This is a genomic window from Ochrobactrum sp. SSR, from assembly GCF_030067775.1.
Taxonomy (GTDB): domain Bacteria; phylum Pseudomonadota; class Alphaproteobacteria; order Rhizobiales; family Rhizobiaceae; genus Brucella; species Brucella teleogrylli.
Window position 1 is genome coordinate 115344 of record NZ_CP125969.1, and the last position, 55806, is coordinate 171149.

Here is a 55806-nt window from a genome sequence, read left to right on the forward strand (position 1 = left end):
GCTTCAAGATGGTGCCTTCTGGCACCATGGTCATGCCAGCGGCGGTCGATCCGCGCCGGATGCTCGCCTGCGAACTCACCCCCGGCGCCGCAAGCGGCGTCAGCGGTATTGTGCGCCACGCCAACCGGGCCTGATTTCAGTTCAGCGAAAACGTTTGCTTTTCCCCTCATCCTGAGAAGCCGTCGAAGACGGCGCATCATCCTGAGATTTTCGAAGGATCGAAGGATCGAGGGAGAGGGGAAATCAGCGCGTGCCCTCACCCTTCGACACGGTGCTTCGCACCTGCTCAGGATGAGGGGGCAACGGGGCGTCAGACCAAGAAGGGTGCGCGAGGACGGATTACCGCCCTTCGCGATACCACATGCTACCGAACACAAGCAGCAGGGCAGCGAGCGCCAGGAAGCCGGAGAATAGTGGCAGACGGTTCACGCTTTTCAGCTGCGTATCGGCGGTTTCGCGCAGGCCGATCCAGTCATTGCCACTGGCGGTACGATTGGCGGCGACAGCCGTAATCGCTGGCACCCGCACTGCGCTGTCGGCGCTTGCATGAACCCGATAGACCGACCCGCCGGTCGCCTCGGCGAGCGGCTTCAGACGATCGACCGTCGAAATGCTGTCGGCAAATTCCGGCGCATCTACGGGCCCGACATGGGCCAATGTTTCCAGATCGCCATTCCTGATCCGGAAGACACCGATTTCGTCGGTCTGCAACGACCCTTCGAACAGCCCCGGCTTGCTCTGGGCGAGATTGACCGGCAATTCCTTGCCCGAAGGCGTGCTGACGGTCGCGGTGCCGGGATTGTCGCCCATGGTCTGGCGGCGGATGGAAAGCACACGGCCATTGCCTGCTGCGGTGAGCGCTTCTTCTTCCAGCTCCGGCTCCTGCATCAGCCAGTGGGCGATGCGGCGATAGAGCGCCGCATAGGGACCACCGCCCTCAAAACCGCGCGCCCATAGCCAGCCCTGATCGGACAGGAACATGCCGACGCGGCCTTTCCCGACGCGGTTGAGAACGAGAAGCGGCTTGTTGTCGGCACCGCTCATCACCGTTTCACCCTGCGGCGCGGTGATGTCGATGGTGCTGAACCAGCGGCTCCAGCGTGGTGGCTCCTGCTCGCTGCCGTCCAGACCGCGCGTGACGGGATGGCGTTTGCCGAGATCGGTCAGGCGCGGATAGAACGCCTTTTCGGTTACAGTGCCGGTCGGCATGGCGGGCAGGGCGTTATAAAGCGGTGTGCGGGCAATCGACATTTCGCCCGCATATTCCGGCCCGGCAGCGACCAGCAGCGCGCCGCCATTTTCCACATATTGCGCGATGTAATCGTAATAGAGCAGCGGCAGCACGTCGCGATGCTGGTAGCGGTCCAGAATGATGAGATCGAACTCGTTGACTTTGTCCACAAACAGCTCACGCGTCGGGAAGGCGATCAGCGACAGTTCGTTGATCGGCGTGCCGTCCTGCTTTTCCGGCGGGCGCAAAATGGTGAAGTGGACGAGATCGACCGCAGCGTCGGATTTCAGCAGATTGCGCCAGGTGCGCTCGCCATTATGCGGCTCGCCGGAGACGAGCAGCACGCGCAGATTTTCGCGAATGCCGTCAATGGTTGCGACCGCGCGATTATTGGTGTCGGTTACTTCACCGGGAATTCCAGGCGTAGCGATTTCAACGATATTCACACCAGCGCGGGGCAGGGTGATGGTGACAGGGGTTTCCTGTCCCACCTGCGCGTCTTCCTGCGAAACTGCTTCGCCATTGACGCGGATTTCCACGCGAGCCGGGCTGCCGAGGTCTTTGCCCTCGTCAATGACCGTGAACGACATTTCCAGCGGTTTGCCGCTGATGCCATAGCGCGGGGCTTTGTTGAAGCGAATACGGCGGTCGAATTCGTTCGGCTTGCCGGTCACCAGCGCATGCAAGGGCGCGTCGAAGCCCAGCGCATTCTTGTTGGCGGGGGTATCGTGCACCTGCCCATCGGTGATCATGATCGCGCCTGCAACACGCGTGGGCGGTACGTCGAGCAGGGCGCGGGCCAGCGGCCCGAAAAGCCGCGTCGCATAACCGTCCTCGTTTTCGCCCGGCTTTCCGGTTTCCACCACGCGCGTTTCGAATTGCGGCATGGTGGCAAGCTGATCCTGCACGGCTTTCAGCGCGGCATCGGTATCGGCGCGGCGCTGTCCCAGTTCCTGGCTCTGGCTGCGGTCCACCACGACGGCGACAACGCTTTTCAGCGGCTCGCGTTCTTCATTGATCACGACAGGGTTGAAGAGCGCCAGCGCCAGCGCCGCGGCGGCCAGAAGACGGATCAATCCCCCGCGCATGCGCAGGGCGACAGTTGCCAGCACCAGCAGCGCCAGTGGAAGGAGAATGCCAATGAGCCACGGCGTGGAAAGGAACGGTTCGAATTCGATGTTCATGCCCGCCTCCTATCGCCGTAGGTTCCTATCTTTACGGACTGCAACGCTCCCCCCTCATCCTGAGGTGCGGAGCGCAGCGAAGCCTCGAAGGATCGAGGGCCGGCGCGCCGTGCGTTTCCCCTCGCCCTTCGATCCTTCGACAAGCTCAGGATGATGCGCCGTCTTTGACGGCCCCTCAGGATGAGGGGAAAAGGGAACCTGGATCTGCTGACGGCTTCGCTAAAAAACATCATGCTCTAATTCCCCAGCCGTTCGAGCAGGGCCGGGACATGGACCTGATCGGACTTGTAATTGCCGGTGAGCATATACATCACGATGTTGACGCCGCCGCGAATGGCATAGATGCGCTGCATCGGGTCGTTCGGCACGGTGGGGAGCAGGGGATTGCCCTGATCGTCTACGGCCCATGCGCCCGCCAGATCATTGGCGGTGATCATGATCGGCGTCACGCCGTCGCCGGTTCTGACCGGGCGGTCACGCGGCGAGGCATTGGGTGCGGTCGCTTCCACCCAGAGCGGACTTCCCTCATAGCGGCCCGGAAAATCCGGCATGATGAAAAAGGATTTGGTCAGGACGTGATCGTCCGGCACCGGTTCGAGCGGTGGCACATTCATGTCGTCCAGAATGGCGCGCAGGCGCTGGTTGGCGGGCGACACCGACGGATCGAGGCTCGCGCCTGACTGCAACTGGTCGCGCGTGTCGAACAGGACCGTCCCGCCCTGCTGCATATAGGCATCCACCCTGGCGATGGCTTCCGGGCTCGGCATCGGTGCATTCGGATCAATCGGCCAATAGATCAGCGGATAGAAGGCCAGTTCATCCTTGGATGGATCGACGCCGATCGGGTCGCCCGGTTCCAGCGCGGTCTTGTCGGTCAGTGCAAAGGTCAAACCTTTCAGTCCGGCCTTGCTGATATTGTCGGTCTCGGCGCTGCCGGTGATGATATAGGCAAGATGGGTCTGCGAAACCGAGCCGATGATCGCCTCATCGCCGGGCTTGCTGTCGTCATGAATTTGTGGCGGCTGCGGCGAGGGTGCTTGCGCAAAGGCGCGGTCATGACCGGCAGAGAGGACAGCAAGACTGCCTGCGAGGAGCAAAGCAATCCCCGCCGTTTTGGCCCGCACCTTCATACGGCGGCGAAACGCACCGCGCAGCCACAGCATCAGCAGAGAATCGAGCGCCAGAAGCATGGCGGCGGCGGCAAAGAACGGGCCTGCCAGCGATATCGACTGATCTGCCGTATAGGAGACAGGCGTGACGCTGACCGACAGCGTCGGCTGCTTGATCGGCTCCAGCTTGGTGTTGCTGTCGGCAAAAATGTTGAGTGCTTTCAAACCGTCCTCATTGCCGTAGAAACCGGGCGGCGTGTTGATGCTGACACTCGCTTGCTTATTGCGCTCGACGATCAGCGGCTTGGCTTCCGAGGTCGGCGGCGTCAGCGTACCGGCAGCCGAAAGCAGCTGGAACGGCGGCAGCGAAACGGCATCCTGATTGCCCTGCGCGCCGGTGCGCTGCGACAGAGACACGATGCGGCGGAGCATTTCCACGAAGGAGCCGGAAATCGGCAGGCTCGACCAGGTGGCGTCCGGCGCGATATGGAACAGCACGATATTGCCACGCCCGCGCTGCTGGCCTGTCACCAGCGGGGTGCCGTCCTGAAGGATGGCATAGGCCTTGTCGTTGAGGTCGAAGGACGGTTCGGCCAGCACCTGTCGGTTGACGTTGACATCTTCGGGGATTGGCAGCCCGGCAAACGGACCCTTTTCCGGAAAGGCGCGCAGCTGTTGCGGTTCAGACCAGGACAAGGTGCCGCCAAGCGCGCGCTCGCCCTTGCGCAGCCGCACCGGCAGCAACGTATCGTTATCGCTCGCGCCCGCCAGACGCGGACCGGCAAAGCGCACCAGCGTACCGCCTTCTTCCACCCATGCAGAAATCTGCTCGGCGACCGGCTGCGGCAAGGTGCCGATATCGGCCATGATGAGAATGGACGGCTTGGCATCCAGCAATTCCGGCACCGACTGAAGCAGATCGGCTGAACGTGGCTCGATCAGATTGGCGTAGGGCGACAATGCGCGCTTGATATAATGCAGCGGTGACAGAAGCGGCTGCGCGACATCGCCGTCGCCGCTAGCAATCAGGCCGATGGTGCGGCGCTCGGACCCGGCGTCGATCAGATGGGTGGCGCCCGCCTGTTCGATACCATCGATGCGGATGAGGCGGAAATCATTGCGCAATTCGACCGGCAGGTTGAACCGCGCCGTGCCTTCGGGGCTGCCCAGCGCAAAGGACAGCGGCGCTTCGGCGATGCGGCGGCCCTTGTCGTCATAGGCGGCAGCCGTCAGGCTGCGCGGCATGGTCACGCCTTCCGGGCGGATGGCGATGGCTTCGAGGCTGTCGGCCTTGTTGTCCACCCCGGTCAGCGCAAGGGTGCGACCGAGATCGGCACCATACCACAGGACACTCGCCAGATGGCCGGTCTTGTCCAGCGCGGCAAAGGTTTCGCTGTCGGCAGCGGTCGCCAGCCCGTCATTCATGAAGGCAAGGCGCACTTTCTCGCCATCGGACAGGGCGGATGCCAGCCGTTCCATCGTCGCCTTGCGGTCAACGGGGATCGGGCGTGGCTGCATGGCCTGCAAACGTTCCGTGGCGCGGGTGCCGTCATAGGGGCCGATTTCCGCATTGGCCGGCTCGGCGGTGCCAAGGATGTAAATCTGTGCGTTTGCGCCTTCCGCGTCGTCGATCAGCTTTTCAGCGGCGTTGACGCGCTGCTGCCAGTCTTCAGCGGCAGCCCAGCCATTGTCTATCACGATGGCCAGCGGTTCATTGCCGGTCAGCGCGACTGGACGCGGGTTCCAGATCGGCGCTGCCAGCGCCATGATCACGAGTGCGGCGATCAAAAGGCGCAGAAGTGTCATCCACCACGGGCTTTTGGATGGCACTTCCTCGCGCTTGAAAACCTGCGCCAGAATGCGCAGCGGCGGGAAGGTTTCCTCCTGCGGGCGCGGCGGTGTCATGCGCAGCAGCCACCAGATCACCGGCAGGGCAACCAGACCGGCGAGGATCAGCGGTGAGCCGAAGGCGAGCGGCAGAAAATTCATGCGCCAGCCCCCGTTGAGCCCAATGCCCCCGTTGCGCTTAATGCATGATGCAGACGCGCGAGGGCTTCCGCCGCCGGACGGTCGGTGCGATGCACAGAATAGCTCCAGCCGAGCCTCTTGCAGAAGTCCGACAGGGTTTCGCGCCGGGCCGTGTAAAGACGACGATAATCCTCGGCATAGGTTTCGGCGCGACCGGCAACCAGCGTTGCACCCGTCTCGGGATCGCGAAATTCGGTGCGCCCGGAATAGGGAAAGGTTTCTTCGGCAGGGTCGGCGACTTCGACCAGATGCGCACGCACGCCGCGTTTCGCAAGGCGGTCGAGAAGTTCTGTCAGTTCATCGAACGGGTGCAGGAAATCGGAGACAAGAACGACTTCCGAAAAACGGCGGATCTGCGCGATATCCGGCAATACGCTTACAGGCGCTTCATGCATGAGCGCGCCGGCAAGACGTTCTGCGCCGTTGCGGGCGGCAAAAGGCGGGATCAGCGCTGGAAAAGCAATGCGTTCGCCGGAACGCGACAGGATTTCCGCCAGCGCCAGCGTCAGCACCAGCGCACGGGCTTCTTTGGAAACAGGCGACATCTGCGAGCGATAGAGCATGGAGGGCGAGAAATCGCACCACAGCCAAACCGTATGCGCTGATTCCCATTCGCGGTCGCGCACATAGGTATGATCGTCACGGGCGGAACGCCGCCAGTCGATACGCGAAAGCTGCTCGCCCTGCACATAGGGGCGAAATTGCCAGAAGTTCTCACCGGGACCGCGTTTGCGCCGTCCATGCCAGCCATTCATGACGGTATTGACGACACGCTGCGCTTCGACCAGCAGATCGGGGATCGCCGCTGCCCGCGCACGTGCGCGGGCCAGCGTATCCTTGCGATCTGCGGTGGAAACTTGCGTGCCGATCACCATCAGACGGCGGCCTTTACCAGATTGGCGATGACATCGCGGATATGCATGCCATCGGCGCGGGCGGCGAAATTGAGCGCCATACGGTGTTGCAGCACCGGCTCGGCGAGAGCCTTCACATCGTCCACCGAAGGGGCGAGGCGGCCATCATAAAGTGCACGGGCGCGGGCGCAGAGCATCAGCGCCTGACTGGCGCGGGGACCGGGGCCCCAGGCGATATGCTTTTTGGCGTGATCGTTGTCGGCATCGGGACGCGCCGAGCGGACAAGTTTAAGGATCGCCTCGACCACGCTTTCCGAAACCGGCATGCGGCGCACCAATGTCTGCATCTGCCTCAATCGTTCCGCATCGAGAATCTCATAAGGTTTCGCCTCGGCGACGCCGGTGGTTTCAAGAAGAATGCGGCGCTCGGCTTCCAGTTCCGGGTAAAGAATGTCGATCTGCATTAGGAAGCGGTCGAGCTGCGCTTCCGGCAGGGGATAGGTGCCTTCCTGTTCCAGCGGGTTCTGCGTTGCCAGAACGTGGAACGGCGCGGGCAGGTCATAGCGCTGGCCCGCGACCGTGACGTGATATTCCTGCATGGCCTGCAATAGCGCGGACTGGGTGCGCGGGGAGGCGCGGTTGATTTCGTCGGCCATCAGCAGTTGGGCGAAAATCGGCCCCTTGAGATAGCGGAACGAACGGCGCCCGTCGGCGTCCTGTTCCATGACTTCAGACCCGATAATGTCGGATGGCATCAGATCGGGCGTGAACTGGATGCGCTGGCCGGAGAGACCGAGCACGACGCCCAGCGTTTCCACCAGCTTGGTCTTGGCAAGGCCGGGCACGCCGACCAGAAGCGCATGACCGCCAGCCAGAATGGCGACGAGCGTGCGCTCGATCACACTTTCTTGTCCGAAGATGACGGTGCCGACGCCTTCCTTGATGCGCGCAATATCTGCGAGCGCCCGTTCGGCTTCCGCAACAATCTGCTCGGAATTGGCGGTTTCAGGCGTGATGACGACGCTCATGGTGACCTCGCAATGTGTAACCGCTTTGGCGGACGTGCCTTGGTGTCTTATCTAAAAGTCGCCATTCACGGCCTGACGCTTTTTGATTCAGACACCTATAAATCGCATATAGTGCTGACAAGCCGTCAAACGGTGACTATTTCATGACTTCCATCATATTAAGCACATTCGAACAGGAATAACCGAGTCGGATGACAAAGAGCACCCCTATAGGCAAAGTTGCGCCGCAAAACGCGCTGCAAGACGCCGGGTCGACCGGCGGTCTGGAAGCCCTGATTGCACGCGCGCATGCCGATGCGCAAAGCGGACCGTCAACGAAAGAGCGCGGCATTCCGCCCGTCGAGCGCTGGAATCCCGATTTCTGCGGCGATCTCGACATGGAAATCAAGGCCGATGGCACTTGGTTTTACATGGGCACGCCGATCGGTCGCAAACAGCTGGTGCGGCTGTTCTCCACCGTGCTGCGCAAGGACGCGGACGGCAAGACCTATCTCGTCACGCCGGTGGAAAAGGTCGGCATTCGAGTTGAAGATGCGCCATTCATTGCCGTTGAAATGCAGGTTTCCGGTGAAGACGCGGCACAGACACTGACATTCCGCACCAATGTGGGCGACGTGGTGGAAGTCGATGCCGAGCATCCGTTGCGATTTGTCATTGAAGAAGCAAGCGGCGGGCTGAAACCCTATGTACTGATCCGCGGGCGTCTGGAAGCGCTGGTGACGCGCTCCGTGATGTATGATCTGGTCGCGCTTGGCGAGGAAATCGAGATGGACGGTGTGGCCTTGTTTGCCGTGCGATCCGGCGGGGCGATATTCCCGATCATGCCTGCCGATGCGCTGGAGGCTGCCCTAAAATGATGGAGCGCGGCTTGCATTCCCTTTCGGCGTTTTCCGCCGGTGATTTTGCCGAGCGCGTTCGCAGCTGGCAGCCGGATCACAGTGACATTACCGGCGATCACGCGTTGAACCCGGAATTCGAGCAGGCCATGGTCACCGCAAAGATGCGCGATGCGGCGGTGCTGGTGCCGGTGGTGGATCGCGGTCCCGGTGCGACGGTGCTTCTCACCCAGCGCACCGATCGTTTGCGACAACATTCGGGCCAGATCGCCTTTCCGGGCGGCGCCATCGACCCGGAAGACGGCACGGCGGAACATGCAGCGCTGCGCGAAGCCAACGAGGAAATCGGGCTCGCAGCCGAGCGTGCCGAAATCATCGGCAATCTGCCGCGTTATCTAACCGGCAGCGGTTTTTCGATCACGCCGGTTCTGGCTGTGGTCAAAACCCCGTTCGACCTACATCCGAACCCGGATGAGGTGGCCGATATTTTCGAAGTGCCGTTGTCTTTCCTGATGAATCCGGCCAATCACCGGCGCGAAAGCAGGATACTCAACGGCAAGGAACGCTTTTATTACGCCATGCCCTATAACGAGCGATTCATCTGGGGAATTACCGCCGGGATCATTCGCGGACTTTATGAAAGGCTCTACGTTTGAGCGACAGTGTGAACATTGCCGACACGGCGCCTTGGTTGAAGTCGAAGTCTTTGCAGGCGCTGTTCAAGGCCTTGAACCGTGATGGCGGGGAAGCGCGTGTGGTTGGCGGTGCGGTGCGCAACACGCTGCTTGGAACCGCCGTCAGCGACGTCGATCTTGCCACCACGCATGTGCCGCAGGAAACAATCCGGCTGGCCGAGGAAGCGGGGTTCAAACCAGTCCCGACCGGCATCGAGCATGGCACCATCACCGTTGTCGCGCATGGACATGCCTATGAAGTGACGACATTGCGCAAGGATGTCGAGACCGATGGTCGCCATGCCAAGGTTGCCTTCGGGACCGACTGGAAAGCCGATGCCGAGCGGCGCGATTTCACCATCAATGCGCTCTACGCCACCGCTGACGGCACGATCATCGATCATGTCGGCGGACTTGCCGATATCGAAACCCGGACGCTGCGTTTCATCGGCGATGCTGAACAGCGCATCCGCGAGGACTATCTGCGCATCCTGCGTTTTTTCCGCTTCTTTGCCTGGTACGGTTCCGGGCGACCGGAGGCTGACGGTCTGCGCGCCAGTGCGAGGCTGAAGGACGGTATCAGCCAGCTTTCCGCTGAGCGAGTATGGTCGGAACTGAAGAAACTCCTGTCGGCTCCCGATCCGTCGCGCGCCCTTTTATGGATGCGGCAAGGCGGGGTCTTGAACCTGGTCCTGCCTGAAAGCGAAAAATGGGGCATCGACGCCATACACGGCCTCGTGCGTTCCGAAGGCGATCTAGGCTGGTCCGCCGATCCGCTGCTGCGGCTTGAAAGCATCGTGCCGCCGGACGCTGTGCGCATGGAAGAAATGGGCAAGCGCCTCAAAATGTCCAATGCAGAGCGGGCGCGGCTCGAAGCATGGGCGCGGGCCGATGCCGTCAAGCCAGAGCTTTCCGAGCAGGCCTTGAAGAAGGTCGTCTATCGCGGCAGTAAGCAGGCGGTGGTGGACCGGATCAAGCTTGGTTATGCGGCGGCGCGGGCCGATGCGGCAGGCAGCGACGATGCGATGATCCGCGCCGGTGGCTTTTCGCGTTTGCTGGAAACGGCGGAGAAATATGAAGCCCCGGTCTTTCCCGTGACGGGGAGTGATCTTTTGGCGCTCGGCGTGAAAAAAGGCCCCGGTCTCGGACAGGCACTGCGGTCGCTCGAAACTTTCTGGATCGACTCCGGTTTTACCCTTGACCGTGCAGCGCTTCTGGAGAAACTTGATCGCGATAAAATGAACAGCTGACCGCTTGTTTGCAAAATTCAGCCGTAGTTTCATCAGTTTATGGCTGGGAATCTTTTCAGCGCCGATTTTGAAAGAGCATGAAATGTCCAATCCCGATACATCGATCCAAGATAAGGCAGCCTCTGATCCGAAACAGAAATTCGGCACTGAAGGTCTGGCCGCAATGGACCGCCCGAGCAAGATCACCCGGTTTTTCATGGGGATCGTTTCGTGGGCCGAAGGTCTCAATCTGAAATATGCCAAGCTGGGCAATCCGCCGGTTTATGACAATGCAACCTTCCCCTGGGCGGCGGAGATCGAAAAGGAATGGCCCGCCATCCGCAAGGAACTGGACACGATCCTGCTGCGCCAGAGCGAGCTTCCGTCCTTTCAGGATATTTCAACCGACGTGAAGACGATTTCGACCGATAATCGCTGGAAGACCTTCTTCCTGCTCGGTTTCGGCGTGAAATCGGAACAGAACATCAAGACCTGCCCGGAAACCTGGCGCATCGTGAACAAGATACCGGGCCTGACCACGGCTATGTTCTCGATCTTCGAACCGGGCAAGCATCTGCCGCCGCATCGTGGGCCGTATAATGGTGTGCTGCGCCTGCATCTCGGCCTCATCGTTCCGGAGCCGAACGACAAGCTGGCCATCCGCGTGGACAAGCAAGTCTGCCATTGGCATGAGGGCAAGGTTCTCATTTTCGACGATGCCTATGAGCATGAAGCATGGAACCACACTGACAAGACCCGCGTGGTGCTGTTTGTCGACTTCGTGAAGCCGCTGAAATTCCCGGCCCGTTTCGTCAACTGGTGCCTGATGAACCTCGCCATCTTCACGCCCTTCATCAAGGAAGGACTGGACAACCACAATGAGTGGGAAAAGAAGTTCTATGCGGAAGCCGAAAAGCTCCGCAACCAGCCAAAAGCCTGATCGGGTTTGACTTTCGCCCCGTGCGATCTTACATGCGGGTCAGAGGGCCGACCGGCCCTTTGACCTATCCACCTCTGAAAGAGGAATTGTTGATGCTGGAGATTGTTGGAAGCCTTTAATCGTTCCGGACAAGGACTGCATGACAGGCGCTGATTGCGTCTGATCGGCAGATGTTCAGGGACGGGAACGGCATTGGCCGTGGATAGCCATACGCTGTCTGCGCGCGCTGGTGCTTGTCATGGTTTCCATCCAGGCATGAACAACAATGAATATCTCACGTATTGAACAGCGCGTGTTACACGTGCTGGCGCAAGGTGGCCATATCCGCCACTTGCGCGAAGACGGACGCGTCTGCAACATAGAATGCTATACCCGTGAGGGTTACCTGCTCGCCGATTGTACAATGGCTGTGTTCCAGCAATTGCGGCGCAAAAGGCTGATCGAATCCCGATCAGGCAGTCCCTATCGCATTTCGCTGAAAGGGCGCGAAAACGTTCGCGCCCAGCTCAATAACCGTTGAGGGAGCGCGTCATGTATCTTCGCAAGGAAAAGCCCGATGATAGTGCTGCAATCCGTCAGCTGACGGATGAGGCGTTCAGCAAGGTTCCTTATAGCAACCAGCGGGAGGGGGAGATCGTCGATGCGCTTCGCGCGGCCTCGGCGCTCACCTTGTCGCTGGTTGCCGTGGACGGGGATGCTGTCCTCGGCCATGTGGCCTTTTCGCCGGTTCTGATCGGAGGCGAGGACAAAAGCTGGTATGCGCTTGGCCCCATCTCGGTTCAGCCCGAAAGGCAAGGCGAGGGGATTGGCGGGGCGCTCGTCCGTGAAGGTCTCGCCTTGTTGCGGGCCGATGGCGCAAAGGGCTGTGTTCTGGTGGGCGATCCTGGCTATTACGGGCGGTTCGGTTTCAAAGCCGATGCGCGGCTGAAAATGCCGGATGTGCCCGCGGAATATGTCCAGTGTCTGGCCTTCGGGCCGGACATGCCGCAAGGCGATATCACCCATCACCCCGCTTTTGGCATATAAGAAAGGGCCGGTTATCCGGCCCTTTCCTTTGGTTCATTTGCTGGAAATGCTTTAAGGCCATTTCACCACGGGCGGCATAGACGACAGAATGGAGTTCACATTGCCGCCGGTCTTGAGTCCGAAGATCGTACCGCGATCATAGAGCAGGTTGAACTCCACATAGCGGCCACGACGCACCAGCTGCTCGTCACGGTCAGCCTGCGTCCAGTCCTGATTGAAGTTCTGACGCACCAGATGCGGATAGACGACGGAAAAACCGCGTCCCACATCCCGCGTATAGGCGAAATCGGCGTCCCAACCGCCTTTCTCATCCGACGAATGCAGCCAGTCATAGAAGATGCCGCCGGTGCCGCGCGGTTCATTGCGATGCGGCAGGAAGAAATACTCGTCGCACCAGTCCTTCACGCGCTGGTAATCGACGACATTCTTGTGCTTTTCGCAGATGAAGCGGAACGCCTTATGGAAAGCGAGCGTGTCGGCATCTTCCTGCGTGCGCCGGCGGTCGAGAACCGGGGTCAGGTCGGCACCGCCGCCAAACCACTGGCGGCTCGTCACGACCATGCGCGTGTTCATGTGAACGGCTGGCACATGCGGGTTTTGCGGATGCGCGATCAGCGAGATGCCGCTTGCCCAATAACGCGGGTCTTCTTCCGCGCCGGGGATTTGCTTGCGGAATTCCGGCGAGAATTCGCCATAGACGGTGGACACGTGAACGCCGACTTTTTCAAAAACGCGCCCGTGCATGATCGACATGACACCGCCGCCGCCCTTGCCTTCTTCCTTCAGCCAGGGCGTGCGCACGAAGCGGCCGGGCTCACGGTCGGACAGGGGGCCTTGCAGCTCGTCTTCAAGCTGTTCAAAACTTGCGCAGATGCGGTCGCGCAGTTCTTCGAACCAGCGTTGCGCCGCCTGCTTCTTTTCCTCGATATCGTGGGGGATGATCGCAGGAATTTCATCGCGTTGCATTTGTTATTTCCTCTCGGCGCAATCTGCCGGATCGCTGCGTGCAGCCAAGGTTAAATGGCAAGGTGAAATAGACTTTGCTATATCCGTTGGCTTAGCAAGTTCCGTCAGCCGCGCATAGGGCGAAGAGGGACTTCGCTGCCGTCGCAAAATCGCTCTCCCCAAGAAAAGACTCGTCTTTGTAAAATCGCTACCCTATCTTTTGTGGTCAAGGGGCTGGAGACGTGTGTTTCCAGCCAGCCGGGAGGCAATCGCATGACAGCAGCACCGCCCCGTCCTCCGCTCGAAGGCTTGCGCAAGCAGCTTGAGAAGAGCCGCGCCAAAAAGAACCGGATGCCGCGCGACGGCTTCATCCGTGAAACCTTCACCCTGCCGCGTCAGGCAGCACGCGACAAAGCGCGGGAATGGTTCGACACATTTCCGAAATCCGCCTACTGGACAGAGATTGAAAGCTGGTGCGAACGGCCCGACGATGTGATCGAATTCACCATGCGCCGCCTGCCAACCGCAGATTGAAGATCTGATTCAATATCTGCCGCCAAGTGCTTGAAACCGGATTCATATTTGCTCCCAATAAAAAGGCACCCGATGTTTGATGCATCGGGTGCCTTTGACTTGAATCGTTATACCGTTACGGACCTTATTGCGCAGCGAGTTGCGGCGCCTTTTCCCAGGCATCCCACTTGCCGATGATGCTGTCTGCATAGGCCTTGCCGACACGGTAAGCATTGGTGGTCGCCAGCGGGAAACCGCCCGACTTCGCGCCGAGGGATTCGATTGCTGTCTGGTCCTGGCCCTGTCGGTCGAAATTGGATGACGTGCGCAGCACGGCGATGCGGCTGAAATCCAGCTTGCCCGCATCGGCAGCGCGCTTGAGCGCCGTCAGCGTGGCATTGTCTTCCATCTGCGAGGTACAGTAATCCGCCTTGCCGTCGGTCAGGAGCTTGGCCCACGCGCTCACCGCTTCGCCGAGCTTTGCGCCATGCCAGTAGGTATCGGCCGAGGCCGTGTCGCAAATGCTGACTTTCGGCGCGCCGGTGGCGGCTTCCTGCGTGTAATGCTTGCGATATGCCTTCGCATCGTCGCCATCGAGAAGCGCGACATCCTTCGTTGTGGCCAAAGCATAATCGGCAAGCTTGCCGTTCAGTTCGAAGACTTCCGTGCCTGCGCCCCATTTGGCCTTTTCGCCGGGCTTGGCCGTGCCGAGACCGAAGAAATCCGTGCTCCAGCCTTCGGGCGCTTCGCGGATATCGATGCGGTGGCTCAGATTGGCGTCGATGACATATTTCGCCCAATGGGCCGAACCGAGCGTGCCGTGCTGCGGATCGACGCCCGCAATGCCAGCAATCAGGAAATAGGTATGGCTGAGATCGAGCTTGTCGCTGAGCGCCATGGCCGCCGTCGAGCTTGCAGCATTGGCAAAGCCCATGGCCGTCGTCATGTGGCAAAGGCCCTCAGCGGTACAGTCCACTTCCGGATATTCAGGGCTCAAGCCGGGCAGCTTGATCTTCTGCGTGAAGTTTTCACCTTCCAGCCACGGCTTGGCTTCTTCACCGAACATGGTGATGACCATCACCTTCGGCGCAACGCGCTCGACGTCTTTGGCAAAGGCCGGTGCGGTGGCGAGCAGGGAAAGAGTGGAAGCCGCGAGAACGGCGGTGCGTGCAGACAGTTTCATGGAATGAAGCGCGCCTTTCGAACCGGAAACGGGGAACAATGCGTGGCGATCCGGTCAATCCGCGACGCATGTTGAGAGCAATTCGAGTATTGATTCCGCCAAGACGCCTAAGGTCTTGAGCTAGAATCACTTTCACTTCTCATCTGGCGCAGAGCTTCCCCTGCCGTCATGGCGACCGAAACTGCAAGATTGAGGGAGCGGGTGCCGGAAACCATCGGGATCAGCAGGCGCGCATCGGCGCTGTTGTGGACTGCATCCGGCACACCGGACGATTCACGCCCGAACAGGAGAATATCGTTCGCCTGAAAACGGTAGTCGGTATAGGGGATTGCGGCCTTGGTCGAGAGCAGTACGATGCGGCGGCCTGCCTGTTTGCGCCAGTCTTCGAAGTGGTGCCAGTCGGCATGTCGCGTCAGTGCGGCCTGCGCCAGATAATCCATGCCCGCGCGCTTCAGCGAGCGGTCGGAAATGTCGAAACCGGCAGGCTCAATCAGGTCCACGGCAAAGCCGAGACATGCGGCCATGCGCAGTATCGTTCCCGTGTTGCCGGGAATGTCGGGCTGGTAGAGGGCGACGCGCAGATCCATATGAAGCGGGTAACGCGAAACGCCCGTCATCGCAAGACTGCATATCGGGCGCGGTTCATGCGTCAACATCTGTATGAGGATGAACTTTAAAGAACCGGTCGGATTGCAAAATATTCATGTTTTGTTCCGAACAAGTATTGGCAATTGCTTAATGTCCGCCTAAAAGGAGCGCCATGTTTAAGTGGTTCGAACATCGGCTCAACGCCTATCCAGATGATGCCCCGCAGGAACCTCCGCGCGGTCTGGTCGCGTTTTGCCTCTATTACACCCGCGGCGCCTGGCCGTGGATCATCGGTATGGCGATCTTCACCACCCTGATCGCCATTATCGAGGTTTCCCTGTTTGCCTTTATGGGCAATATCGTGGATTGGCTTTCCCACCAGTCGCGCGAAACGTTTCTAAGCAATGAAGGCTGGCGGCTGGCATTGATTGCCGGGGTGGTTCTGGTCGGCCTGCCGGGCGTGGTGCTGGTGCATTCGCTGGTGATCCATCAGACGCTGCTCGGCAATTATCCGATGCGCGTGCGCTGGCTGATGCATCGTTACCTGATCCGACAGTCGATGTCGTTTTTCCAGGACGAATTTGCCGGGCGCATTTCAACCAAGCTGATGCAGACCGCTCTTGCCGTGCGCGAAACGGTGATGAAGCTGCTTGACGTCTTGAACTATGTCATCGTCTATTTCGCGGGCACGCTGTTCATCGCCGCCGCCGCCGATCTGCGACTGATGATCCCGTTCGTCGTCTGGCTCGTGGTCTATCTCATGTTGCTGCGCTTCTTCATTCCGCGCCTGCGGGTGGTTTCGGAAGAGCAGGCTGATGCGCGCTCGACGATGACGGGCCGCATTGTCGACAGCTATACCAATATCGCGACCGTGAAGCTGTTCTCGCATTCGAGCCGCGAGGAATCCTATGTGCGCGAAAGCCTCGATGGTTTCCTCGGCACGGTGCATCGCCAGATGCGTCTGGTGACCATGTTCCATTTCACGCTCTATGTGTCGAACTGCCTTCTGCTCTTCGCGGTCGGCGTGATCGGCATCGGCCTGTGGATGAACGAAGCCGTGACGGTGGGTGCGGTGGCGGTCAGCATCGGTCTGGTGCTGCGCCTCAACGGCATGTCGCAGTGGATCATGTGGGAAATGTCGGCGCTGTTTGAAAATATCGGCACGGTGGAAGACGGCATCACCACGATTGCGCGCGCGCATGAAGTGGTGGATGTTCCCAATGCTCCGGCCCTGCAGGTGACCAAGGGCGAGCTGGATTTCGACAAGGTAGGCTTCCATTACGGCAAGGGCAAGGGCGTTCTGGAAAACCTGACGCTGAACATCCCCGCCGGACAGAAAGTCGGTCTGGTCGGTCGCTCCGGTGCGGGCAAGTCCACGCTGGTCAATCTGCTGCTGCGCTTCTACGATCTGGAGAAGGGGCGCATCCTGATTGATGGTCAGGACATTTCGAAAGTGTCGCAGGATTCGCTGCGCGCCAATATCGGCATGGTCACGCAGGATACTTCGCTTCTGCACCGCACGGTACGCGAAAACATTATGTATGGCAGGCCCGACGCCACCGAGGAAATGTTGCAGCAGGCGATCCGGCTTGCGCAGGCAGACCAGTTCGTTCCGCTCCTTACCGATCCGAAGGGACGGCGCGGGCTGGAAGCGCATGTCGGCGAGCGCGGCGTCAAGCTGTCCGGCGGACAGCGTCAGCGTATCGCTATTGCGCGTGTGATGCTCAAGGATGCGCCGATCCTCATTCTCGACGAGGCGACATCCGCGCTCGATTCGGAAGTGGAAGCGGCCATTCAGGACAGCCTCAATACGCTGATGGAAGGCAAGACGGTTATCGCCATCGCGCATCGTCTTTCCACTATCGCCGCGCTTGATCGCCTGATCGTCATGGACAAGGGGCGAATCGTCGAAGACGGCACGCATGAGGAACTTGTTGCGCTCGGCGGCATTTATGCAAGTCTATGGGCGCGTCAATCCGGCGGGTTCCTTGGCTTCGAAGACAATTCCGAGGATGCGCTGGTCAAGTAAGGAAAAACGCTATTGATGAAAGCGGTCTACAGCCTGTTCGAACGTTGGGTTGATCCCTTCCGCGAACCGGACAATCTCAGACCGCCTTCAACCACAATGGCTTTCCTCTGGCATTACGCGCGCCAGGCGAAATGGCCGCTTGTGGCAGCACTTGCCGCTGGCGGTCTTCTGCCGCTGGTGGAAGCGGGGCTGTTTTATTTCACCGGACGTCTGGTCGATATTCTGGATCAGGCTGGCAAAGGCGGCATAGAGCGCAGCTGGTCGGCGTTGATCGAGGCCGCCGGGCCTGAGCTTCTCTTCATGGGGTTCACGGTTCTGGTGATCCGGTTGATCGTCACCGCTGCAACGACCCTGCTGGACGACCAGACCATGTCGCCCGGCTTCTACAACATGATCCGCTGGCAGGCGAATTCCTATGTGCTGCGCCAGTCCTATGCCTTCTTCCAGAATGATTTTGCCGGACGTATCGCCACAAAGGTCTGGCAGGCCGGGCAGGCGGCGGGCGACCTGACCGAAAGTCTCATTCAGGTCGTCTGGTTCATGGCGATCTACAGCGTCACCACGCTTTTTCTGGTCGGGCGGCTCGATTGGCGGCTTGCCGCCGCCGTCATTGTCTGGATCATCGCTTTCGGCTTCATCGCATGGCGCTATCTGCCGCGCATCCGCAAGAATGCCGAAGCCTCCGCCGAAGCGGGGTCGATGATCAACGGGCGGATTGTCGACAGCTATTCCAATATCGAGACCATCAAGCTCAACACGGCGGATGATGACGAGCGCTATCTGCGCGACGGCTTCGAACGCTATCTTGCGGCGATCCTGCCGTTCATGCGATCGCTGACTGGTGTGCGCCTGTCGCTGACGGCTTTGTCGGGCCTGATGATCGTGACAGTTGCGGCCATCGCCATCGATCTGTGGACAGAGGATGCCATCACGGTTGGTCAGGTGTCGTTCACGCTCGGTCTGGTGCTGCGTCTCAACATGCTGCTTGGACGCCTCATGATGCAGCTCAATGGCATGTTGCGCCAGTTGGGGCTGATCGAAAACTCAATGCGCCTTGTCTCCGCGCCGCTCGGTCTCGAAGACCGGCCCGGCGCAAAACCGCTGGTGGTACGCGATGCCCGCATCGACGTGCGCGACGTAACCTTCCATTACGGCAAGGGCGCTGGCGTTCTGCAGAACATCAATTTGACGGTGAGAGGCGGCGAGCGTGTGGGGCTGGTCGGCCATTCCGGCGCGGGCAAGACCACGCTCGTCAACCTTATCCTGCGGCTTTACGATGTGGAAAAGGGCACCATCACCGTGGATGGGCAGGACATACGCGATGTCACGCAGAATTCCGCTGCGCCGGGCCTTTGCCGTGGTCAGCCAGCAAACTGCACTTTTGCATCGTTCCTTGCGCGATAATATCATGCTGGCTCGTGACGATGCCACCGATGAAGAATTGCTAAAGGCGGCCCGGCAGGCGGAAGCGGACGGCTTCATCGCCAAGCTGGAAGATTTTCAGGGCCGCAAGTCCTTCGATGCTTTCGTGGGCGAACGCGGCGTCAAACTATCGGGCGGCCAGCGTCAGCGCATCGCCATTGCCCGCGCCATTCTCAAGGACGCACCGATTCTCATTCTCGATGAGGCGACCTCGGCACTCGATCTCGGATGTGGAAGCCTCGATACAGGAGAATCTTAAGCTACTCATGGAAGGCAAGACGGTGATTGCCATTGCACATCGTCTTTCGACCATTGCCGCACTCGACCGTCTGGTGGTCATAGACGCTGGCCGGATCGTCGAGGAAGGCACACATGAGGAATTGATCGCCCAAGGCGGCATCTATGCCGGGCTCTGGGCGCGCCAGTCTGGCGGGTTTCTTGGAGAGAACCACGAAAACTAAAAACTTCCGGTCATCTCCGGTCATCCGGGCAGGTCTTTGGCCCTGACCGCAGCTTTGCTGTGTATCCGTCAAATTAATCAAGCAAATCCGCCTGCGACATCGTGCCGTCATAAGGGGTTGGTGTCTGGACAAGCGTTTTTTACGCGCATAAACCGGATAGTGAGATGGAGGGAATTTCGTCCTGCGAGCACTTGCGGGATAACTTTTGCGCAGGTGCAAAAGCGGACGAGGGGAGAGTTCAATTGAACATGCAGATTAAAAGGGAGTTGGCACGTGAGCGCACACGACACGGCTGAGCCGACACGGCGTGATTTTCTCTATATTGCGACGGGAATGGCCGGTGTGGTCGGTGTTGGCGGACTGGCATGGCCGTTTATCGACCAGATGCGTCCAGACGCTTCGACACTCGCAGCCGCTTCCATCGAAGTCGACGTTTCTTCTCTTGCAGAAGGCGCGTCCCTGACCGTCAAATGGCGCGGCAAGCCGGTATTCATCCGCAACCGTTCCGCCAAGGAAGTGGAAGAAGGCAAGAGCGCGGCTCTCGGTGACCTGAAGGACCCGATCGCCCGCAACGCAAACCTTCCATCGGATGCGCAGGCAACCGACGTTGCCCGTTCGGCAGGCGAAGGCAAGGAAAACTGGCTCATCATGATCGGCGTATGCACGCATCTCGGCTGCGTACCGCTCGGTGAGTCCGGTTCTTTCGGCGGCTGGTTCTGCCCATGCCATGGCTCGACCTATGACACTGCGGGTCGTATCCGCAGCGGCCCGGCACCGGAAAACATGCACATCCCGCAATATGCGTTCACTTCCGATACGGTCATCAGGATCGGCTAAAACAGGTCTTGGGGAGAGAAGACATGAGTGGTGGACACTCCACATATACGCCGAAGACCGGCATCGAAAAATGGGTCGACGAACGGCTTCCCTTGCCGCGTCTGGTCTATGATTCCTTCGTGGCCTATCCGACGCCGCGTAACCTGAACTACATGTACACCTTTGGTGGCATTTTGAGCTTCATGCTCATCTCGCAGATTCTGACCGGCATCGTTCTGGCGATGCACTATGCTGCGGATACGGGCATCGCGTTCAATTCCGTCGAAAAAATCATGCGCGACGTCAACTCCGGCTGGCTTCTGCGCTACATGCACTCCAACGGTGCATCCTTCTTCTTCATCGCCGTTTATCTGCACATTGCACGCGGTCTGTACTACGGCTCCTACAAGGCGCCGCGCGAGCTTCTGTGGATCCTCGGCGTGGTGATCTTCCTTCTCATGATGGCGACCGCCTTCATGGGTTATGTGCTGCCATGGGGCCAGATGTCCTTCTGGGGTGCAACGGTTATCACCGGCTTCTTTACGGCCTTTCCGGTCATAGGCGAGCCGATACAGCAGCTTCTCCTTGGCGGCTTTGCGGTCGACAATCCGACGCTGAACCGCTTCTTCTCGCTGCACTACCTGCTGCCGTTCATGATTGCCGGCGTTGTCGTCCTGCACGTCTGGGCGCTGCATGTCACAGGCCAGACCAACCCGACCGGCATTGAAGTGAAGTCGAAGACCGATACGGTTGCCTTCACGCCTTATGCGACCATCAAGGACGCTTTCGGCGCGCTCGTCTTCTTCGTGTTCTTCGCCTATTTCGTCTTCTACATGCCAAACTTCCTCGGCCACCCGGATAACTATATCCCGGCCGACTCGCTCAAGACGCCTGCTCACATCGTTCCTGAATGGTACTTCCTGCCGTTCTACGCGATGCTGCGCGCCATCACCTTCAACATCGGCCCGATCGATTCGAAGCTCGGCGGTGTTCTGACGATGTTCGGTTCGATCGCTATCCTCTTCGTGGTTCCCTGGCTCGATACGTCGAAGGTTCGTTCGGCTGTCTATCGCCCGTGGTTCAAGCTGTTCTTCTGGCTCTTCGTGATCAACGCCATCTTCCTTGGATGGTTGGGTTCGCGTCCTGCGGAAGGTTCCTATGTCTTCATGGCGCAGCTCGGTACGCTTTACTATTTCGCTTTCTTCATCGTCATCATGCCGGTTCTCGGCCTGATCGAGACGCCGAAGCGTCTGCCCAACTCGATTACCGAGGCGGTGCTGGCGAAGAGCGAAGGCAAGGCCGAGATTGCCCCCGTGGAAATCAAGGGCTGAACCAGCGAGAGATATGAAGGACGTAATGATGAAAAAACATCCTCAAGAGCTTCGCTGCCTTTGGTATCGCTCCGCTGGTCGCACTTGGTCTTTCCATGAGCGGTGCCTTTGCTGAGGAGGGCGGCAATGCGGCGGAGCCGACGCATTTCCCGATCCACCACCCGACGCAGGAAAAGTGGAGCTTTGCCGGTCCGTTCGGCACCTATGACAAGGGCCAGCTGCAGCGCGGTCTGAAAGTTTATAAGGAAGTATGCTCGGCCTGCCATTCCATGAACCTGGTGGCCTTCCGTACGCTGGAAGACCTCGGCTATACGCCGGAACAGGTCAAAGCCTTTGCAGCCGAGTATGAAGTGCAGGACGGTCCGAACGCCGAAGGTGAAATGTTCACCCGCAAGGCGCTGCCGACAGACCATTTCCCGTCGCCATTTCCAAATGCGGCCGCAGCTGCTGCCGCAAACAATGGTGCGGCTCCGCCTGACTTCTCGCTGATCGCCAAGGCGCGCGCCGTGGAACGCGGCTTCCCGACCTTCATCTTCGACATTTTCACGCAATATGCCGAAGGTGGGCCGGATTATATTCACGCGCTTCTGACAGGCTTCGATGAGCAGCCGCCAGCGGGCATGCAGATTGCCGAAGGTACGCATTACAATCCGTACTTCATTTCGGCAAAGGCGCTTGCCATGGCCAAGCCGCTGAACGATGGTCAAGTGACCTATGATGATGGCTCGCCGCAGACGGTGGACCAATATTCGCGCGACGTTTCGGCATTCCTGATGTGGGCCGCTGAGCCGCATCTGGAACAGCGCAAGCGCACCGGCTTCCGGGTGATTGTGTTCCTGATTCTCTTTGCGGGTCTGGCCTATATCGCCAAGCGGTCGATCTGGTCTGATGTGAAGCACTGAGCATTCAGCTGACCGTTGAAAAGAGGGCGCCAAAAACGGCGCCCTTTTTGTTTGTGTGGTGCTGATTTACAATCGGCACCAGCCAAACCTGACGCCGGAGCTGCCGTTTTGGATAAGTCTGCCCGCTGATGCGCGAATAAGCTTGGCGTGGCTGCGATATCGTGATTGAAAAGAGCGTAATAGCAAGATGCGCGCTCAGAGGTGTCCCAGTTGGGACATCACGACCATGGGCCAGCGCTGGCAATGTTTCAATTGAAAGGACTGAACATGGAATCCGGGCTCAACGCCAGTTTGAAGGATGCCATCAGAACCATTCCGGATTATCCCAAACCCGGCGTGCAGTTCCGCGACGTGACGACCCTTATGGGCGATGCGCAGGCGTTCCGCCGCGCGGTCGACGAACTGGTCTACCCCTATGCCGGTAACAAGGTAGATAAAGTCGCGGGCATCGAAGCGCGCGGCTTCATTTTGGGTGGCGCCATTGCTCACCAGATTTCCGCCGGTTTCGTGCCGATCCGCAAGAAGGGCAAGCTGCCGCGCGATACGGTGCGTATTGCTTACAGCCTTGAGTATGGCATTGACGAAATGGAGATGCACCGTGACGCCATCGAGAAGGGCGAGCGCATCATTCTCGTGGACGATCTGATCGCCACCGGCGGCACGGCTGAAGCCGCTGCCAAGCTGTTGTTGCAGATGGGGGCAAATATCGTTGCCGCCTGCTTCATCATAGATCTGCCGGACCTTGGCGGACGCAAGAAGCTGGAAGCGCTCGGCGTACCCGTGCGCACGCTGGTTTCGTTCGAAGGCGATTGAGCACAAATATCTGCTTATGAAAAAGCCCGCTGCATGGCGGGCTTTTTCATGTCAGGCATCGAGCTTGGGCGGCAACTTGACCATGGCCGCGTTATCGAAGGACAGCACGTCTTCACCATTTTGATTATGCGCTCGCAAGGACATGGTCAGCATCGACCAGCCCGGACGCGACGCAAGCGCGCGCAGCGCATGAACGGTGCGCTTGAAGGTGATTGTGTCGCCCGCATAGACCGGCTTTGACCATTTCAGATTCTCGAAGCCGGGCGAGGGGCCGAAAACCGGTGGTGTCTCGCCGCGCTTGAGGGCCTCCTTGGTCGCCTGCACAATGGAGGCGACATTCAGCTTCATGAATACAGCCGTCGTATGCCAGCCAGAGGCGCACAGGCCGCCGAACAGACTGTTCTTTGCAGCTTCCGCATCGAGATGGAAAGGTTGCGGATCATATTTCGTGGCGAAGTCGATGATCTCTTCGGCGGTAAATGTATAGCTGCCGATATCCTGCTCGCGACCGAGATTGTCTTCAAGATAGCTCATCATGCACCCGCCTTGGCTTCCTGTGCCGCAACGTAATCGCGGCGTCCCATCATACAGGGATGCTGCATTTCGCACACGGTTTCACCGCGCTGATTGACGAGCGCGTGGTGCAGCGTGACGAGACCGATTTCCGGGCGGCTCTTGGAAAGGCGACGGTCGATGACGGTGGTAACACCGCTCAGCGTATCGCCAGCCAGAACCGGGCGCTTCCAGCGGGTGAATTCGACGCCGGGGCCGCCTTGCGATGTGGAATTGGTGAGAAAGGCGTCGCAGACCAGACGCATGATCAGCGATACGGTCTGCCATCCCGAGGCGGCAAGACCGCCAAGTACGCTGGCTTTGCCTGCTTCTTCATCGAGGTGGAAGGGCTGCGGATCGAATGCGCTGGCGAATTCGATGATCTCTTCCTTGTTGATCGTGCGCGGTCCGAAAGGGATTTTCAGTCCCGGCACCATATCCTCATAGGCGTATTTCTGCTGGGGCTTGCTCACCCTCTATCTCCTCCAAATCGGTTTCAGGAAATGCTCTGAATATGCAAAGGCCGCCGGGAAACGGCGGCCTGATCGTATCAGGTGTTGAAGCGGAACAGCATCACATCGCCGTCATGGACGATGTATTCCTTGCCTTCGTCTCGGGCTTTGCCCGCTTCCTTGGCGCCGACTTCACCGTTGTATTTGACGTAGTCTTCATAGGCGATAGTCTGGGCGCGGATGAAGCCGCGCTCGAAATCGGTGTGGATCACACCGGCAGCGCCGGGAGCCTTGGTGCCGCGACGGATGGTCCAGGCGCGGGTTTCCTTCGGTCCAGCGGTGAAATAGGTGATGAGGTCGAGAAGCTTGTAACCGGCGCGGATCAGGCGGTCGAGGCCCGGTTCCTCAAGGTCCATGCTTTCCAGATATTCCGTGGCTTCCTCATCGGGCAGCTGGGCAACTTCCGCCTCGATAGCCGCGGAGATAATGACCGTCTGGGCACCCTGTTCCTCGGCCATCTTTTCGACGGCTGCACTATATGCGTTGCCCTTGGCGGCATCGCCTTCGGCGACGTTGCAGACATAGAGTACAGGCTTGGAGGTGAGAAGGTTCAGGCCCTTCAGCGTCATCAGGTCTTCTGCGGCGATATCCTTCAGCATCAGGCGAACAGGCTGGCCGTTCTGCAGCAGTTCAAGCGCTGCTTCCATCACCGGCAGGATGGTCAGCGCTTCCTTGTCCTTGCCGGTGGCGCGCTTGCGGATCTGCACGATGCGGCGCTCGATGCTTTCGAGGTCCGAGAGCATCAGTTCGGTTTCAACGGTCTGCGCGTCTGAAACCGGATCGATGCGGCCTTCGACATGGGTGATGTCGTCATCTTCGAAGCAGCGCAGCACATGCACGATGGCATCGACTTCGCGGATATTGGCGAGGAACTGGTTGCCGAGGCCTTCGCCCTTCGAAGCGCCGCGCACAAGGCCGGCGATATCAACGAAGTTGATGCGGGTCGGGATGATTTCCTTCGAACCGGCGATCTTGGCAATATCGTTCTGGCGCGGATCGGGAACGGCCACTTCGCCGGTGTTCGGCTCAATGGTGCAGAACGGATAGTTTGCGGCCTGTGCGGCGGCCGTTTTGGTCAGCGCGTTGAAAAGCGTCGACTTGCCAACATTTGGCAGACCGACGATGCCGCATTTGAAACCCATGATCGTACCTGTCAGACTAGAATAGAATTACCGTCGCTATGCGACATTGAGGTGTGAAGCGTCAAGAGGCGCAGCCGTCGCGAAGGATTAATCCTTCTTCCCCAGCAGCTTTTTCAGCATTTCAGCCATCGGGCCGCTTTCGGGAATGGCCGGCTTCTTCTGGTTCTGCCGCGCCTGACGGATATGGCTCTGCGCCTTGGGCGGGGCCTTTTCCAGTTGCGCGGGGTCTGCCTTGAAACCGTTGGGCCGCTGATTGCCGTCGCCCATGGCGAGCGCAATGCGGTTCATGAAGCTGTTGTCATCGCCCGGCTTGGCGAGCAGGCCAATATTGTCGGCGACAGCGCCTAAGAGCGTGTCCAGCCATTCATTGTCGGCCTTGGCGAAATCGCCGAGAACATAATTATGCACCAGTTCCTTCGCGCCCGGATGGCCGATGCCAAGCCGCATGCGGCGATAATTCTGGCCGCCGGGGAAGGACTGGACATGCGCGTCGATGGATTTGATGCCGTTATGGCCGCCGGAGCCGCCGCCGGTCTTGATCCGCAGCTTGCCTGGAATGAGGTCGAGTTCGTCATAGATGACGACGAGATCGGCGGAAGTGAGCTTGTAGAAGCGCATAGCCTCGCCGACAGACTGGCCCGAGAGGTTCATGAAAGTCTGCGGCTTGATAAGCAGCACTTTCTCGCCGTCAATCACGCCATCGGCAATCTCGGCCTGAAATTTCTTCTGCCAGTTGGAGAAGCGATGGCGGCGGAATATTTCATCCGCCGCCATGAAACCGATATTATGCCGGTTATGCGCATATTTGGAGCCCGGATTGCCAAGACCTGCGATGAGCAGCATGGTTCAGAGCCCCCAAAATACGGAAAGCGATTATTCGCCGTCCTTGGCTTCTTCTTCAGCGCCTTCAGCAGCAGCTTCGTCCGACTTCAGGCCGGCAGGAGCAGCGATGGTGGCGATGGTGAAGTCGCGGTCCTGAATGGCAGCCGACACGCCCTTCGGCAGCTTGATTGCCGAAATGTGGACGGAGTCACCGATTTCAAGGCCGGTCAGGTCGAATTCGAGCGCTTCCGGAATTGCATTGGCCGGAACGATCAGTTCAACGTCGTGGCGAACGATGTTGAGAACGCCGCCGCGCTTGATGCCCGGTGCAGCTTCTTCGTTCTTGAAGTGAACAGGAACGTTCACGTGAACGACCGACTTGGCGGATACGCGCAGGAAGTCGACATGCTGCGGGAAGTCGCGGACTGGGTCCAGCTGGTAGTCCTTCGGGAGGACCTGAATCTTCTTGCCGTCTACTTCGATCGTGGCAACCGTGGTCTTAAAACCACCGCCATGAATCTTGTAGAAGATCTCCTTATAGGAGACGGCGATTGCGAGGGGCTCCTGCTTGTCGCCATAGATGACTGCAGGAATCTGGCCGTTGCGACGCAGTTCGCGGGAGGACCCCTTACCAACCCGGGTACGCAGATCGGCCTTGAGCACGTAAGTCTCGCTCATGGCATTTCCTTTCAAAGTTACTGGAGTGTCGCTCGCTTTCTACGCATGATCTTGTGCGAAAACCGATTTCGACTTTTCGGGATCATGCTTCAACAAACGACATGAAACAGCCCGTATCGTCTGTCACAAGGTGAAAGACCGGACCGCTCCATTCCGCGTTGCCTCCAAGGGTGTCTACGCGGATGGCGGTGGCTATAGACCATAGCGTGCGGCTGCGCAAGTTTTTTGGATTTGCCGTTGCGTGGGGGCTGACAAGGCCATAGTTGAAAAAATAGCCGCGATGGCCTATATTCGGGTCGGTAGCTGAAGCGCGAACTCCAGCTACCGTGTTCTTAGATAAAGAATTGAACCTGCACCGTCGCTTGCCAGCTGGTGCGGGTTTTCTTTATTCTAAGCGTGAATCTAATGGGTATAAACCACATAGAGTTCACCTCCGAATAGAGAGCAAAGCCCTTGCCAAGGTCGGAGCGGCTCATCCTCCCCGACGCGCCCGCTGGCTGGGCGCTTGCTGCTTTTGCCCCCCCGTTCAGATTGCTATCAAAACTTCTGATTGAAATCTACGGTCCAGCATCTGTGGGCATTCCGCATAACCGGTGGCATTGACGGCTTTAAAGATGTTAAGCGAATGCCTGATTGACCGCAGGCTCTGCCGTGCGAGTCGTCTGTTTCGGTCACATTCTCAAACAAGGAGGCGAGATGCAGGTCGGTATCGACATGGGTGCTGTTGCTGGAAGCGGTTCTGCCTCGGCAGCGGCGCTTGGCGGTGGCAAGCAGGCCATGCTTGATCTTGAGGAGCTTCTCGCCACGCGCCTGCTCGTGCAGGGCAATTCCGGCTCTGGCAAGTCGCATCTTCTGCGCCGCCTGCTGGAACAGAGCGCGCAATGGGTGCAGCAATGCATCGTCGACCCGGAAGGTGATTTCGTCACGCTGGCCGATCTTTACGGCCATGTCGTCGTTGACGCCGCCCGCACCGAAGCCGAATTGACCCGCATTGCCGGACGTATCCGCCAGCACCGTGTTTCGGTGGTGCTCAATCTCGAGGGCCTCGATGTCGAGCAGCAGATGCGCTCGGCGGCGGCGTTTCTCGGCGGTCTGTTCGATGCCGAACGAGACTACTGGTATCCGATGCTTGTGGTGGTGGATGAGGCGCAGCTTTTTGCGCCAGCCGCTGCTGGCGAAGTGTCTGACGAGGCGCGCAAGCTTTCGCTCGGCGCGATGACCAATCTCATGTGTCGCGGGCGCAAGCGTGGTCTCGCCGGTGTTATTGCAACGCAGCGTCTGGCCAAGCTTGCCAAGAACGTGGCTGCCGAAGCCTCCAACTTTCTGATGGGCCGCACCTTCCTCGATATCGATATGGCGCGCGCCGCGGATCTGCTGGGCATGGAGCGTAAGCAGGCGGAAATGTTCCGCGATCTGGAGCGCGGGCATTTCGTGGCGCTTGGACCGGCGCTGTCGCGGCGTCCGCTGCCGATCCGCATCGGCACGGTGGAAACTTCGGCCCGTTCGTCGTCGCCGAAGCTGATGCCGCTGCCCGATGCGCCGGAAGATGCGCTTGATTTGATCTTTACGCCCGCGCCACAGGAAATCCGCACCGTCGTGCGTCGGACGCCCCCACCTCCACCGCCGCCATCCACGGCGGAAATTCTGGCACAGGTGGCCAAGCCCAAGCCCGAGGCAGAGCCCGTGGAAGCGCCGCTTTTCCCCGGTATCGTGGAAGCGGAACGCGACGAGCTTCTCGATAAGGTCATGCGCGAGATCGTAGACGACCCGGAAGCCTCGTTCCGGTCTGTGGCGGTTCTCTATCAGGACTTTCTGGTGCGCTGTCGCATTCACCGCGTTCCGGGCGAACCGCTGGCACTGCCTGCCTTCCGCCGCAGGCTGGCGGTGGCGCAGGCCAGCATTGAAAGCGATGTGGCGAGCAGCGAAACATGGCAGCAGGCGCTGTCGCTGTCGGAAAGCCTCACCGACGATGTGCAGGGCGTGTTCCTGATCGTGGCGCAGGCGGCCGTCACCGGTGCGCCTTGCCCCTCCGATGCGGCGCTGGCGCGGGCCTATGGCACGCATTCGTTCAGCCGTGCCCGGCGTTTGCTGACTTATTTCGAGGAGCGTGGGCTGCTGGTGGTCCGCAATGATTTCAAGGGAATGCGCATCGTGAATTTCCCTGATCTTGGCTGCGAAACGGCACCGGGTGATCCCAATGCCCCGGACGATATGGTGGAAGAGGGTGCTGCCGCCGAGTAGACTGTGAAGACCGTCATGAACCTGTAATGTTTATCGCCGACAGCTTGCGGTGGAATCAATCAGGACGGTCACGTGACAGAGCCAGTAAAGCAGCCAGATTTCAGAGAGCTTTTCACGACTTTCGGCAAAGTGGGTCTGCTGTCTTTTGGCGGTCCGGCGGCTCAGATCGCCATGCTGCAACGTATCATCGTCGATGAGAAGAAATGGATGGATCAGGAAAGGCTGATCCATGCGCTGAACTTTTGCATGTTGTTGCCGGGGCCGGAAGCCATGCAGCTTGCGACCTATTCCGGCTGGGCGGTTAAAGGCTGGCGCGGCGGCCTGCTGGCGGGGCTGTTGTTCGTGCTGCCCGGCGCTGTCGTGATGCTTGGTCTCTCCGCGCTCTACATCGCCTTCGGGCATGTGGAGGTCGTGGCCGGCTTGCTGTTCGGGCTTAAGGCAGCGGTGCTGGCTGTGGTGTTCGAAGCGCTTTACCGCATGGCCAAGCGGACACTGGCTTCAGGCTTTTCCTACGCCGTGGCGATTGCGGCGTTTATTGCCATCGCGCTTTTGAAACTGCCGTTTCCGTTTGTTGTGCTGCTTGCAGCTTTGGCAGGCGGTCTGCGCCATATCGTGCAGGGCAGCGGGGCGGGAACTGGTCTGGGCGAGGCGAGACTCGGAGCATTGCGCGAATTCACGCAGCAAACGCTGGTCTGGGGCGGGCTCTGGCTTGTGCCGCTCATCCTTCTTTATCTGGCCTTCGGCGGCGCGCATGTCTTCGTGCAAGAAGCCGCCTTTTTCTCAAAGCTTGCCGCTGTGACCTTCGGTGGGGCCTATGCGGCCCTTTCCTATACGGCGCAGCAGGCGGTCGAACATTTCGGTTGGATGAAGCCGGGCGAAATGCTGACCGGGCTGGGGCTCGCCGAAACCACGCCGGGACCGCTGATCCTCGTGCTGGTTTTCGTGGGCTTTGTGGGGGCGGCCAACCTGTCCAGCCTGCCGCCCATTCTGGGCGGCTTTGTCGGCGGCTTCATTGCGCTCTGGTTTACCTTCGTGCCGTGTTTTCTATGGATATTGGCGGGAGCGCCATTCGTGGAGCGGCTGCGTCAGGTGCGCTGGCTTTCGGCCATGCTGGGTGGCATCACGGCGGCGGTGGTGGGTGTGATCGCCAATCTGGCGCTGTGGTTCTCGCTGCATGTGCTGTTTGCACAGGTGCTGGATAAGACGGTGGGGCCGTTCAGCGTGCCCTTGCCGGTCTGGAGCACAATAGACAATGCCGCCGTCCTGATTGCAGGCGCGGCGGCATTGCTGCTTGTCGTCTTGAAACTCAACATGCCGCTCGTGCTGTTGCTGGCGGCATGCCTCGGAATTGCTATCCGACTGGTGTTTTAATCGAACAGGCTCGAAACGGACTCTTCCGCTGCGGTGCGCGCAATGGCTTCGCCGATCAGATCGGAGATCGAGAGAACGCGGATATTTGGTGCATCGTTGATCGCGGTGGTCGGCTGTATGGAATCGGTGATCACCAGTTCCTTCAGCTTCGACGCAGCGATACGAGCAACCGCGCCACCCGAGAGAACGCCATGCGTGATGTAAGCGGTGACGCTGTTCGCGCCCTTGGCCAGCAGGGCCTCGGCTGCGTTGCAGAGCGTGCCGCCGGAATCGACGATATCGTCGAACAGCAGGCAGTCCTTGCCAGCCACTTCACCGATGACGTTCATGACTTCCGATTCACCCGGACGTTCGCGACGCTTGTCCACGATGGCGAGCTGCGCGTCGATGCGCTTGGCCAATGAGCGGGCGCGAACCACACCGCCGACGTCCGGCGATACGACCATGCAGTTGCCTGTGGCGTAATTGGCCTTCACGTCGCGCGCGATAACCGGAACGGCATAGAGATTGTCGGTCGGGATATCGAAGAAGCCCTGAATCTGACCGGCATGAAGATCAAGGGTCAGAACGCGGTTTGCACCGGCTTCAGTGATGAGGTTGGAAACCAGCTTTGCCGAAATCGGCGTGCGCGGGCCGGGTTTGCGGTCCTGACGGGCATAGCCGAAATAGGGCAGGACGGCGGTGATGCGGCGCGCCGACGAACGGCGGAAGGCATCGATCATGATGAGCAGTTCCATCAGGTGATCATTTGCCGGATAGGAAGTCGATTGCAGAACGAACACGTCTTCGCCGCGCACGTTTTCCTGAATCTCTACGAAAATCTCCTGATCGGCGAAGCGGCGAACGCTTGCCTTGCCGAGCGGGATGTTGAGATATTTAGCAACGGATTCGGCAAGTGCCCGGTTGGAGTTGCCTGCGAAAAGTTTCATTCTTTTTGCCTCTGAGCCGATGCGATAGGTTTGCGGTTTCGTTCTGTCGCAAAAAGTCCGCATAACGGACGTAATCTTGTTTCGCGCATGGACCGCAACGATGCGGGGCCCAGCAACGTCATCCTTTAAAAACTTTAAAGCCGCGTACTTTTGGCCGGTCAGGTTAAGTACAGCAGCTTACAAGGTTTTCTCGAATGTGGGGCCTATTGCAAAGAGTCACCGTCATTGCAAGGCCCGACTGTTCACAATTGTTGAAAAAGGCCGGATTTCCGGCCTTTCCGCGTGTCAAAAAGCGGGATTCAGTAAGGGATTTCAGTTCCTTGCTGAAAATGCTCAAAGTTTATGCGCGATTTGCCGCAAGCCAGGTAGAATATTCCTGCATGGTGCGGTCGGCGATGGCCTGCATGGTGGCGGGCTGCACCACGCTCCATGAGTCTGCCGCTGCACCTTGCACTTTCTCCTGTCCCTGAATGCGGTGCAGCCGGTTGCCGGAAGCATCCAGTACATCCCAGACATAGAGAACGGTCGTCTGGTTGTCCTCGGAGAGAACCGAGAAGTACCCCTTCATAACATAGGCTGCACTGGTGTCATTGGAGCCTGCCAGCTCGACGCCCTTGGCCTTGGCGTCGTCATTCATTCGGTGCGTCAGCGGCGTCACCACATTGACGGGCGCGCCGACAATGGGCGCGATGTGCAATTTGCCCGGCTTCAGTGTTGCCGTTCGCGCCGATGTCGTGGCCGGTGTTGTGGAAGGCGTTGTTGTCGTATTGGCAGTTGCGGGCGCAGTCGTGCCGGCGGGCGAGGTCGCCTGTCCGTTAGCCGGTTGTCCGGCAGTTTGGCCAGAGCCCTGCACATTCAGTGCGGATTCGGTGCTGTTGCAGGCAGCGAGCGCTCCGGCAAGCAACAGCATCATCGAAATATGTGCCTTGTTCATGGTCGGCTTCATGCTCCTGAAAACACATGGTCCTGAAAATACAGGCGGTTCTCACGTCAGGCCGATTTATCGCCGATCGTGGGCCGTTTGACAATGATGTCAGGCGATAAGCATATCAAGAGAATGGCGGGATAATGGCTGAGCAGCACCATTTGTTGTGAGATATGTCTGTCCGAGCGTCATTGCAGCGCCGCTGTCGGAGTCCATGATGATCATGTGCGCAAAGAGCGTCATGTCCGGCTGGATGCTTTCCGGATTGCCCGCATAGAACATTTGCGGGTCCATCCAGGAGGGTGTGAAGCGTGCCCCGACCGAGTAGCCGCAGGCATTCAGGCGGTGGCGGGTCAGCCCGTGTGCTTCCATGGTGCGGGCATGGGCGTCGAACACATCACCGAATGTTGAAGCCGGTGTCATCGCCGCCTCGACGGCCTCCAGCGCCTCGCGGGCGGCATCGTAAAGCGTGACGTGGTGTTCCGTCGGCTGGCCAATCAGGATCGTGCGCATCATCGGCGCGTGATAATGGCGGAACACGCCCGACCATTCGAGCGTAAGCTGGTCGGTGGCATCAAGCGTGCGGCGACCGGATTTATAGCGGCAGAGCAGGGCGTCTTCGCCGGAGCCGATGATATATTCATTGGCCGGATAGTCGCCGTCGCCGGAAAAATTGGCGCTCATCATGGCGGCCAGAATATCGGCTTCGCTTGCGCCCGCGCGGGTGGTTTTCAGCGCGGCGTCGAGCGCATCATCGCTCAGTTGCGCTGCGCGCTTGGCATAGGCGATTTCCGCCGGGCTTTTCAAAAGGCGTAGGCGGTCCACCATGCCGGATGCGTCGAACAATTTGGCAAAGCTCTGCAATTGCTCGTCGAGCCTGCGGGCATTCGCGCCGGTGAGGCCGTGGGTCTGGTATTCGATGCCGATGCGCGTGCCGAGCAGATCAAGCTCGGTCAGGATATTGCGCAAATCCGCTGCCGGATTTGCATTGTCGCGGTCGGTCCAGACAACGATGTTCTCGATATTGGATGTCTGGCGCGCCTGGCGCAAATCCGCCGAGCGCGTCATCAGCACCATCGAGCCGTCAGCCTTCACCACAAGGCACTGGAAGAAGCAGAAGCCGAACGTGTCATAGCCGGTCAGCCAATACATGCTTTCCTGTGCGAACAGCAGCAGGGCATCGAGCTTGTCCTCCTCCATCTTCAAGATCAGACGGTCGCGGCGTGCGGCGAATTCTTCCGGCTCGAAGTGAAGGGCCATGCGGTTCTCCTCAAATGGAATCTTTGGTGTCCAGAATAGCAATGGCTGCAATCTGGCGTCCATAATCCGGCTCTTTGCGGTGGGTCGTGCGCCGGTAGGAATAGAACTGGTCTTCGTCGGCATAGGTGCACTGGCGAAGGGATTCTGCCTGTACGCCCGCTTTGGTCAGACGGTCGGTGATGAAGGTCCACAGATCGAAAAGCTTGTGATCCGGCTTGTCCGAGGCGCGGAAATAGCGTGCATAGGCCGGGTCTTTGCTCAGAAACTCCGTATAGAACTCCGGTCCGACTTCATAATTGTCGGGGCCGATTGTCGGCCCAAGAACCGCGACGATGTTCTCGCGCTTAGCGCCAAGCCCGATCATCGCGTCAATGGTGTTTTCCAGCACGCCGCTGAATGCGCCCCGCCAGCCCGCATGGGCGGAACCGATGACACCGGCCTCGTGGTCTGCAAACAGGACGGGACCGCAATCGGCAGACAGCGCGCCGAGCGCAATGCCGGGAACATTGGTCACCATGGCATCGGCCTTGGGGCGTGGCGGATCGAAAGGCGCGGTCACATGCAGCACGTCGGGCGAATGAACCTGATGCACCGTCAGGAGATGATCCGGTGCGACGCCAAGCGATTCTGCCACACGGCGGCGGTTTTCCGCGACATGTTCGGCCACATCATCCGATCCGGCTCCGACATTCAGCCCGGCATAAATACCGTCCGAAACGCCGCCTTTGCGCGTGAAAAAGCCGTGCGCAATGCGCTTGCCGGCCTGACCGGCGGGCTTGTCGAGCAGAGGCGAGCGGAGCGGTTGCGGCATGTCGGTCATAGCATATTGGCCTTATTAAACGGCGGGATGGTGGGGGAGGCAGGGTGGCTTGTCAATTGCAGCTTTTTGAAGGGCAATTGGCGCTAGCTTTGTTCGAACGGTATGAGCCGGGTGTCGCGATCGCTGAACGCCAGCACCTTGAACAAGGTGCCCATCTGTTCAGGTGCTGCCAGGCGTTCCACATCCTGCCGGATCTTTTCCTGAAAAGCAGTGTCGCGCCCGCTACCCAGACGACCTGCGCGGTCGAGCAGGCCCATGGCCAGCAGGAATTCGCCTTGGGTCATGGTGCCGGTCTTGCAACGCGAGGCGCGTGCTGTCTGCTCCAGAATATCGAAATCGACATGACTGGTCAGGTCGGCGTCCCCCGGGTGAGCAAAAACATCGTCATAGCCGTGTTTGAGCATGGCTTGCAGCGTGTCGCCAAAGCCGGATTGAAGATGGCCGTAATCGATGTTGAGCGCCGCGCCGCGCGTCTTAGCGATACGCTGCGCGATTTCCTGCAACAGAGCGGTTCGTGCGGGAGCAGCTTCGAAGATTGTGCCGTCAGGGGCCTGCGCATGGTCTTTTGGTAGAAGCGCCGGGTCGATCCCGCCCACGCCGCTGACAAAATGAAATTCATCATTTTCATCAAGCGAAATCAGCCGTTCCACAAAACGCCCGTTCGACTTGACGAATTGCCGGAACGGGATCGCGTCGAACAACTCGTTCGAAACGAGGACCAGTGGGCCGGTGGGGATGTCGGCAAAACGTTCGAACCAGGTGACGGAGACGCCCGTATCGGCGAGCTTCTGCTTCTGCTTTTCGACAAGGCGCGGACTGGTCTCGACCATCGCAACCTGCAGGCTCGCCAGCATTTGCGGGGCAAGCTTGCCAATGCTGCGCAACATGTCGCTCATCAGCGTCCCGCGTCCGGGTCCGATTTCGCACAGCACGGTGTTGGCAGGGCGGCCAAGCGCATCCCATTGCGCGACACACCAGATGCCGGTCAACTCGCCGAACATCTGGCTCACTTCTGGCGCGGTGATGAAATCACCCTCGCGACCGAACGGTTCGCGGGTCGTGTAATAGCCGGATTCCCGGTCACCGAGACATGCGGCCATATAGTCGGCAACGCTGATCGGTCCCGTCGTGGCGATCAGCCGTTTCAGCCGGTCTTTGAGCGAAGTTTCAGGCATCTTTGGCTGCTGCGCGGTTGGCGCGCCACATCGCCCACAGGCCGATCAGCACCATCGGCACCGAAAGCACCATACCCATGGTCAGCCAACCGCCAACCAGATAGCCGAGCTGTGCGTCCGGCTCGCGGAAGAACTCGACGGCAATGCGGCTGAGGCCATAGCCGGTCACGAAAGCGCCCGCAATAAAGCCCGGCTTCTTGAGCTTGCGACCGACCCAGACCAGCAGGAGCAGAACGAAAAACAGCACGAACCCTTCGAGGAACGCTTCATAAAGCTGGCTTGGATGGCGCGGCAGCGGTCCGCCATTCGGGAAATAGACAGCCCATGGCGCATCGCTGACGCGGCCCCAGAGTTCGGAATTGATGAAATTGGCGATACGCACCACGCCGAGGCCGACAGGCACACCGGCGGCGACTACATCGAACATGCTCCACACCTTGATGCCGCGTGAGCGGGCAAACAGGATCATGGCGATGGTGGTGCCGAGAATGCCGCCATGGAACGACATGCCGCCATCCCAGACAGCGGGAATGGCAAGCGGGTTGGAGAGATAATAGGAGAAATTATAGAACAGCACATAGCCGATGCGACCGCCCAGCACGACGCCGAGTGCTGCCCAGATGACGAAATCATCCAGCGCCTCTGGCGCCATGGGCGGCTGATTGTGCGCCCAGAGGCGATGGCTGCGCAGAAGCTTCTTGCCATACCACCACGCGAACATGATGCCGACGACATAGCCAAGCCCGTACCAGTGCACGGCCAGCGGTCCGATGGAAAAGATCACCGGGTCAATGTTCGGAAAGGCAAGGGCCGAAGCGGGCAGCAACGTCGCTAACATGAAATCACTCCATTTTGTGACGGAACATGCTGGACGAACCGGCAACGGTCAAGCTGTCCTGCAAACGCCTTACAACACGATCACTTTCTATAGCTGCGCTTGCATCGGAACTGAGACGGCCCTATTTCAATTTTATGTTTTCAACAGGTCTCTCCTGCAAATAAGGAACGATTGCCATGACCAGCGGACAAAACCGGGTTCTCGACGAACTCGCCAAGCTTGTGACGGATGCGGCAGGCGCTGCGCAAGGCGTGCGCCGTGAAGTGGAAACGGCCTTGCGCTCGCAAGGGGAACGTGTACTCAACACGCTCGACGTCGTGCAGCGCGAAGACTTCGAAGCCGTGCGCGAAATGGCCATCAAGGCGCGCGCCGAAAACAGTGCATTGCTGGCAAGAATCGAAGCACTTGAAGCACGACTTGCCAAATTTGAAGTTGATTCTGATGCCAAATCGGCAAAATCGGCATCTTCGACGGCAAAATCCAAAAATAATTCCTGATTATTTATTAACAGGCCGCGGGCGGTAAAAACCCTTGTCTTAGAGTCGCTTAAGGCAATGCTCGCGGCCAGTCCCTTTCATGTTTCCACATGCTTTCATGTCTCTTTTCTGAAAAGGGACTGGCGTTCAGATTCAGCATCAATAGACTGAAAACACTACATGATTCGAAGTGTGGTCATGTAGGCGGCGGCGAGGGGCTGTAGTTCTAGTTTTCGCGTCTTTCAGGCTGCTTTCCAGTATCAGTTGCGTATGTGCGTGTGCCATTGAGGCGCTTGCATGCTGTTTGGCATGCCGGTTCCTCGACCGATCAATTCGTGCCTGTTTTTCTGCGCTTGTTCTTGCGCGGCGGCGGGTGCGGGCGAGCAATTCTTGCACGCCGGGAATTTGAGATATCCAGCTTGAGGGTGTCTCACAGAACAGGAAACGGACATGAGCCTTCTTGAGCTTGAATTCGCACGCGAGGCGCATCCGGTGGATGTGATCGAGCAGGTTGCGCATTCAAACGACTGGACATTCGAGCGGACTGGCGACGATGAAATCGCAATTTCGGTTGCGGGCAACTGGACTGACTATCACATCTCATTTTCCTGGATGGAAGATTTCGAGGCGCTGCATCTGGCTTGCGCCTTCGACATCAAGGTGGCGGAACCGCGTGTGAACGAGGTGATGCGCCTGCTTTCGCTGATCAACGAAAAGCTCCTCATGGGGCATTTCGATCTCTGGCAGCAGGAAGGTGCCATCATGTACCGCCAGTCGCTGTTGCTGGCCGGTGGTGCAGAACCGACCAGCCGTCAGGTGGAAGTGCTGCTGGCCGCAGCGCTTGAAGCTTGCGAGACCTATTTCCAGGCCTTCCAGTTCGTGGTCTGGTCGGGTGTCAGCGCGCGCGAGTCGCTGGAAAGCGTTGTGTTCGAAACAGTCGGACGCGCCTGATCAGAATCAAACGATAGCCCGGCGGGAAAAGCGTCGGGCTTTGCACGGCAGACGAAAGCGGACGGATATGAGCGAAGACGCGACCATCACCTGGGCTGATTTCGAAAAGGTCGATATCCGGACGGGTACGATTGTGGAGGCGGTGCCCTTTCCGGAAGCGCGCAAGCCCGCCTATAAGCTGAAGATCGATTTCGGCGATAAGATCGGCGTGAAGAAGTCTTCCGCACAGATTACCAAACATTATCAGGCGGAAGAGCTGATCGGTCGTCAGGTGCTAGCCGTGGTGAATTTTCCACCGCGTCAGATCGGACCCTTCATGTCGGAAGTTTTGACGCTGGGCCTGCCCGATGAAGCCGGTGAAGTCGTCCTCGCGGCCATCGACAAGAAAGTGCCGAACGGCGGCAAGCTGTTTTAGCAAACTACGCTTTTCCGAATAATCACGTCCCCCCTCATCCTGAGGAGGTTCCTGAGCTTGCGAAGGAACCGTCTCGAAGGACGAGGGTTTTTAGTGCGTTTTCCCTCGCCCTTCGAGACGCCGTTTTCAACGGCTCCTTAGGATGAGGGACCCTTCGACAAGCTCAGGGTGAGGGGCGGTGTCTCTCGTTACGCCGGAATGTGGATGATGGCGCGCAGGCCGCCGGTGGGGGCGTCGGCCAGCGTAATGTCGCCGCCATGGCTACGCGCAATGTCGAGCGCGATGGCAAGGCCAAGGCCGCCTGTGCCGCCCGAATCCTGCGTTCGCGCTTCATCAAGCCGCACGAAGGGCTTGAACACATCTTCGCGCCGGTCTTCCGGAATGCCCGGTCCGTCATCGTCCACCACGACCTTCAGCCAACCATCCTCATGCGAAATCGAAAGCTCGACATTTTGCGCATGGCGAAAGGCGTTGGACACCAGATTGCTGACGAGCCGTGAGAAAGCATTAGGGCGAACGTGGATTTCACTGTCGCCGTCGATGGAATATTTGAACCCGCGCTCACGCAGGCGTGCTTCGTTTTCAAGCTTCTCGCACAGGCGCTTCACATCGTAGCTTGCGGTTTCTTCCGCGCCTTCGCCGCGCGCAAAGGCCAGATAGCCCTCCAGCATGGTCTGCATGTCGGCGATATCCTGATTGAGCGGCTCGACATCGATCGAGTGCCCCGTCAACGCCAATTGCAGTTTGAAGCGGGTGAGAATGGTGCGCAGATCGTGGCTGACGCCGGACAGCATCGCTGTGCGCTGTTCGATCTGGCGCTCGATGCGGGAACGCATCTGAATGAAGGCGATACCAGCCTTGCGCACTTCTTCCGCGCCGTGCGGCTTGAAACCTTCCGGCATGGAGCGGCCCTTGCCGAAACTTTCGGCAGCGTCTGCCAGTTGCTGGATCGGCTTGATCTGGTTGCGAAGGAAGGCAATGGCGATGATGAGAAGTACTAGCGCGGTGCCCACCATCCAGGTCAGGAAAATGCCGGTATTGGACGCATAAGCCTGACTGCGGCGGGCAAAAACGCGTAGCACCTTGTCATCGAGCTTGATGCGGATTTCGATCAGGTCGGAATCGCCCACCGTATCGACCCAGAAGGGCCGGTTGATCTGACGGGTGATCTCTTCACTGAGGAAGTAATCCAGAATGGCGAAGAACGGCTTCGGTCCTGGTGCGGGCAGGGGATCGGGCGGCAGGATCGAGATATTGAGCGCCAGACGCTGCTGCGCGAGGCGGATCAGATTGTCGTAGCCCGGTTCCTGCGGATAGGTTTCCAGAATGTCGATGATCGCCGAAATATCGCGCACGACAGCCGTGGAAAGCCGCTCGGTCACCATCTGCCAGTGGCGTTCCATGAACACATAGGCGATCACGGACTGCAGCAGGACCATCGGGGCGATGATGATGATGAGCGACCGCGCATAGAGACCTTTCGGCATCCGGCGCGCCAGCCAGCGCGAGAGGTTTTTCCAAAGCGTCATCGTCTCAGAATGTCCCAAACAGCGGCCGGTTGCGTCAAATCACAACTATTCGATGCTGAGCTTGTAGCCGATGCCACGCACAGTCTGGAGCCAGACCGGGTTAGCCGGGTCCTGCTCGATCTTGCGGCGGAGACGGTTGATCTGAACATCGATTGTACGCTCGCCGACATCGCCGTCCTGTCCGGTCAATTCATGACGTGGAATGGTTTCTCCCGCGCGTTCCGCGAAGATCGCCATGATGTCCTGCTCACGATCCGTGAGCTTGATGGTTTCGGCGCCCTTCTTCAATTCGCGGCGCGGAATGAAGAATGTGTAAGGCCCGAACACGATCTGTTCGATCTTGGGCTGGGCAGGCGGTGCGCCGCGGCGCAGAATATTGTTGATGCGCAGCGTCAGCTCGCGCGGATCGAACGGTTTTGGCAGATAATCGTCTGCGCCCGCCGAAAGGCCGTCAATGCGGTTGTCGGTTTCCGACAGCGCAGTCAGCATTAGGATCGGCACGTTCTTTTGTTCGCGCAGCGAGCGGGTCAGAGAAACGCCGGTCTCGCCGGGCATCATTACGTCGAGAATCAGAAGGTCGAAATCGATACCTTCCAGCTTGCGGCGCGCTTCGGCAGCGCTTGCGGCAATGGTGACGCGGAAGCCGCTATTGGTCAGATACTGCGAAAGCAGGCTGCGAATTCGCGTGTCGTCATCGACAACGAGCAGATGCGGGGCGTCATCCGAGAGTGATTTTTGTTCTTCTACGGTCATGGCGTCTTTCGATCCCATTCAGTTTCTGTTCGCTGACGACACAGGGCCGTCGGACGCGCATATTATCGACTGGAATGTGGCACGTCCATTCGCTGTGTTTGTGTATATGTTTTTACACAAGCACTTACTGCTACCTGTCGTAACACTTGGTAGCCCGAAGGCTATTCCTATCAAGACGGTTCTGAGCTGGAAAAGCTGTCGATCTGAGCGCGGCGTTCCGGATTGACCATATTATACAGGAAGCGCTCGATGATGGCGCGATCCTGCGGGGCGCATCCCTCAAGGGCGCGGGCAATGCGATGCGACTGCGGCAAGGCGAGGGCGAGCGTCAGCTGGCGTCCGCTTTTCGTGGGGTAGAGCTTGCGGTGGCGACGGTCGTGGAGACCGGTTGCCTGAACCACATGGCCGGTATCGATCAGCTGCTTGAGAACACGCGACAGGCTCTGCTTGGTGATGCGCAGAACTTCCAGAAGTTCGGCCACCGTCATGCCCGGCTTGCGATTGATGAAGTAAAGCACCCGGTGATGGGCGCGGCCAAAGCTGATCTTTTCGAGAATGAGATCTGGATCGGCGGTGAAGTCGCGATAGGAAAAGAACAAAAGTTCGATGACGTTGAGATCGGCCGCCTCCTCGGCTGTCAACGGATTGCTTATATAATTCATGTCGTTCGTCGAATTCACATTGAGGCTCCGTACTGCTGCGATAAATATGTCAGCATTATTGACATAATTCAACCGCCCAGATAATTTTCGGTAAGCGTGAGCTGGCTTTTTGGAACAATGTTTACGCTGGCGCATGCTGGAGGAGAGATAATTACGCGACCGGGTTTCCGATCACTGCCGTCAAGGCCGTGAAAGGAAATCTGCAACCGCATCATCCCGCTGGTCGGGAGGATTATTTTTTGTCCATGCGTGCTCCGATAAGGTTTTGTGCAAAATCTTTGCTCAACCTCTAAGCATTTCGCACCAAAAGGCCAGTATTCGCGGGAAAAAAGGCGCCTGTTTTGCCGGTAATATCGATTTAACCGACAAAATGGGAATGCGGAGACGTTTGCCCGAGCAGAATCTGCCCTGAGACAGCGCCGCAAGTGTAATATTTAGGAGCAAGAAAATGGCTGCGATTCCATTCGATCAAAGGGACGGATATATCTGGCTGGACGGTGAATTCGTCGACTGGAAAGATGCGAAAATTCATGTCCTCACCCATGGCCTGCATTATGCAAGCACGGTTTTTGAGGGTGAGCGCGCCTATGGCGGCGAAATCTTCAAGCTGAACGAACATACCGAGCGTCTGCATGAATCGGCACGGCTTCTCGGTTTTGCGCTGCCTTACAGCGTTGAAGAAATCAACGATGCCTGCCGGGCGATGATCAAGAAGATGGGCTATGTCGATGCCTATGTGCGCCCGTTTGCATGGCGCGGTTCGGATTCGCTCGGCGTTTCGGCCCAGAACAACCGCATTCACGTGGCAATCGCCTGCTGGGAATGGCCGAGCTATTTCTCGCCGGAAGAAAAGATGAAGGGCATTCGCCTCGACATCGCTGAATATTGCCGCCCGGATCCGCGCACCGCGCCGTCGAAGTCCAAGGCATCCGGCCTCTACATGATCTGCACGATCTCCAAACACGCAGCCGAAGCCAAGGGCTATGCCGATGCGCTAATGTTCGACTGGCGGGGCCAAGTGGCGGAAGCGACTGGCGCCAATGTGTTCTTCGTCAAAGACGGTGCGCTGCATACGCCAAAGCCGGATTGCTTCCTCGACGGCATCACCCGTCGCACTATTATCGATCTGGCAAAGCGTCGTGGTATCGAAGTCATCGAGCGCGCAATCATGCCCGAAGAAATGGCCGATTTCACTGAATGCTTCCTGTGCGGCACGGCTGCCGAAGTTACGCCGGTTTCGGAAATCGCCCAATACCGGTTCACCCCTGGTAAAATCACTGCCGTTTTGATGGATGCTTATACAGCTGAAGTGCAGCCAAAGCGCCAGGCGGCCGAGTGACTGGGTTTTAAACAGAAAAAGAGCGGCTTTCGGGCCGCTTTTTAGTATCTTTACTGCTTACTGTTTGACATTGGAAAGTTTCGGCTCAACATCTTTGTGCCGGAATCGCGTTGTTCCGGTATTGGAGCGGCCTCAGATCTGATGACCTCAAATCGACGCTCTGATTTTTGATCAGGCGCGCAAATATTCCGAACGGTTCATGCTTGTCGGAAAGCGCTCTAACAGAGATGGGGTGACGACTATGGAATCTCTATTGCCTATCATTCTCCAGCTGGTTGCCGGCGCTGTCGGTGGCAATATTGCTGGCGCTGCCAAGAACATCAGCCTTGGGACAACGGGTAACACCGTGGCTGGCGGTATTGGCGGGGTCATTCTCGGCCAGCTTCTTCCGATGCTCTCCGGCGGTGGTCTGGATTCGGTTCTCAATGGTGTTGTCGGCCAGCTCGCTGGCGGCGGTATCGGCGGTATCGTTCTGACTGCAGTTGTGGGGCTCATCAAAAACGCAATGGCTGCCAAGGCCTGAGGAATGCATTTGACCGGGTGGAAACATCGGGTCGCGCAAGGATGCACTTGAAATAAACAACTTGGAGCGCGCGCCAATTTCCGGCAAGCGCTCCGGGTAGACGGCACAGTTTTCAGAGCCACCGGCAAGACGAACTGTTTGAGAGGGATAGAACGGACGGCCATGCGCCGTCCGTTTTTTAGAGCGCATCCCGAAAAGTGTGAAACGCCTCCGCAGGGAAATCAGTTCACTGGACTGATTTCTGATCCTGCTTCGATCAGAAAAGATGCGCGTTAAAGCAAACATTTAGAGCGCCGATCTGATCCAATCAGATCGAAACGCGCTCTAATTGCGAGTTAAAATATCCACAGCGATCGCGACGATTGTTGGGGCGGTGCGGGATTTTAAGCTCTTTCCGTATCGGGCCGGGGCCATTATGTGTGGAGCAACACAGGCGGCGGTTGATGCGATCTTCGCCGATCCACAGATGCGATGGAGTATCCACCATGGGCCAGCTACAGGCGATTATCGTCCCCGTTACCCCGTTTCAGCAAAACTGCACCATTCTTTTCGACGGCGACACCAAGAAGGGTGTCGTCATTGATCCGGGTGGTGATCTGCCGAAGATCGAGGAAGCGGTCCAGTCGCAGGACATCGAGATCGGGGCCATCTGGATCACCCATGGCCATATCGATCATGCGGGCGCTGCGGCCGATCTGAAGGAAAAGCTCGGCGTGGAGATTATCGGCCCGCATGTGGACGATCAGTTTCTGCTCGATAATCTGGTGGCGACCGGCCTGAAATACGGAATTGTCGACGGTGTGCGCAACGTCACGCCGGACCGCTGGCTGGAAGAGGGCGACAAGGTCACCGTCGCCGGACATGCCTTCGACGTATTTCATTGCCCCGGTCATTCGCCAGGCCACGTCGTCTTTTACAGCCCGGAAGCCCGCTTTGCGATTGTCGGCGATGTGCTGTTCAACGGTTCGGTGGGACGCACCGACCTGCCGGGCGGCGACCATACTGCGCTGATCCGGTCGATCCGGGAGAAGCTTCTGCCGCTGGGCGACGATATCGGCTTTATTTGCGGACATGGTCCCGGCGGCCGGTTCGGCGAAGAACGCCGCAACAACCCGTTTCTGATCGGAATTGCGTAAAGGTTACAAAAAAGCCGCCCATTGGGCGGCTTTTTCCTTATCGATTTTGCACTTAAAGCGTATCGCGTTCAATCATATTCACGAGGCACGCTTTAAGCTTTTGTTTTTACGCATGTCTTTCTCCCGAAACCGGTTCCCACTTTCGGGAGGTATGCTTTAGTTGGCGGTGCAGAAATGGTCGCGACCATCATAACCGCGATAGGTGCCGCTGCGTGGATTGAACGAGCGGTAAGTTTCCATGCAGTAGTCCTGCCAACCCTCGGTCCATGGCTCCAGATTCCGCGGACGATAGTAAGTCACGCGGCGCGGTGGAGGTGCCGGATAGTAAGCACGTGGCGCTGGGTAATACGCAGGTGGCGGAGGCGGCGCATCATAGATCGGTTCCGGCTGCACATAGGTCGGCTGCGGCTGGCTCAGCGCGCTGCCGATCAGCGCACCGGCTGCAAGTCCGATCACACCGGCGGCAACTGCATCGCCGCTGCCATGGTGATGACGGCGGCCCCAGGAATCTGCCGAAGCGGAAGCAAGAGGAGCAGCAATCGCTGCCAAAGATGCAACGGTCAGAATGGTTGTCTTCGCAAATCGGTTCATTGTTCGCTCCTTCAGAAGCTCGACTGCAATTCCTCTGGTGCAGACCGCTCGAAAGACGGAGCACCAATCATGGATAATGGGTTAACTCTTTCGACATGAATGGAGGCTGAACAATGGTGAAATAGGGCGCCGAGCTCTCAATTGTCGGTAAAATACGCGCAGCGTCTGTAACAATTCGCGGGCGGGTTATGAGGGGGCCCTGGCTCGTTAATTGCCGGATGCGCTCTTACGGACCGCCGACACTCCATTGGAGAAACTTGGGCAATAAAAAACCCCGGCGTGAACCGGGGTCATAATTGGTATTGAGAACAATCAACCGGTAACGGTGATGTTAACGGCCTTCGGGCCCTTGCCGCGACGATCCGGTTCGGTTTCGTAGGAAACCTTCTGATTGTCTGCGAGGCCCGTCAGGCCCGAAGCCTGTACAGCAGAGATGTGCACGAAGATATCCGCGCCACCATCATCAGGCTTGATAAAACCAAAGCCCTTTTCATTGTTGAAGAATTTGACCAGTCCGGTCTGTGCCATTGGATCCGTTCCTTTTCCTTGGCGCCACCATTTCTTTCAAAAACGATGGAATTACGTCTTCTGCCGAGCGCACCACACACCCGACAGAGGGTCATGCAGGCAGTTCTCGACATTGGGAAGGAACCGATCATTGTCTGGGTATTCCCAGACCCGGAACTTATAGCGGCCCCGGCGCGCCGTTCTTCCAGTCTTCCATTTGTTCGCTAAATGCCCGAACGAGTGGAGACTGATCTATGACGCGAATTTTGGCAAGCAAATTCTTTGAGCCCCCGATGATTTGTTATCTTTGAACCGGAACGCGGGTTTATTTTTCCGATTATTTCTAGAATTTCTGAAGCGGTATACCGAAATAGAACAGCCTATCCTTGATATATAAGAGATCTTATAGAGAAGGCGCGTGTTTAAATAGCCGGATTAATTGGTGCGTTTAATAAAGTGCCCCATCTTTGCGGGCGCAAAAATGGTCACTTTCATCGATGCCCTAGCGATTGCGCGAAACAATGCATGCGCCGCCGGCTGCGCGCAACTTGCTACAAATACCATCGGCTTCCGCCCGGCTGTTGGCGCCGATCCGCACCGCATAGATGCCGCGCCGCCCCATCGGGGTGCGAATGCGGCTGATGACCGGGCTATGGCCGCTCAGTACAGAGGCGAATTGCTTGCGCAGGCGGCTCCATTGATTGACAGCCGCACCGCGGCGGAAATTCCCCGCAACCTGTATTCCCCATGGCTTCGGCTTGACGCGCGACATGGGTATCGTCGCCGAGCGGATGATCGGCAGGCGGCGGCAGGCTTCCGTAAAGGAACGCCCCGAATCAAGAGGCCGGTTCTGCACCTCCCTGCCGGAAGCGAAGTCGTCGGCGGGCGCGCCGGTAATATCCAGCACATAGTCCTCGGTTTCGAGCGGCAGGAAACCGCCCGAGCGCATCCAGCTGGAAACACGCCCCGGCCCGGCATTATAGGCCGCAGCGGCGAGACCCCAATTGCCGAAGGCTTTTTTGAGGTCGAACAGGAAACTGGCCGAGGCCGGAATTGCCTGCTCGATGTCGAACGGGTCGGCCAGACCGCGCTCCTTTGCCGTATAGGGCATGAATTGTGCAATGCCTTGCGCGCCGACCGGGCTGACGGCCTGATGGTCGAACCGGCTTTCCTTCCAGATCAGGCGGGCGAAGAAATCTTTTGGTATGCCATGCGTGGATGCGCTGGTCTCGATCAACTGGCAGATTCGATTGACGGTGGGCGCTTTCTTTTCCGGCGGTAATGGTGGCGCCGATATGCGCGGATTGGGTTCGCTAAAGCTTGCCGGTGCCGGTTCTGCCTCGGCGGGAATGAGTGAAAGCGGGACGATCAGAAACGATGCCGCCAGAAAAGTTCCGAAACGCCGCATGTCGTCTTTCTGTTCGCTTTTGCCCCATGCTGTGACCCGGATTGTTCGGGCCGAAAGCTTGACTGCAGAGTAACGCAACTTGGCGACTTGTCGATACGTGGCGTCCAATCTTCCCATTTAAATCTTGCCCTTCGGAACATCTGCTCCATTCTAGATGGGGACAAAAGACGGATAGACGTTTCTGGAGAGGAGGAAACATGTCGAGGGGTTTGTCGTGGACCGGCTTGATTGCCGGTGTTCTGTTGTTGAGCGGTTGTGTTGCGGAAGGTGGTCCCGATCACAGGCCGCCGCCGGTCCGGCCCGGTAATCCGGGCCATGTGCAGGCCTGCCCGATGATCTATTCGCCGGTTTGCGGCGAGAGCAGGGGTGTCCGGCGGACATTCGGCAATGCGTGTTCAGCACGGGCGGAAGGGTTCCGCGTGGTGTCGAATGGTCAGTGCAGCAGTCGCCCGGGTTCCGGCTGGAATGGCCCCGGCGTCGGTCCGGCTCGTCCGCCGCAGCACGGCGTCCGACCGGGCATGGGCGCATGTACGCGGGAATTTGCACCCGTTTGTGCGCGACGCGGCAGTGAACGGCGCAGCTTCTCCAATCGCTGCGAAGCGGAACGCGCCGGTTTCCGCGTCACGGGTGGCGGTCGCTGCTAGGTGAACGGCGAGGCGGATCAGCGTTCACGCGGCTCCGCCTCTCTATATCGCAAGGCGTCGACCAGAAGCGCGAAGGCCGGGGAAGATTGTCTCCGGCTGGGGTAATAGAGATGAAAGCCCGGAAAGGGCGGGCACCAGTCTTCCAGCACGCGCACCAGCGTGCCATCGGCAAAACCGTCCCGCATATAGTATTCCGGCAAGCTGGCGAGGCCGAAACCGGCTTTCGCAGCTTCGACGATCATGGTCGGGGAATTGAGAATGAGCTGGCCTTCGACGCGCACCTTCAGCTCTCGCCCGTTCTTCTCGAATTCCCAGGCATAAAGCCCGCCATAGGTGAGCAGCCGCAGATTGATGCAACGATGCGCGGTCAGTTCCTGTGGGGTGCGGGGCACCGGATGACGTTTGAAATAGGACGGCGCGCCGACCACGGCCATGCGCACGTCAGGGCCGATGGGCACGGCGATCATGTCCTGTGCGATCTGCTCGCCAAGGCGAATACCGGCGTCATAACGATCGGCTACGATGTCGCGCAGCCCGGAATCGACGGCCACTTCGACGTGGATATCGGGATAGTCCGGCAGAAGTCGTTCCAGAGCGGGCCACAGGATGGACTGCGCCGCATGTTCGGGAGTGGTGATGCGAATGGTTCCGGCAGGCTTGTCGCGCAATTCGCTCAGGGCGTCGAGTTCGGTTTCGATCTCTTCGAAACGGGGCCCGATGGTGTGCAACAGCCTTTCGCCAGCCTCGGTCGGGGAGACGCTGCGCGTGGTGCGGGTGAGAAGACGCAGGCCGAGCCGTTCCTCAAGCCCGCGCATTGTGTGGCTGAGCGCTGATTGGGAAACACCAAGTTTTGCCGCCGCGCGGGTGAAACTGCCCTCGCGGGCAATGGCCAGAAAAGCCAGCAGATAGTGAATATTGTCGCGCCGCATTGATGAATCCACTTCATGAGTTCATGCCGATTATAGTGTCTAATCATCGGCAGCAGAAGTTTTTAAGTTTGCCGCGATTTCAGGCGGGGAAAGAAAGGAAACACATCATGCAGATCAAGCGCATCGGGTCTCAGCCTTCGACCAAGGGTTCCGCCGATTATTTCACCGGTACGGTTCGGCTCGACATGCCGTTCAGCACGACGGCACCGGCGCGTGTTGGCGGCGCTACCGTGTCATTCGAGCCGGGCGCACGCACGGCGTGGCACACGCATCCGCTGGGCCAGACGGTGATCGTGACCGCAGGGCTTGGCTGGGCGCAGCGCGAGGGCGGCCCTGTCGAGGAAATCCGCCCCGGCGATATCGTCTGGTTCGAGCCGGGCGAACGGCATTGGCACGGCGCGACGGCCACCACGGCCATGACCCATATTGCTATAGCGGAAGCGCTCGACGGCAAGGTGGTGGACTGGCTGGAACATGTCAGCGACGAAGATTATCACGCATAAGGATATTGACCATGAAGAAGAGAATATTGGGCCGTAGCGGCCTTGAGGTTTCAGCCATCGGTCTCGGCTGCATGGGCCTTAGTTTCGCCTATGGTCCGGCCATGGAAAAGGCACAGGCGGTCGGGCTGCTGAGAGCTGCATTCGACAAGGGCATCACGTTCTTCGATACAGCGGAAGTCTATGGACCCTATGTGAATGAGGAAGTTCTGGGCGAAGCGCTGGCGCCGATTCGCGACCGGGTGGTGATCGCCACCAAGTTCGGTTTCGAATTCGACGACAAGGGTGGTCAGAATGGGGTGAATAGCCGTCCCGAACATATTCGGGCGGTTGCTGAAGCATCGCTGAAACGGCTGAAGACGGATGTGATCGACCTTTTCTATCAGCATCGCGTTGACCCGGCGACACCGATCGAGGACGTGGCCGGAACGGTGCGCGATCTGATCCAGGAAGGGAAGGTCAAGCACTTCGGCCTTTCGGAAGCTGGTCCGCAAACCATCCGGCGCGCCCATGCCGTGCAGCCGGTCACGGCGTTGCAAAGCGAATATTCGCTGTGGTGGCGTGAGCCGGAACAGCAAATCCTGCCGGTTCTGGAAGAGCTGGGCATCGGCTTTGTTCCGTTCAGCCCGCTGGGCAGAGGCTTTCTGGCCGGAACCATCGACAGCAAGACGAGCTTTGCGGCCAATGATTTCCGCAATGTCGTGCCGCGCTTTTCGACCGAAGCCCGTGATGCCAATCAGGCGCTGGTCGATATGCTTGGCCAGATCGCAGAAGCCAAGGGTGTTACCCGTGCCCAGATCGCGATTGCGTGGTTGCTGGCGCAGAAGCCATGGATCGTGCCCATTCCCGGTACGACGAAGCTGCATCGTCTGGAAGAAAACATCGGTGCCACCACCGTCGAACTGAGTGCCGAGGATCTGAACCGCATAGAAGCCGCGCTTGCCGACATCACTGTGCAGGGCGACCGCTATCCGGCGCATTTGCAACAGCGTGTCGACCGGTAGCCCCGTTCAACAGGAGACAGGACCATGCAGGGAATTCAGGACAAGGTCGTCATCATCACTGGCGCAAGCAGCGGTCTCGGTGAAGCGGCTGCGCGGCGGCTGGCCGAAGGCGGGGCCAAGCTTGTGCTCGGCGCGCGCCGTCTCGATCGGCTAAAGGCGCTGGCCGGTGAACTGAAACTGGCCGAAGGCGCGGTTCTGCGAACGGACGTGACCGACCGCCTTCAGGTTCAGCATCTGGTCGATCAGGCAGTGAAGCTGCATGGTCGTGTCGATGTGCTGATCAACAATGCCGGGCTGATGCCGCATTCGATGCTCGAAATGGGCAAGGTGGATGACTGGGATCGCATGATCGACGTCAATATCAAGGGCGTGCTTTATGGCATCGCCGCCGCCTTGCCGCATATGCGCGACCAGAAGAGCGGTCACATTATCAATGTCTCGTCGGTGGCGGGGCATAAGGTGGGACCGGGCGGGGCCGTCTATTCGGCCACCAAACATGCGGTGCGGGTCATTTCGGAAGGATTGCGTCAGGAAGTGAAGCCGTACAACATCCGCACGACGGTGATATCGCCGGGCGCAGTGGCGACGGAGCTTCCCAACAGCGTCACAGACCCGCAGCAGGCCGAGCGCGTGAAGGCGCTTTATAACAATGTGGCTATTCCGGCGGAGTCTTTCGCGTCCATGGTGGCTTTCGCGATGAGCCAGCCGGATAATGTTGACGTCAACGAAATCCTGTATCGTCCGACCGCGCAGGAATATTGATGGCAAAATAAATGCGGCTCCGGGTGGAGCCGCATTTTTATCTTCCCGGACGACCGGTCTTGCCGGGCCGCCGCTTCTTGCGGGCGACTTCCGCCGGGTCTTCGTAAGAGCCGATACCGGCACGTTCGCGGCGAACCGGAGCCTCTCCACCGGCGGGCACTTCCGTCCGCTTCACCGTCATTTCATCCAGCGAGTTCTTGCGGAATTTCGTGTCCGGCGCTGCGGGCAACGGGCCATCATGGCGTGGCTTCGCCATGTCCGTGCCCGGTCCCATATTGTCGAGCGACGGCTTCTGGAACAGAGACTTGCCGCTGGTGTCATCAACCGTTCTATGCACCTTGCGCCCGGCATTGTGGCGGCCCTTTGTGCGCCCGGTGACCGGGCTTTCCAGTTCCACCTCCCGCGCCATCGGATCGTCGGCAATGGCGAGTTCCGTCTCGCGCAGGCGCTTGATTTCGTCGCGCAGACGCGCGGCCTTTTCGAAATCCAGATCGGCAGCGGCATCGCGCATCTGCTTTTCCAGATATTCCAGATGGGCTTGCAGATTGTTGCCCATCATGCCGCCTTCTTCGGCAAAGCCCGAAATATCGGCGCGGACATGGTCGCGTTCGTAGACCGAGTTCAGAATATCCGAAATGTTCTTCTTCACCGAGGCCGGTGTTATGCCGTGTTCTTCATTATAGGCAATCTGCTTCTCACGGCGACGGCTGGTTTCATCCATGGCACGCTGCATCGAGCCGGTAATGTTGTCGGCGTAAAGGATAACCTTGCCGTCGACATTACGCGCGGCGCGACCGATGGTCTGGACCAGTGAGGTTTCAGACCGCAGAAAACCTTCCTTGTCGGCGTCGAGAATGGCAACGAAGCCGCATTCGGGAATGTCGAGACCTTCGCGCAGCAGGTTGATGCCGACCAGCACGTCGAATGCGCCAAGCCGCAGATCGCGGATGATCTCGATACGCTCCAGCGTGTCGATATCGGAGTGCATGTAGCGCACGCGCACGCCCTGTTCGTGCAGATATTCGGTCAGGTCTTCCGCCATGCGCTTGGTCAGCACCGTGACCAGCGTGCGGTAGCCCTTCTTTGCCGTGTCGCGGATTTCGCCAAGCACGTCGTCCACCTGCGTCTTGGCAGGACGGATTTCCACGGGGGGGTCGATCAGGCCGGTCGGGCGAATCACCTGTTCAGCAAAAACGCCACCCGCTTCTTCCATTTCCCAGCTGCCCGGCGTTGCCGAAACGGCAATAGTCTGCGGACGCATCGCGTCCCATTCCTCGAAGCGGAGCGGGCGGTTATCCATGCAGGACGGCAGGCGGAAGCCATATTCGGCCAGCGTCGCCTTACGGCGGAAGTCGCCGCGATACATGCCGCCGATCTGCGGGACGGTGACATGGCTTTCATCGATGAAAACCAGCGCGTTGTCCGGGATATATTCAAACAGGGTCGGCGGCGGTTCGCCGGGATTGCGACCTGTCAGATAGCGCGAATAGTTTTCGATGCCCGCGCAGGAGCCGGTGGCTTCCAGCATTTCTAGATCGAAAGTCGTGCGCTGTTCCAGACGCTGCGCTTCCAGCAGACGCCCGGCATTGTTCAATTCGACAAGGCGATGCTTCAGCTCGTCCTTGATCGACTTGATGGCCTGATTGAGCGTCGGTCGCGGCGTGACATAGTGCGAATTTGCGTAGATCTTGACCGATTTCAGATCGCCGGTCTTCTGGCCGGTGAGCGGGTCGAATTCGGTGATGGTTTCAATCTCGTCGCCGAACAGCGAAATGCGCCAGGCCCGGTCTTCCAAGTGGGCCGGGAAAAGTTCGATCGTGTCGCCACGCACGCGGAACGAGCCGCGCACGAAATTGATGTCCTGCCGCTTATATTGCTGCGCCACGAGATCGGCGAGCAATTGCCGCTGGTCGAGCCGGTCGCCGATCTTCATTTCGAAGGTCATGGCCGTATAGGTTTCGACCGAACCGATACCATAGATGCACGAGACCGAAGCGACGATGATCACGTCGTCGCGCTCAAGCAGCGCGCGCGTGGCCGAGTGGCGCATACGGTCGATCTGCTCGTTGATCGAGGATTCCTTCTCGATATAGGTGTCTGAGCGCGGCACATAGGCTTCCGGCTGATAATAATCGTAATAGGATACGAAATACTCGACCGCATTGTTCGGGAAGAAGCTCTTGAACTCGCCGTAAAGCTGGGCCGCCAGCGTCTTGTTGGGCGCGAGGATCAGCGCCGGGCGCTGGGTCTCCTGAATAACCTTGGCCATGGTGAAGGTTTTGCCGGAGCCGGTGACGCCGAGCAGCACCTGTGTGCGGTCGTCATTGGTCAGCCCTTCGACCAGATCACGAATCGCCGTCGGCTGGTCGCCGGACGGTTCGAATGGCGTCTCCATCTCGATGGAAATGCCGCCTTCGGATTTTTCCGGGCGGGCAGGGCGGTGCGGTGTCCAGAGCTGGCCGTTTTTGAACAGCGGATTGCCAGATTCGATCAGATCGGACAGCGCCTGCACGGTGGCAGTGGCACCCGACGCATTGAGCCCGGCGGCATCTTCAAGACTGATATCAAGCCCGGCCACAGGATTGAGCCCTGCGGCTGCGCGCTCCTTGGCGGAAGCTGCGCCGCCCATCGAGGTGCCACGACCGCTGCGCGTCGCTTCCTTGCTGCGTTCGGGAATTTTCTTCGGCGTCTTGGCGGATTTCGATGCTTTGGCAGCAGGCTTTGCCGCTTCGTCGCCGATTTCCTTCGCCCAGTCGGCGATGGAGCCGGTCAACGGCGCGCCAGAAAGCTCGGCCTGCGGCATTTCGCTGAAGCCGTCAGCCGTATCGTGCGAATCCTGTGTGTATTTGTCTTTGGAGGAAGCCATGTCGCTAATATGGAATTTCGACATGCAAATGAAAAGAGCACGGCGGCAAAATCCGCCCTGTTGCCGGATCCTGGCAGGTGGCTCCTGACAGAAGGTTGTCAGGAAGTCGCGCCCGATAAATGCAGGTTGCGATGCCGCATGTTTTTCAGGATTGGTTTGTCCCATACTCCGGCAGAATCATTTGTGTTTAAAGGATTGATTGATGAGCGTTGCAGATAAGCCCAAAGGCGAACTGACCTTGCGCGTTCCGGCCATGCCGAAGGACGCCAATTCGGCATTCGATATTTTTGGCGGCTGGGTGATGTCGCAGATGGACTCGGCCTCCGGCATTCGTGCGGAAGAACGCGCCCGTGGCCGCGTCGTCACCGCAGCCGTGCGCGAGATGTCCTTTGCCAAGCCGGTAAAGATCGGCGACGTTTTGTGCGTCTATACGGAAATCACCAAGGTGGGGCGCACTTCGATCACCTTGCGTGTCGAAGCCTGGGCGCAGCGCGCATCCCAGCAGCGCATGGAACTGGTGACGCATGGCGAATTCGTAATGGTGGCGCTGGACAAGGACGGCAAGCCGTCTCCGGTCCCGGAAGAATAGCCGCTCTCCATCTACATCGCAGAAAAGCCCGGTTTCGACCGGGCTTTATTTGCAGGCGCGATAGCCGCTTCGACGCTGCATCAGGTCGAAGTGAAAGTGATCTGCATGTTCAGGATTATAGCCCGGCCCAAGCACCGTGGTGAAATAATCGCAGGCGTCGGAACGAACGCTGTTGAGCAGGCCTTTTTCGCGGAAAGCGAAGAAACCGGGTCTGCGCACCGAAATATCCTTGCCATTGTTCAGCTTGATCCGCGTCACGTCGATGGCGTTGCCGCGTGAATGTTCCGACATTTTCGCGCCGCGACGATGATTCATCGTGCGGCAGGAATAGCCGCCCGCATTATAGATCGTGTTGATGCCGGACAGATAGCGCAGGCGCGCCGCCGGTTGCAGATCGCCCTTGATCCAGCGCGCAAAGGCTTCCGTCACCTGACAGTTCAGCGTTGCCGCCGGTTTGAAGGCGATGGAGCCGCTGTTGAAGCCCGACACCTCAATCGGATTGCCGATATTGCAGGATGCGCTGCGATAGATCGGCGGCTTTTCCTTGAAGACGACGCCGAGTTTTTTAAGGCGTGTGCGGCACGCCGCTTCGGAATTCGACATGGTGTAGATGTTTTCAGCCGCCGTAACCGGGTTCTGAACCGGCGTCGCAAAGCCATAATCGCCTGCATATTGCGGCTCGCTTTGCGGTGCTGGCTGCGCGGTGTGGGTTTCTTCTTCCTCGGCCAGCCCCACAACACGGTCTTGCTGCGGCGTATGCGTCATGGGAGGCTCGGGTATCGGCGAACTCATTACCGGCGCGGCTTGCATCGGTGCATCGGCCAAGGGAGCGGATGGCATCGGAGCGCCGGCCACGTCGGTGCTTGGCACCATGATATCCGAGTTTCCCACATCGGCTTGCGGGCGCGGCGGGCGGTCGCCGGAACAGCCAGCGGCCAGTATCAGCAGGAGCACGGACGCCGCCGGACCAAGACGGCGCAATCGCGAACGCGCATGATCGTGATCTGTTGTGGCGGACAACGCAAAACTCATGTCCTTGCCTTCTGCTTGTGGGGCGGTGTTTCCTGTATCCTATGAGAGAAGCGTAAAGGAAGAGTCAGTGCCTCTGTTAAGCGCTGTGGCGCAATCAGGGCAACGAAAGGGCGAGCTTGTGATGCTCTCTATCTTTTGACTGACGGCACGGCTGTTTTTTGCACTGCGCCATGTAAAATCGCTTCCCACTTTTGTCGGAAATGTTCTATCGCTTACCGCCGTGGTTCAGGGCCAAACCGCGCATCAGACCATTCTCCCGGTCCCAAAAGTTTCACCCATGTCAGCACTGATTTCGCCAAGCATCCTGCCGATCCTGCTTCTGGTCGGCTCGAATATTTTCATGACCTTTGCCTGGTACGGGCATCTGAAATTCACCAACACGCCGCTGGTCACGGTGATTTTCATCAGCTGGGGTATCGCGCTGATCGAATATTGCCTCGCGGTTCCAGCCAACCGTATCGGGCACGAAGTTTATTCGGCGGCCCAGCTCAAGACGATACAGGAAGTCATCACGCTGGTGATCTTCAGCCTGTTCTCGGTGTTCTATCTGAAGGAAGCCTTCACCTGGCACCACCTGCTGGGCTTTGCCTTCATCGCAGGCGGCGCGGCGCTGATTTTCAAGGCTTGATGGTTATTCTGCCGGTTCCGCTGCCGGGACCGGTTCCGCCTTGCGGTTCCAGAACATCGGGACAAGTTCGACGGCCAGCATGGCCGCAAAGAGCATGCCGCAGCCGATGAAGCCGATGAAGGTCAGCCGGTCGCCGAGGAAGATCGCGCCGAACA

55 protein-coding genes and 1 pseudogene (2 of these 56 running past the window's edge) are annotated in these 55806 nt (G+C 58.8%); 28 read left to right on the forward strand and 28 right to left on the reverse strand.

Translation table 11 applies throughout. From position 1 onward, the window contains the following. Positions 1-134, forward strand: partial view of a GNAT family N-acetyltransferase gene (locus tag QLQ11_RS00525; protein WP_121536648.1) — the end only. 373 nt of this gene lie to the left of the window's left edge; only the last 134 of its 507 coding nucleotides appear in the window; its start codon lies beyond the left edge, outside the window; its stop codon occupies positions 132-134. A gap of 205 nt (positions 135-339) precedes the next feature. Here QLQ11_RS00525 and QLQ11_RS00530 read toward each other — a convergent pair whose 3' ends face one another. The 4 genes from QLQ11_RS00530 to QLQ11_RS00545 all read right to left on the reverse strand — a co-directional run bounded on the left by QLQ11_RS00530 (position 340) and on the right by QLQ11_RS00545 (position 7434). Continuing rightward, entirely contained in the window at positions 340-2415 is a 2076-nt protein-coding gene (locus tag QLQ11_RS00530) for a hypothetical protein (protein ID WP_283735929.1), read from the reverse strand. A 236-nt stretch (positions 2416-2651) separates the two neighbouring features. Beyond that, positions 2652-5513: a DUF4159 domain-containing protein gene (locus QLQ11_RS00535; protein ID WP_121536528.1), complete on the reverse strand. Its 2862-nt coding sequence runs from the start codon at positions 5511-5513 to the stop codon at positions 2652-2654. After that, the gene (locus QLQ11_RS00540) at positions 5510-6427 is read right to left on the reverse strand and encodes a DUF58 domain-containing protein (RefSeq protein WP_121536526.1); all 918 of its coding nucleotides are present in this window, start codon (positions 6425-6427) and stop codon (positions 5510-5512) included. The genes QLQ11_RS00535 and QLQ11_RS00540 overlap by 4 nt, the downstream gene beginning before the upstream one ends. Next, positions 6427-7434 (reverse strand): MoxR family ATPase, encoded by a 1008-nt coding sequence (locus QLQ11_RS00545; RefSeq protein ID WP_121536524.1) that lies wholly within the window; start codon positions 7432-7434, stop codon positions 6427-6429. The genes QLQ11_RS00540 and QLQ11_RS00545 overlap by 1 nt, the downstream gene beginning before the upstream one ends. Before the next feature lie 191 nt (positions 7435-7625). Between QLQ11_RS00545 and QLQ11_RS00550 the strand changes: the two genes are divergently transcribed. From QLQ11_RS00550 to QLQ11_RS00575, 6 genes are all read left to right on the forward strand, one after another. Further along, on the forward strand, positions 7626-8291 hold the full coding sequence (locus QLQ11_RS00550) for a DUF1285 domain-containing protein (protein ID WP_121536522.1): 666 nt from the start codon (positions 7626-7628) through the stop codon (positions 8289-8291). After that, a complete protein-coding gene (locus QLQ11_RS00555; RefSeq protein WP_121536646.1) occupies positions 8291-8926 on the forward strand; it encodes a CoA pyrophosphatase in 636 nt (211 codons plus the stop codon). The genes QLQ11_RS00550 and QLQ11_RS00555 overlap by 1 nt, the downstream gene beginning before the upstream one ends. After that, positions 8923-10194 (forward strand): CCA tRNA nucleotidyltransferase, encoded by a 1272-nt coding sequence (locus QLQ11_RS00560; RefSeq protein ID WP_121536520.1) that lies wholly within the window; start codon positions 8923-8925, stop codon positions 10192-10194. The genes QLQ11_RS00555 and QLQ11_RS00560 overlap by 4 nt, the downstream gene beginning before the upstream one ends. Before the next feature lie 82 nt (positions 10195-10276). Then, positions 10277-11113, forward strand: coding sequence for an aspartyl/asparaginyl beta-hydroxylase domain-containing protein (locus QLQ11_RS00565; RefSeq protein WP_121536644.1), 837 nt, complete (start codon positions 10277-10279; stop codon positions 11111-11113). 265 nt (positions 11114-11378) lie between these two features. Then, a complete protein-coding gene (locus QLQ11_RS00570; RefSeq protein WP_109369511.1) occupies positions 11379-11633 on the forward strand; it encodes a YjhX family toxin in 255 nt (84 codons plus the stop codon). An 11-nt stretch (positions 11634-11644) separates the two neighbouring features. Next, positions 11645-12139 (forward strand): GNAT family N-acetyltransferase, encoded by a 495-nt coding sequence (locus tag QLQ11_RS00575; RefSeq protein ID WP_121536518.1) that lies wholly within the window; start codon positions 11645-11647, stop codon positions 12137-12139. 51 nt (positions 12140-12190) lie between these two features. Here the strand turns inward: QLQ11_RS00575 and hemF are convergent, their stop codons facing one another. Then, entirely contained in the window at positions 12191-13105 is a 915-nt protein-coding gene (gene hemF, locus QLQ11_RS00580) for an oxygen-dependent coproporphyrinogen oxidase (RefSeq protein ID WP_121536516.1), read from the reverse strand. A 252-nt stretch (positions 13106-13357) separates the two neighbouring features. On the opposite strand from hemF, the gene QLQ11_RS00585 reads away from it, so the two are divergent. Then, positions 13358-13618 carry a hypothetical protein gene (locus QLQ11_RS00585; RefSeq protein WP_121536514.1) on the forward strand — a complete coding sequence of 87 codons (261 nt, stop codon included), beginning with the start codon at positions 13358-13360 and terminating at the stop codon, positions 13616-13618. A gap of 124 nt (positions 13619-13742) precedes the next feature. Here QLQ11_RS00585 and QLQ11_RS00590 read toward each other — a convergent pair whose 3' ends face one another. Together QLQ11_RS00590 and QLQ11_RS00595 are read right to left on the reverse strand one after the other, a co-directional pair. Then, positions 13743-14780, reverse strand: a complete 1038-nt coding sequence (locus tag QLQ11_RS00590) for a purine nucleoside permease (RefSeq protein WP_121536642.1) — start codon at positions 14778-14780, stop codon at positions 13743-13745. A 107-nt stretch (positions 14781-14887) separates the two neighbouring features. Further along, positions 14888-15367 (reverse strand): tRNA (cytidine(34)-2'-O)-methyltransferase, encoded by a 480-nt coding sequence (locus QLQ11_RS00595; RefSeq protein ID WP_121536640.1) that lies wholly within the window; start codon positions 15365-15367, stop codon positions 14888-14890. Positions 15368-15540: 173 nt separating this feature from the next. On the opposite strand from QLQ11_RS00595, the gene QLQ11_RS00600 reads away from it, so the two are divergent. The 6 genes and pseudogenes from QLQ11_RS00600 (at position 15541) to QLQ11_RS00625 (ending at position 23142) form a co-directional block, all read left to right on the forward strand. Beyond that, entirely contained in the window at positions 15541-17397 is a 1857-nt protein-coding gene (locus tag QLQ11_RS00600) for an ABC transporter ATP-binding protein (protein ID WP_109369507.1), read from the forward strand. 15 nt (positions 17398-17412) lie between these two features. Beyond that, positions 17413-19280, forward strand: a pseudogene (locus QLQ11_RS00605) (ABC transporter ATP-binding protein). A gap of 273 nt (positions 19281-19553) precedes the next feature. Continuing rightward, on the forward strand, positions 19554-20117 hold the full coding sequence (gene petA, locus QLQ11_RS00610; RefSeq protein ID WP_109369505.1) for a ubiquinol-cytochrome c reductase iron-sulfur subunit: 564 nt from the start codon (positions 19554-19556) through the stop codon (positions 20115-20117). Positions 20118-20140: 23 nt separating this feature from the next. Beyond that, positions 20141-21427 (forward strand): cytochrome b N-terminal domain-containing protein, encoded by a 1287-nt coding sequence (locus QLQ11_RS00615; RefSeq protein WP_109369504.1) that lies wholly within the window; start codon positions 20141-20143, stop codon positions 21425-21427. A gap of 95 nt (positions 21428-21522) precedes the next feature. Beyond that, positions 21523-22329 carry a cytochrome c1 gene (locus tag QLQ11_RS00620; protein ID WP_371835883.1) on the forward strand — a complete coding sequence of 269 codons (807 nt, stop codon included), beginning with the start codon at positions 21523-21525 and terminating at the stop codon, positions 22327-22329. A gap of 267 nt (positions 22330-22596) precedes the next feature. After that, positions 22597-23142 carry an adenine phosphoribosyltransferase gene (locus QLQ11_RS00625; RefSeq protein ID WP_109369502.1) on the forward strand — a complete coding sequence of 182 codons (546 nt, stop codon included), beginning with the start codon at positions 22597-22599 and terminating at the stop codon, positions 23140-23142. A 51-nt stretch (positions 23143-23193) separates the two neighbouring features. Here the strand turns inward: QLQ11_RS00625 and QLQ11_RS00630 are convergent, their stop codons facing one another. The 5 genes from QLQ11_RS00630 to QLQ11_RS00650 form a co-directional block, all read right to left on the reverse strand. After that, a complete protein-coding gene (locus QLQ11_RS00630) occupies positions 23194-23676 on the reverse strand; it encodes a MaoC family dehydratase (protein ID WP_121536638.1) in 483 nt (160 codons plus the stop codon). Further along, on the reverse strand, positions 23676-24167 hold the full coding sequence (locus QLQ11_RS00635; protein WP_121536512.1) for a MaoC family dehydratase: 492 nt from the start codon (positions 24165-24167) through the stop codon (positions 23676-23678). The genes QLQ11_RS00630 and QLQ11_RS00635 overlap by 1 nt, the downstream gene beginning before the upstream one ends. 77 nt (positions 24168-24244) lie before the next feature. Beyond that, positions 24245-25348 (reverse strand): redox-regulated ATPase YchF, encoded by a 1104-nt coding sequence (gene ychF, locus QLQ11_RS00640; RefSeq protein WP_121536510.1) that lies wholly within the window; start codon positions 25346-25348, stop codon positions 24245-24247. A gap of 87 nt (positions 25349-25435) precedes the next feature. Beyond that, positions 25436-26191 (reverse strand): aminoacyl-tRNA hydrolase, encoded by a 756-nt coding sequence (gene pth, locus QLQ11_RS00645; protein WP_121536508.1) that lies wholly within the window; start codon positions 26189-26191, stop codon positions 25436-25438. A 30-nt stretch (positions 26192-26221) separates the two neighbouring features. Next, complete coding sequence (locus QLQ11_RS00650) at positions 26222-26848, reverse strand: 50S ribosomal protein L25/general stress protein Ctc (protein ID WP_109369498.1); 627 nt, start codon at positions 26846-26848, stop codon at positions 26222-26224. A 696-nt stretch (positions 26849-27544) separates the two neighbouring features. Between QLQ11_RS00650 and QLQ11_RS00655 the strand changes: the two genes are divergently transcribed. Both QLQ11_RS00655 and chrA read left to right on the forward strand, forming a co-directional pair. Beyond that, complete coding sequence (locus QLQ11_RS00655; RefSeq protein ID WP_109369497.1) at positions 27545-29089, forward strand: ATP-binding protein; 1545 nt, start codon at positions 27545-27547, stop codon at positions 29087-29089. Positions 29090-29161: 72 nt separating this feature from the next. Then, positions 29162-30460 (forward strand): chromate efflux transporter, encoded by a 1299-nt coding sequence (chrA, locus tag QLQ11_RS00660; RefSeq protein WP_121536506.1) that lies wholly within the window; start codon positions 29162-29164, stop codon positions 30458-30460. Here chrA and QLQ11_RS00665 read toward each other — a convergent pair. The 6 genes from QLQ11_RS00665 to lgt form a co-directional block, all read right to left on the reverse strand. Next, entirely contained in the window at positions 30457-31389 is a 933-nt protein-coding gene (locus QLQ11_RS00665; protein WP_109369495.1) for a ribose-phosphate pyrophosphokinase, read from the reverse strand. The genes chrA and QLQ11_RS00665 overlap by 4 nt on opposite strands. A 340-nt stretch (positions 31390-31729) precedes the next feature. Continuing rightward, positions 31730-32335: a hypothetical protein gene (locus tag QLQ11_RS00670; protein ID WP_121536504.1), complete on the reverse strand. Its 606-nt coding sequence runs from the start codon at positions 32333-32335 to the stop codon at positions 31730-31732. A gap of 87 nt (positions 32336-32422) precedes the next feature. Then, complete coding sequence (locus QLQ11_RS00675; RefSeq protein WP_121536502.1) at positions 32423-33574, reverse strand: Xaa-Pro peptidase family protein; 1152 nt, start codon at positions 33572-33574, stop codon at positions 32423-32425. Between the two features lie 10 nt (positions 33575-33584). Continuing rightward, positions 33585-34394, reverse strand: a complete 810-nt coding sequence (gene pgeF, locus QLQ11_RS00680) for a peptidoglycan editing factor PgeF (protein ID WP_371835884.1) — start codon at positions 34392-34394, stop codon at positions 33585-33587. Between the two features lie 83 nt (positions 34395-34477). Further along, positions 34478-35569, reverse strand: a complete 1092-nt coding sequence (locus tag QLQ11_RS00685) for a class I SAM-dependent methyltransferase (RefSeq protein WP_283735927.1) — start codon at positions 35567-35569, stop codon at positions 34478-34480. Further along, a complete protein-coding gene (gene lgt / locus QLQ11_RS00690; RefSeq protein WP_171318530.1) occupies positions 35562-36407 on the reverse strand; it encodes a prolipoprotein diacylglyceryl transferase in 846 nt (281 codons plus the stop codon). The genes QLQ11_RS00685 and lgt overlap by 8 nt, the downstream gene beginning before the upstream one ends. A 176-nt stretch (positions 36408-36583) precedes the next feature. Here lgt and QLQ11_RS00695 point away from each other — a divergent pair, with 176 nt between their 5' ends. The 3 genes from QLQ11_RS00695 to QLQ11_RS00705 all read left to right on the forward strand — a co-directional run bounded on the left by QLQ11_RS00695 (position 36584) and on the right by QLQ11_RS00705 (position 38249). After that, entirely contained in the window at positions 36584-36904 is a 321-nt protein-coding gene (locus tag QLQ11_RS00695) for an accessory factor UbiK family protein (RefSeq protein ID WP_109369489.1), read from the forward strand. 429 nt (positions 36905-37333) lie between these two features. Beyond that, positions 37334-37834, forward strand: coding sequence for a YbjN domain-containing protein (locus QLQ11_RS00700; RefSeq protein ID WP_078338736.1), 501 nt, complete (start codon positions 37334-37336; stop codon positions 37832-37834). 67 nt (positions 37835-37901) lie between these two features. After that, positions 37902-38249: a tRNA-binding protein gene (locus QLQ11_RS00705; RefSeq protein WP_121536496.1), complete on the forward strand. Its 348-nt coding sequence runs from the start codon at positions 37902-37904 to the stop codon at positions 38247-38249. Between the two features lie 188 nt (positions 38250-38437). Here the strand turns inward: QLQ11_RS00705 and QLQ11_RS00710 are convergent, their stop codons facing one another. From QLQ11_RS00710 to QLQ11_RS00720, 3 genes are all read right to left on the reverse strand, one after another. Beyond that, positions 38438-39778: an ATP-binding protein gene (locus QLQ11_RS00710; protein ID WP_109369488.1), complete on the reverse strand. Its 1341-nt coding sequence runs from the start codon at positions 39776-39778 to the stop codon at positions 38438-38440. A 45-nt stretch (positions 39779-39823) separates the two neighbouring features. Then, the gene (locus QLQ11_RS00715; protein WP_121536494.1) at positions 39824-40531 is read right to left on the reverse strand and encodes a response regulator; all 708 of its coding nucleotides are present in this window, start codon (positions 40529-40531) and stop codon (positions 39824-39826) included. Positions 40532-40701: 170 nt separating this feature from the next. Next, positions 40702-41211, reverse strand: a complete 510-nt coding sequence (locus tag QLQ11_RS00720) for a MarR family winged helix-turn-helix transcriptional regulator (protein ID WP_121536636.1) — start codon at positions 41209-41211, stop codon at positions 40702-40704. A 430-nt stretch (positions 41212-41641) separates the two neighbouring features. Between QLQ11_RS00720 and QLQ11_RS00725 the strand changes: the two genes are divergently transcribed. The 3 genes from QLQ11_RS00725 (at position 41642) to QLQ11_RS00735 (ending at position 44191) form a co-directional block, all read left to right on the forward strand. Next, a complete protein-coding gene (locus QLQ11_RS00725) occupies positions 41642-42532 on the forward strand; it encodes a branched-chain amino acid aminotransferase (protein ID WP_121536492.1) in 891 nt (296 codons plus the stop codon). Positions 42533-42773: 241 nt separating this feature from the next. Beyond that, complete coding sequence (locus tag QLQ11_RS00730; protein WP_109369485.1) at positions 42774-43055, forward strand: hypothetical protein; 282 nt, start codon at positions 42774-42776, stop codon at positions 43053-43055. 485 nt (positions 43056-43540) lie between these two features. Beyond that, complete coding sequence (locus tag QLQ11_RS00735; RefSeq protein ID WP_121536490.1) at positions 43541-44191, forward strand: MBL fold metallo-hydrolase; 651 nt, start codon at positions 43541-43543, stop codon at positions 44189-44191. A 156-nt stretch (positions 44192-44347) separates the two neighbouring features. Here QLQ11_RS00735 and QLQ11_RS00740 read toward each other — a convergent pair whose 3' ends face one another. The 3 genes from QLQ11_RS00740 to QLQ11_RS00750 all read right to left on the reverse strand — a co-directional run bounded on the left by QLQ11_RS00740 (position 44348) and on the right by QLQ11_RS00750 (position 46697). Continuing rightward, on the reverse strand, positions 44348-44782 hold the full coding sequence (locus tag QLQ11_RS00740; RefSeq protein ID WP_109369483.1) for a BA14K family protein: 435 nt from the start codon (positions 44780-44782) through the stop codon (positions 44348-44350). A gap of 312 nt (positions 44783-45094) precedes the next feature. Beyond that, positions 45095-45310, reverse strand: coding sequence for a cold-shock protein (locus tag QLQ11_RS00745; protein ID WP_109369482.1), 216 nt, complete (start codon positions 45308-45310; stop codon positions 45095-45097). 481 nt (positions 45311-45791) lie between these two features. Then, the gene (locus tag QLQ11_RS00750; RefSeq protein WP_235858887.1) at positions 45792-46697 is read right to left on the reverse strand and encodes a lytic transglycosylase domain-containing protein; all 906 of its coding nucleotides are present in this window, start codon (positions 46695-46697) and stop codon (positions 45792-45794) included. Between the two features lie 197 nt (positions 46698-46894). Between QLQ11_RS00750 and QLQ11_RS00755 the strand changes: the two genes are divergently transcribed. Next, complete coding sequence (locus QLQ11_RS00755) at positions 46895-47341, forward strand: Kazal-type serine protease inhibitor (RefSeq protein ID WP_121536488.1); 447 nt, start codon at positions 46895-46897, stop codon at positions 47339-47341. Positions 47342-47358: 17 nt separating this feature from the next. On the opposite strand, the gene QLQ11_RS00760 is transcribed toward QLQ11_RS00755, so the two are convergent. Then, the gene (locus QLQ11_RS00760; protein ID WP_121536486.1) at positions 47359-48270 is read right to left on the reverse strand and encodes a LysR family transcriptional regulator; all 912 of its coding nucleotides are present in this window, start codon (positions 48268-48270) and stop codon (positions 47359-47361) included. 107 nt (positions 48271-48377) lie between these two features. Here QLQ11_RS00760 and QLQ11_RS00765 point away from each other — a divergent pair, with 107 nt between their 5' ends. From QLQ11_RS00765 to QLQ11_RS00775, 3 genes are read left to right on the forward strand one after another with little or no spacing between them, the layout of a single operon-like run. Then, positions 48378-48773: a cupin domain-containing protein gene (locus QLQ11_RS00765; protein WP_109369479.1), complete on the forward strand. Its 396-nt coding sequence runs from the start codon at positions 48378-48380 to the stop codon at positions 48771-48773. Between the two features lie 11 nt (positions 48774-48784). Then, positions 48785-49774, forward strand: coding sequence for an aldo/keto reductase (locus tag QLQ11_RS00770; RefSeq protein ID WP_121536484.1), 990 nt, complete (start codon positions 48785-48787; stop codon positions 49772-49774). Between the two features lie 24 nt (positions 49775-49798). Further along, a complete protein-coding gene (locus QLQ11_RS00775) occupies positions 49799-50536 on the forward strand; it encodes an SDR family oxidoreductase (protein ID WP_121536482.1) in 738 nt (245 codons plus the stop codon). Between the two features lie 37 nt (positions 50537-50573). On the opposite strand, the gene uvrB is transcribed toward QLQ11_RS00775, so the two are convergent. After that, on the reverse strand, positions 50574-53402 hold the full coding sequence (gene uvrB / locus QLQ11_RS00780; RefSeq protein ID WP_121536634.1) for an excinuclease ABC subunit UvrB: 2829 nt from the start codon (positions 53400-53402) through the stop codon (positions 50574-50576). Positions 53403-53604: 202 nt separating this feature from the next. Here uvrB and QLQ11_RS00785 point away from each other — a divergent pair, with 202 nt between their 5' ends. Continuing rightward, positions 53605-53991: an acyl-CoA thioesterase gene (locus tag QLQ11_RS00785; RefSeq protein ID WP_109369476.1), complete on the forward strand. Its 387-nt coding sequence runs from the start codon at positions 53605-53607 to the stop codon at positions 53989-53991. Between the two features lie 45 nt (positions 53992-54036). Here QLQ11_RS00785 and QLQ11_RS00790 read toward each other — a convergent pair whose 3' ends face one another. Then, positions 54037-55023: an extensin family protein gene (locus tag QLQ11_RS00790; RefSeq protein ID WP_121536480.1), complete on the reverse strand. Its 987-nt coding sequence runs from the start codon at positions 55021-55023 to the stop codon at positions 54037-54039. A 277-nt stretch (positions 55024-55300) separates the two neighbouring features. Between QLQ11_RS00790 and QLQ11_RS00795 the strand changes: the two genes are divergently transcribed. Continuing rightward, on the forward strand, positions 55301-55651 hold the full coding sequence (locus QLQ11_RS00795) for a DMT family protein (RefSeq protein WP_121536632.1): 351 nt from the start codon (positions 55301-55303) through the stop codon (positions 55649-55651). A 3-nt stretch (positions 55652-55654) separates the two neighbouring features. On the opposite strand, the gene QLQ11_RS00800 is transcribed toward QLQ11_RS00795, so the two are convergent. Beyond that, positions 55655-55806 carry the 3' end of a DMT family transporter gene (locus QLQ11_RS00800; RefSeq protein WP_121536630.1) on the reverse strand. It continues 757 nt past the right edge of the window, so 152 of the gene's 909 nt are visible here — the last part of the coding sequence; its start codon lies beyond the right edge, outside the window; it ends in the stop codon at positions 55655-55657.

Excerpts from the sequence above, each read along its gene's own strand:
- QLQ11_RS00530 (WP_283735929.1), bottom strand. The coding sequence starts at position 2,415 with ATGAACATCGAATTCGAACCGTTCCTTTCCACGCCGTGGCTCATTGGC.
- QLQ11_RS00535 (WP_121536528.1), bottom strand. The coding sequence starts at position 5,513 with ATGAATTTTCTGCCGCTCGCCTTCGGCTCACCGCTGATCCTCGCCGGT.
- QLQ11_RS00540 (WP_121536526.1), bottom strand. The coding sequence starts at position 6,427 with ATGGTGATCGGCACGCAAGTTTCCACCGCAGATCGCAAGGATACGCTG.
- QLQ11_RS00545 (WP_121536524.1), bottom strand. The coding sequence starts at position 7,434 with ATGAGCGTCGTCATCACGCCTGAAACCGCCAATTCCGAGCAGATTGTT.
- QLQ11_RS00550 (WP_121536522.1), top strand. The coding sequence starts at position 7,626 with ATGACAAAGAGCACCCCTATAGGCAAAGTTGCGCCGCAAAACGCGCTG.
- QLQ11_RS00555 (WP_121536646.1), top strand. The coding sequence starts at position 8,291 with ATGGAGCGCGGCTTGCATTCCCTTTCGGCGTTTTCCGCCGGTGATTTT.
- QLQ11_RS00565 (WP_121536644.1), top strand. The coding sequence starts at position 10,277 with ATGTCCAATCCCGATACATCGATCCAAGATAAGGCAGCCTCTGATCCG.
- QLQ11_RS00570 (WP_109369511.1), top strand. The coding sequence starts at position 11,379 with ATGAATATCTCACGTATTGAACAGCGCGTGTTACACGTGCTGGCGCAA.
- QLQ11_RS00575 (WP_121536518.1), top strand. The coding sequence starts at position 11,645 with ATGTATCTTCGCAAGGAAAAGCCCGATGATAGTGCTGCAATCCGTCAG.
- hemF (WP_121536516.1), bottom strand. The coding sequence starts at position 13,105 with ATGCAACGCGATGAAATTCCTGCGATCATCCCCCACGATATCGAGGAA.
- QLQ11_RS00585 (WP_121536514.1), top strand. The coding sequence starts at position 13,358 with ATGACAGCAGCACCGCCCCGTCCTCCGCTCGAAGGCTTGCGCAAGCAG.
- QLQ11_RS00590 (WP_121536642.1), bottom strand. The coding sequence starts at position 14,780 with ATGAAACTGTCTGCACGCACCGCCGTTCTCGCGGCTTCCACTCTTTCC.
- QLQ11_RS00595 (WP_121536640.1), bottom strand. The coding sequence starts at position 15,367 with ATGGATCTGCGCGTCGCCCTCTACCAGCCCGACATTCCCGGCAACACG.
- QLQ11_RS00600 (WP_109369507.1), top strand. The coding sequence starts at position 15,541 with ATGTTTAAGTGGTTCGAACATCGGCTCAACGCCTATCCAGATGATGCC.
- QLQ11_RS00615 (WP_109369504.1), top strand. The coding sequence starts at position 20,141 with ATGAGTGGTGGACACTCCACATATACGCCGAAGACCGGCATCGAAAAA.
- QLQ11_RS00620 (WP_371835883.1), top strand. The coding sequence starts at position 21,523 with ATGAGCGGTGCCTTTGCTGAGGAGGGCGGCAATGCGGCGGAGCCGACG.
- QLQ11_RS00625 (WP_109369502.1), top strand. The coding sequence starts at position 22,597 with ATGGAATCCGGGCTCAACGCCAGTTTGAAGGATGCCATCAGAACCATT.
- QLQ11_RS00630 (WP_121536638.1), bottom strand. The coding sequence starts at position 23,676 with ATGAGCTATCTTGAAGACAATCTCGGTCGCGAGCAGGATATCGGCAGC.
- ychF (WP_121536510.1), bottom strand. The coding sequence starts at position 25,348 with ATGGGTTTCAAATGCGGCATCGTCGGTCTGCCAAATGTTGGCAAGTCG.
- pth (WP_121536508.1), bottom strand. The coding sequence starts at position 26,191 with ATGCTGCTCATCGCAGGTCTTGGCAATCCGGGCTCCAAATATGCGCAT.
- QLQ11_RS00650 (WP_109369498.1), bottom strand. The coding sequence starts at position 26,848 with ATGAGCGAGACTTACGTGCTCAAGGCCGATCTGCGTACCCGGGTTGGT.
- QLQ11_RS00655 (WP_109369497.1), top strand. The coding sequence starts at position 27,545 with ATGCAGGTCGGTATCGACATGGGTGCTGTTGCTGGAAGCGGTTCTGCC.
- QLQ11_RS00665 (WP_109369495.1), bottom strand. The coding sequence starts at position 31,389 with ATGAAACTTTTCGCAGGCAACTCCAACCGGGCACTTGCCGAATCCGTT.
- QLQ11_RS00670 (WP_121536504.1), bottom strand. The coding sequence starts at position 32,335 with ATGAAGCCGACCATGAACAAGGCACATATTTCGATGATGCTGTTGCTT.
- QLQ11_RS00675 (WP_121536502.1), bottom strand. The coding sequence starts at position 33,574 with ATGGCCCTTCACTTCGAGCCGGAAGAATTCGCCGCACGCCGCGACCGT.
- pgeF (WP_371835884.1), bottom strand. The coding sequence starts at position 34,394 with ATGACCGACATGCCGCAACCGCTCCGCTCGCCTCTGCTCGACAAGCCC.
- QLQ11_RS00685 (WP_283735927.1), bottom strand. The coding sequence starts at position 35,569 with ATGCCTGAAACTTCGCTCAAAGACCGGCTGAAACGGCTGATCGCCACG.
- lgt (WP_171318530.1), bottom strand. The coding sequence starts at position 36,407 with ATGTTAGCGACGTTGCTGCCCGCTTCGGCCCTTGCCTTTCCGAACATT.
- QLQ11_RS00695 (WP_109369489.1), top strand. The coding sequence starts at position 36,584 with ATGACCAGCGGACAAAACCGGGTTCTCGACGAACTCGCCAAGCTTGTG.
- QLQ11_RS00700 (WP_078338736.1), top strand. The coding sequence starts at position 37,334 with ATGAGCCTTCTTGAGCTTGAATTCGCACGCGAGGCGCATCCGGTGGAT.
- QLQ11_RS00705 (WP_121536496.1), top strand. The coding sequence starts at position 37,902 with ATGAGCGAAGACGCGACCATCACCTGGGCTGATTTCGAAAAGGTCGAT.
- QLQ11_RS00710 (WP_109369488.1), bottom strand. The coding sequence starts at position 39,778 with ATGACGCTTTGGAAAAACCTCTCGCGCTGGCTGGCGCGCCGGATGCCG.
- QLQ11_RS00715 (WP_121536494.1), bottom strand. The coding sequence starts at position 40,531 with ATGACCGTAGAAGAACAAAAATCACTCTCGGATGACGCCCCGCATCTG.
- QLQ11_RS00725 (WP_121536492.1), top strand. The coding sequence starts at position 41,642 with ATGGCTGCGATTCCATTCGATCAAAGGGACGGATATATCTGGCTGGAC.
- QLQ11_RS00730 (WP_109369485.1), top strand. The coding sequence starts at position 42,774 with ATGGAATCTCTATTGCCTATCATTCTCCAGCTGGTTGCCGGCGCTGTC.
- QLQ11_RS00735 (WP_121536490.1), top strand. The coding sequence starts at position 43,541 with ATGGGCCAGCTACAGGCGATTATCGTCCCCGTTACCCCGTTTCAGCAA.
- QLQ11_RS00740 (WP_109369483.1), bottom strand. The coding sequence starts at position 44,782 with ATGAACCGATTTGCGAAGACAACCATTCTGACCGTTGCATCTTTGGCA.
- QLQ11_RS00745 (WP_109369482.1), bottom strand. The coding sequence starts at position 45,310 with ATGGCACAGACCGGACTGGTCAAATTCTTCAACAATGAAAAGGGCTTT.
- QLQ11_RS00750 (WP_235858887.1), bottom strand. The coding sequence starts at position 46,697 with ATGCGGCGTTTCGGAACTTTTCTGGCGGCATCGTTTCTGATCGTCCCG.
- QLQ11_RS00755 (WP_121536488.1), top strand. The coding sequence starts at position 46,895 with ATGTCGAGGGGTTTGTCGTGGACCGGCTTGATTGCCGGTGTTCTGTTG.
- QLQ11_RS00760 (WP_121536486.1), bottom strand. The coding sequence starts at position 48,270 with ATGCGGCGCGACAATATTCACTATCTGCTGGCTTTTCTGGCCATTGCC.
- QLQ11_RS00765 (WP_109369479.1), top strand. The coding sequence starts at position 48,378 with ATGCAGATCAAGCGCATCGGGTCTCAGCCTTCGACCAAGGGTTCCGCC.
- QLQ11_RS00770 (WP_121536484.1), top strand. The coding sequence starts at position 48,785 with ATGAAGAAGAGAATATTGGGCCGTAGCGGCCTTGAGGTTTCAGCCATC.
- QLQ11_RS00775 (WP_121536482.1), top strand. The coding sequence starts at position 49,799 with ATGCAGGGAATTCAGGACAAGGTCGTCATCATCACTGGCGCAAGCAGC.
- uvrB (WP_121536634.1), bottom strand. The coding sequence starts at position 53,402 with ATGGCTTCCTCCAAAGACAAATACACACAGGATTCGCACGATACGGCT.
- QLQ11_RS00785 (WP_109369476.1), top strand. The coding sequence starts at position 53,605 with ATGAGCGTTGCAGATAAGCCCAAAGGCGAACTGACCTTGCGCGTTCCG.
- QLQ11_RS00790 (WP_121536480.1), bottom strand. The coding sequence starts at position 55,023 with ATGAGTTTTGCGTTGTCCGCCACAACAGATCACGATCATGCGCGTTCG.
- QLQ11_RS00795 (WP_121536632.1), top strand. The coding sequence starts at position 55,301 with ATGTCAGCACTGATTTCGCCAAGCATCCTGCCGATCCTGCTTCTGGTC.